Consider the following 57,671-nt stretch of genomic DNA (forward strand, 5'->3'; position numbering starts at 1 on the left):
GATAAACGCGCGTTCATTCATGCAAGCGTTTAACAGTCGGCGTACACTCGCTCGAAGCCTATGCCACGGGAGCGTACGGGGCTGCACAGCCGCCCGTGGCCGATCACGGGATATCGGGGACTCAGGAGAACAATCAATGAGCTGGACACGGGAACAGAGAAACGTCACGATCGCCGCCTATCTGGGCTGGACACTCGACGCATTCGATTTCTTTCTAATGGTGTTCGTATTGAAAGATATCGCGGCGGAGTTCAATACAAAAATCCCCGAAGTCGCCTTCGGCATTATGTTGACCTTGATGATGCGTCCGCTCGGCGCGTTGATTTTCGGCTGGCTCGCCGACAAGTACGGCCGCCGTCCCACGCTGATGGTCAACATCGCGTGCTTCTCGCTACTGGAATTGCTCTCCGGCTTTTCACCGAATCTGGCCACCCTGCTCGTGCTGCGCGCGCTGTTCGGTATCGCGATGGGCGGCGAATGGGGCGTCGGTGGCGCATTGACCATGGAAACCGTGCCGCCGAAATCGCGCGGCATCGTCTCGGGTCTGCTGCAAGCCGGTTATCCGAGCGGTTATCTGCTCGCCTCGGTCGTGTTCGGCGTGTTCTATCAATACATCGGCTGGCGCGGCATGTTTTTCGTCGGCGTGCTGCCGGCGTTGCTCGTGCTGTACGTACGCGCGCATGTGCCGGAATCGCCCGCCTTCAAGACGCTCGAAAAGAAAGCGCGACCTGGTCTCGTCGCCACGCTCAGGCAGAACATCAAGTTGTCGCTGTACGCGATCGTTCTGATGACCGCGTTCAACTTCTTCTCGCACGGCTCGCAAGATCTGTATCCGACCTTCCTGCGCGTGCAGCATCAGTTCGACGCGCATACGGTCTCGTGGATCACGATCACGCTGAATGTCGGCGCGATTTGCGGCGGCCTGTTCTTCGGTTCGTTGTCCGAGAAGATCGGCCGCAAACGCGCGATCTTCATCGCCGCATTGATCGCGTTGCCGGTGCTGCCGCTGTGGGCATTCTCGAGCACGCCGGTGCTGCTCGCGCTCGGCGCCTTCCTGATGCAGATCTCGGTGCAGGGCGCATGGGGTGTGATTCCGGTACACCTGAACGAAATCTCGCCCGACGAAATTCGCGCGACGTTCCCCGGTCTCGTGTATCAACTCGGCAATCTGATCGCGTCGGTCAACGGCCCGTTGCAGGCGAGCGCTGCTGAAGCGCACGGCAACAACTACGCGCTCATCATGGCGGTCGTGATCGGCATCGTGGCGGTGGTGATCGCCGCGCTGATCCCGTTCAGCCGCGAGCGCCGCGGCATCGACATGACGCAGTCCGCCAAACAGGTGGCGGCACAGCTTTAAGCGTTCGAACTAAACAGCTATTTTGCCGGCGCGTTATCAGGCACAATAGCCTGCAAAGGCGGCTCGAACCGCCGCGACGCAAAGCACGCGTCAGCAAACAGAAGCAGGGCCAAACACAGGTAGCAAAGCAATACGAGGCCGTTCCGATTTTCATCGGAACGGCCTTTTTTATTTCCGCGCGGTTTGACGCACTGCGCGCAAGGAAAGCTCGACCTTCGTCAGGTCTTCTAGAGGAGTTAGTCGACACCGACCCCTTGCTCGCACGCATCATTCCTTCTTATCCTGAAAAAAACGGCTGTTTCAAATCGACATTTGAATCGCTTGTTTGCGGGCCGGATGCCCGGCAACTGGGAGACGCAACATGGCAGTTCGCACAACAGGCCGGCATGCCGGCGATACGAAGTCCCGCATCCTCGACGCCGCCGAAACGCTTTTTATCGAATGCGGCTACGAGGCCATGTCGCTGCGCCAGATCACTTCGCGCGCCGAAGTGAATCTCGCGGCAGTGAACTACCACTTCGGCAGCAAGGAGTCGCTGATCCACTCGATGCTGTCACGCCGTCTCGACCGTCTCAATCAGGAGCGGCTCAAGCTGCTCGACCGCTTCGACGCCATGCTCGGCGAGCGCCTGACCTGCGAGCATGTGCTCGGCGCGATGTTCATTCCGGCGCTGCGCCTGTCACGTGATCCGCGCGTGGGTGGCAAGGCGTTTCTGCGTTTGCTCGGCCGCGCTTATACCGACCCGTCGTCGTTCATTCGCGACTTTCTGAACGGGCATTACGCTTCCGTGGCGGTGCGCTTTTTCGATGCGTTCCAGCGCGCGCTGCCGCATCTGCCGCGCGAGGAACTCGGCTGGCGCCTTCACTTTGCGATCGGCGCGCTCTCGGGCGTGCTGGCCGGCACCGACACGGACAGTCTGCTTTCCGAGTTTTCGCAAGGCAAGTCGATGAACGATCTGCAGCTCATCGCACGTCTCGCCTCGCTGATGGTGGCCGCGCTCAAGGCACCGCTGCCCGACGGCTCGCAACTGGCCGTGTTCGCCGCGGTGCTGGGCGACGCGACTGAAGGCGGCTCGGAATGCGCGACTGGAGACGGCACGGAAAGCGCGGCGAGCGCGACGAGCGCCGCACGCGAGTCGGGCGAATCGGCGTCGGCGTCGCCCTTCCCGTCCGTATCGGAAGGCGAACGGCATGGCGGCACTATGGAAGCGGGCGCGTTTCAGCAGGCGCTTCACGGCACGGCATAGCGTTAAACCGTGGCGGACGGCACTGTCGTGAGCCGTCCGCCACGGAGTGCCCATGCAAGGCAATAATCGGATCGCCGCCGCACCATGCAAGCAACCCACGCAACGCTAAGCATGCCGCAGCATCGAAAGAGTCCTCGACCGGCAATCCCTACAGAGCCGGTCAGCATCAGAGAAGCAACACGTTCCCGATACACACTCAGCAGGAAGGCGACCGGACATCATGAACGCTGCATACCTGAGCAACGACCTGACCAGCAACCTGAGCGGGACGTCTAAGTCCCGCACCTAAGCGTCGCCGCGCTGTCGAACTACAAACGCGACACGCCAACGAAGCAGGCTCGACAGGAAAGCGAAACGCAGGCAACACCCGGACGCGCGACAAAGCATCCCGCTCGCCGGAAACAAAATCATTAGAACGCGCACCATCCGCGCCCCGTGGATGCGTTCGCACGCACCATCGAAACAGGAGGAAACGTCATGCCGTGGTTCATCCTAGTGCTCGTCATCGCCGCTTTCGCGCTCGTCTACGTTCAGGCACGCGCCGTCTGGTGGCTTGCCTTCATGATCGTCTGGGTCGCGGCCGCGCATGTGAGCGGCGCGGCGGGACCGCTGGCCACGACGCTGCTCGCCATCGTATTCGTCCTGCCTGCTCTCGTACTCGCGCTCAAGCCGCTGCGCCGCGCGTGGCTCGCGAAACCGGTGCTCGACATCTTCCGCAAGATCCTGCCGGAGATGTCGCCGACCGAGCGTGATGCGATCGAAGCCGGCACGGTCTGGTGGGACGCCGAACTGTTCTCGGGACGCCCGCACTGGGACAAGCTGCTCGGCTACGGTCCCGCCACGCTGACAGCGGAGGAGCAGTCGTTCCTCGACGTCGAATGCGAGCAGCTGTGCGATCTCGCGAACGACTGGGAAACCACCATGGTCTGGCAGGATCTGTCGCCGACCACCTGGCAGTTCATCAAGGAGCGCGGCTTTCTCGGCATGATCATTCCGAAGCAGTACGGCGGCAAGCAGTTCTCCGCCTACGCGCATTCGCAGGTCATCATGAAGCTCGCCACGCGCTGCTCGGCCGCCGCCGTTTCGGTGATGGTGCCGAACTCGCTCGGCCCGGCCGAGTTGCTGATGCACTACGGCACCGACGAGCAGAAAAACCACTATTTGCCACGCCTCGCACGCGGCGAGGAAATCCCCTGCTTCGCGTTGACGAGCCCTTACGCGGGGTCCGACGCGGCGGCGATTCCGGACGTCGGCATCGTGTGCAAGGGCACATTCGAAGGTCGCGAGACGCTCGGTTTTCGCGTGACGTGGGACAAGCGCTACATCACGCTCGGTCCGATCGCCACCGTGCTCGGCCTCGCGTTTCGCGCGCTCGATCCCGACCATCTGCTCGGCACGGACAACGAACCCGGCATCACCTGCGCGCTGATTCCGACCGACCATCCGGGCGTGAACATCGGCCGCCGTCACTGGCCGCTCAACGCCGTGTTCCAGAACGGCCCGAACTCGGGCAAGGACGTCTTCATTCCGCTCGACTGGGTGATCGGCGGGCGCGCCCAGGTCGGCAACGGCTGGCGCATGCTGATGGAATGTCTGGCCGCGGGCCGGGCGATTTCGCTGCCGTCTTCGAATGTGGGGATGGCGAAAATCGCCGTGCGCGGCACCGGCGCTTACGCCGCGGTTCGCCGCCAGTTCCGCACCGCCGTCGGCAAGTTCGAGGGCGTGCAGGAAGCGCTCGGCCGCATGGGCGGCAACCTGTACGTGATGGACGCCGCGCGCCGCCTGTCGGCGCATGCGGTGGATCTCGGCGAAAAGCCCTCGGTGATTTCGGCGATCGCCAAATATCACATCACCGAGCGCGCCCGCATGGTCATCAACGACGGCATGGATATCGCCGCCGGCAAGGGCATCTGCATGGGGCCGTCGAACTTTCTCGCGCGCGCCTATCAGCAGGTGCCGATTGCGATCACCGTGGAAGGCGCGAACATTCTCACGCGCTGCCTCATCATCTTCGGCCAGGGCGCGATCCGCTGCCATCCGTATGTTCTGAAGGAAATGGCCGCCACGCGCGAAACGGATCGCGCCCGCGCGCTGCGCGATTTCGACGCGGCGTTCTTCGGCCACGTCAGCTTCACGCTGTCCAACGTGGTGCGCAGTTTCGTGTACGGCGTGACGGGTGGCGCGTTCATCGTCAAACCGCGCACGGCGTATGCACCGCTGCATGCTTACTATCGTGCGGCCACGCGCCTGTCCACCGCGTTCGCGCTGCTCGCCGATGTCTCGATGTTCGTGCTCGGCGGCGACCTGAAACGCCGTGAGCGCATCTCCGCGCGTCTGGGCGACGTGCTGTCGCAGCTCTATCTGATCTCGGCCACGCTCAAGCGTTTCGAAGACGAAGGCCGTCAGGAAGAAGACCTGCCGCTGGTTCGCTGGGGCGTGGAGGATTCGCTGTACAAGGCGCAACATGCGCTCGACGGCGTGCTCGCCAACTATCCGAACCGTCTCGCCGCCGGCCTCGTGCGCGTGCTCGCGTTCCCGTTCGGGTTGCCCCACCGCGAACCGTCCGACCGCCTCGGCAGCGAAATCGCGGAACTCATGCAGACACCTGGCGCCGCGCGCAACCGTCTGGTGTCCGATTCGTACGTGCCGCATCCGGATGTCGACGCGCTCGGTTACGGCGAGCTGGTGTTCGAGCTGAACCCGCGCTTCACGCAGATCGACCAGAAGCTGCGTGAAGCGGTCAAGCAAGGCCTGCTCGAACCAATGCCGCAGAGCCTGCCGCAACTGGCCGCATGGAACGAAGCGGCACAGAGAAAAGGCCTGCTCGACGCCGACGAGCGCCGCGTGCTGGACGATTACGCGCGTTATGGCGCGCAAGTCGTGAAGGTGGACGACTTCCCCGCCGACTTCGACATGCTCGCCAACCTGCAAAAGCGCAAGGAGACCCTGGAAAAGGCGCTGGAGCTCGCGGCCTGAGCCCTGCGCCGGCCTGAAAAAAACATCCGGGCAAGGCGCGCCGCGTGCGCCGAACTCGGTGCACACTGACACACGTTCGACGCCCCCGATTCCCCAAAGACGAACCCCTTTGAGGCGGGCGGCTTCCTTCGAGGCGTGGCCAGCGGAGCAACCAATAATATGAACGACTCTTATCTGAACTTCGTCAATTCGCCGTTCGGCGCGCGTCTTGCGCGCTCGCTCGGCCTGCCCAAGCCCGAGGTGCTGCGCCGCTTTCGCGCCGACCAGCCCGAGTTCGGCGGTCTGGTGGCGATCGGTGCGGGCCGTGAACCGCAGTTGCTCGACGCGCTCGCAAATCTCGTGGCCAGCATCGGCGTGACGAGCGTCGCGCATGAGAGCGCCGGGCTATGGGTGCCGCTCGCCAATCGCCACGGTCTCATGACGGGCCGTTTCGAACCTGCCGACTCTGCATCGCAAGGCAAGCTCGCGGCCCTGCTGTTCGACGCGAGCGGAATCGAAGACAGCACTCAGCTCGAACCGCTGCAGGGCTTCTTTCACGACACGCTGCGCTCGCTCGGCAAGTGCGGGCGCATCATCGTGCTGGGACGGCCGCCGGAAAGCTGTGCGACGCCACGTCAGTGGACCGCGCAGCGCGCGCTCGAAGGCCTCACGCGTTCGCTCGGCAAGGAAGCCCGGCGTGGCATCACCGCCAATCTCGTCTATGTGGAGCAAGGCGCCGAGAACGGCGCGGAAGCGACGTTGCGATTCTTTCTGTCACCACGTTCGGCTTATGTGTCGGGTCAGGTCGTACGCATCGCCGCTGCCGGCGCGGGCCATGAGGCCATGCCGGCGTTCGACTGGCAGCAGCCGCTCGCGGGCCGGCGCGCGATCGTGACGGGCGCCGCGCGCGGCATCGGCGCCTCGATTGCGAGCGTGCTGGCGGCCGAAGGCGCGCACGTGATCGGCATCGACATTCCTTCAGCGCGCGAGGCGCTCGACGCGACCATGCGTCAGCTGAACGGCACCGCGCTCGCGTTCGACATCGCCGCCCCCGAAGCGCCCGCGCAAATCGCCGCCGCGCTCGACGAACAGGGCGTGGATATCGTCGTGCACAACGCCGGCATCACGAAGGACAAAACCATCGCGAAGATGACCGACGCCGCGTGGCAAAGCGTGATCGACATCAACCTGTCCGCGCAGGAGCGGATCGACGACGCCCTGCTCGCCGCCGGCATTCTGCGCGACGGCGGCCGGATCATCGGCGTGTCGTCGATCAGCGGCATTGCCGGCAATCTCGGCCAGACCAATTACGCCACCTCGAAGGCCGGCGTGATCGGCCGGGTGCAGAGCATGGCGCCGTCGCTGCGCGCGCGTGGCATCACGATCAATGCGGTGGCGCCCGGCTTCATCGAGACGCAGATGACCGCGAAGATTCCGCTGACCATCCGCGAAGCCGGTCGTCGCATGAATTCGATGAGCCAGGGCGGCCAGCCGGTCGACGTCGCGCAGACCATCGCCTGGCTCGCGCATCCGGGATCGGTCGGCGTGAGCGGCCAGGTCGTGCGCGTGTGCGGTCAAAGCCTGATTGGAGCGTGATCATGAGCGAGCCGGGGCACCCGTTCGGCGGCGGTCATGCCTCGAACACGGCGCGGCCGAAGACCGTCGTGATCGAGACCTTGCCGGCGCCCGCGAAGCTCTACGCGCGCGCGTTGTCCGGCGTCGTCAAACGCGGGCGCGAGACGCATCTGCCGCCGCTGCGCCTCGTGCGCCCCGCCGTCCCACTCGAACCGGGCCCGATCTGGCGCTATGCGCGCGTGTGCGGCTTCATCCCCGAGCACGGCGTGCCGCTCACGTATCCGCACCTGCTCGCTTTTCCCCTGCATCTGCTGATGCTGACCGACCCGGCGTTTCCGTGGCCGGCGCTCGGACTCGTGCATCTGGCCAACCACGTGCGCCTGCGCCGGCCGCTCGCCTACAAGGACATGCTGCGCGTCGAGGTGGAATTCGGCGCGCTGCTGCGCCACGACAAAGGCCAGGCGTTCGTGCTGCATACCCGCATGTACCGGCGCGGCGAAGCCGTGTGGGACGGCGACAGCGTTTATCTGAAGCGCGGCGTGCCGGCGAGCGGCAGTGCGCTCGATCCGCTCGAACTCGGCCCCGAACCGCTGCAACGCATCGCGCGCTGGCAACTCGCATCGCAACTGGGCCGCGACTACGCCGGCGTATCGGGCGACTACAACCCGATCCATCTGACCGCTTTGTCGGCGAAGGCGTTCGGTTTTCCGCGCGCCATCGCGCATGGCATGTGGACGCTGGCGCGCGCCGCCTCCGCGCTGCAACCGCCCAAGCCGCTCGCGGAAGCCACGCTCAGCGCCGAATTCAAACTGCCGATGCTGCTGCCAGGCGAAGCGTCGCTGTGGAGCGCGTCGCCTTCGCTGATCGAACGCGACATCGAAGTGCGCGACATCGGCGGGCAAAAGCCGCATTTGCGCGGCCGCATGCAGTGGAGACTGCAATGAGGTGCGCGCGGCGTGCATCGAGTCATGGAATCAGGACCGGCTGAAATCGTTGTTCTATCAGGACGGTCAGCACGATCACCACGATCAGGACCGCCGCAATCGATCATCGCAGCAGTCGCACCATTCGCCCATTCAATAACCAGGGAACGACCCGAAGGAGCCGAGCATGTCCAACCCGCAGCCAGCCGTACGCCGCGTCGCCATTGTCGGGGGCAACCGCATTCCGTTCGCCCGCTCGAACACCGCCTACGCGACCGCGTCGAATCAGGACATGCTGACCTTCACGCTGCAAGGCCTGATCGACCGCTACAACCTGCACGGCGAACGGCTAGGCGAAGTCGCGGCGGGCGCCGTCATCAAGCATTCGCGCGACTTCAATTTGACGCGCGAATCCGTGCTGTCCACCACGCTCGCCAGGGAAACGCCCGCCTACGACGTGCAGCAGGCCTGCGGCACCGGACTCGAAGCCGCGATTCTCGTCGCCAACAAGATCGCGTTGGGACAGATCGAGGTGGGCATTGCGGGCGGCGTCGATACGACTTCCGACGCGCCGATCGGCGTCAACGAGCGGATGCGCAAAATTCTGCTTGAGGCGAATCGCGGCAAAAGCGCCGGGCAACGCGTCGGCGCGCTGACCAAGCTGCGGCCCGGCATGTTTTTCAAGCCGCTTCTGCCGCGCAACGGCGAGCCGCGCACGGGCCTCTCGATGGGCGAGCATTGCGAGCTGATGGCCAAGCGCTGGAATATTTCGCGCGAGGCGCAGGACGTGCTCGCCTACGACAGCCACCGCAAGCTCAACCAGGCGTACGCACGCGGCTTCGTCAACGACCTGATGACGCCGTACCGGGGACTCGCGCGCGACAACAATCTGCGCGCCGACCTCACGCTCGAAAAACTCGCGAGCCTGAAGCCCGTGTTCGACCGCGACGCCGGCACGCTCACCGCCGGCAATTCGACGCCGCTCACCGACGGCGCCTCCGCCGTGCTGCTCGCGAGCGAGGACTGGGCAGCGCAGCACGGATTGCCGGTGCTCGCGTATCTGAGCTGGTCCGAGACCGCGGCCGTCGACTTCTTCGACAAGAAAGAAGGCCTGCTGATGGCGCCCGCGTACGCCGTGCCGCGCATGCTCGCGCGCGCCGGACTGAGCTTGCAGGACTTCGATCTGTACGAAATCCACGAAGCGTTTGCCGCACAGGTGTTGTGTACGCTCACGGCGTGGCAGGATGACGAGTATTGCCGCACGCAACTCGGTTTGCCAGGCGCGCTCGGGGCAATCGACCGGGCAAAATTGAATGTGAACGGCAGCTCGCTGGCAACGGGTCATCCGTTTGCCGCGACAGGTGGCCGCATTGTTGCCGGCCTCGCGAAAATGCTCGCGCAACTCGACAAACCGGCCGGCACCGCGCGCGGTTTGATTTCGATCTGCGCGGCGGGCGGCCAGGGTGTGGTGGCGATTCTGGAGCGGTGAACGGTCGTAGGATCAGCATACAAATAGATGAAGCCTTAGCTTCAGCGATTATTCCGCATCAAGCTTTGCATGGGAGGAGACGATCATGACGCAGCCCACTCACACCCCTTTCCCGCTCGCCACGGATTCCGCGGCGCCGAGCGCGGCAACCCACGCGCCCAACACCGACGGCATCTGGTACGCGTCCTATCCGGCGGACGTGCCGCACGACATCGACGTCAACCAGTACGAATCCGTCGTGCAGTTCTTCGACGAATGCATTGCGCAGTTCCGCGAGCGCGTGGCGTATGTGAGCGTGGGCGCGAACCTGACCTACGGCGAACTCGGCCGCAAGGCCAGCGCGTTCGCCGCGTATCTGCAAAGCGTCGGCGTGAAACCTGGCGAACGCGTGGCGATCATGTTGCCGAACACGTTCCAGTACCCAGTGTCGCTGTTCGGCGTGCTGAAAGCCGGCGGCGTGGTGGTGAACGTGAATCCGCTCTATACGGTGCGCGAACTCGCGCACCAGTTGAAAGACAGCGGCGCGCAAACCATCATCGTGTTCGAGAACTTCGCGAAGACGGTCGAAGACGCGCTGCCCGGCACCAAAGTGCAGAACGTCATCGTGACGGGTCTCGGCGATCTGCTCGCCGACGGCCTGAATCTGAAGGGACGCCTGCTCAACTTCATGCTCCGGCACGTGAAGAAGATGGTGCCCGCGTACAACCTGCCGAAGGCCGTGCCGCTCCTCGAGGCGCTGTCGATCGGCTACTCGCGGCCGCTGACACCCGTGCACCCCACGCACGCGGACATCGCGTTCCTGCAGTACACGGGGGGCACGACCGGCGTCGCCAAGGGCGCGATGCTCACGCACAAGAACATCATCGCCAATCTGCTGCAGGCGAAAGCGTGGTCCGAGGGTCAACTGACCGGCGACATCGAAACCGTGCTCACGCCGCTGCCGCTCTACCACATCTATTCATTGACCGTGAACGCGCTGATCTTCATGGGGCTGGGCGGGCGCAACATTCTGATCGCCAATCCGCGCGACATGAAACGCGTGATGATGATCATCCGTCACGAGAAATTCACCGGTATGACGGCCGTGAATACGCTCTACAACGCCTTCCTCGAAAACGAGGAGTTCTGCAAGCGCGACTTCTCAAATCTGAAGCTCGCCATGGCGGGCGGCATGGCCACGCAGAAATCGGTGGCCGAGCGCTTCAAGGCGGTGACCGGCAAGCCGATCATCGAGGGATATGGGTTGACCGAATGCTCGCCGATCGTGTCGATGAATCCCGTCGATCTGAACAACATGCGTGACTTCGAGGGCTCGATCGGTTTGCCCGCGCCGTCCACCCACGTGCGTTTCAGGAAAGACGACGGCAGTTGGGCGAACATCGGCGAGGCGGGCGAATTGTGCGTGAAGGGGCCGCAGGTGATGAAAGGCTACTGGAACCGCCCGGACGAAACCGCCAAGGTGATCGACGACGACGGCTGGCTCGCCACGGGCGACATCGGCGTGATGGATTCGCGCGGCTATATCCGCCTGATCGACCGGAAGAAGGACATGATCCTGGTGTCGGGCTTCAACGTCTATCCGAACGAAATCGAAGACGTGATCGCCGCGCATCCGGACGTGCGGGAAGTGGCGGCCATCGGCGTGCCCGACGCCGCACAGGGCGAACGGGTGAAGGTGTTCATCGTCAAGCGCAATGCTTCGCTGACGGCCGAACAGGTGATTGCCCACTGCCGCAAGAACCTGACAGGCTATAAGGTGCCGAAGCTCGTCGAGTTCCGCGACGAGCTGCCGCAAACCAACGTGGGCAAAATTCTGCGCCGCGCGCTGCGCGACGAGGAACTCGCGAAGCAAAAGCCTGCCTGACTGGGATTGCGCCTCGCGTCACCTTACGGAGAGATTCATGAAGCACCGCACGTTCGCACGCTCTTGCCGCACGTCGGCCTTCATGCCTCTCCCCCGTGTTTCGACGCAGGCCGCCGGTATACGGGCGTCGCTCCATGCGCCGTTGCAAAGCGCGCCGTCGCGCAGACTGCTGCTCGCGGCGCTCGTGGCGAGCGCGGTCGCGCTGGCCTCGCCTCACGCATTCGCGCAAAACGACGATACACCGCCCGCGCTCGATACCGTCAGCACCCTCAAGGCGCCGGCCACGCCGTCCTCGCAGGTCGGCAAGCTCACGCTGGATCAGCAGGTCAAATGGCTGCGTGCCGCACAGCAAAGCGGCGCCATGGAAAAGCTCGACGACGCGCAACTGGTCGCGCTATTCCAGTCGCTCGATCCGCTCGCGTTGCCGCGTTATATCAAGGAAGGGCCGAACGGTTATCCGTCGTACGAGTTCACCATGTTGCGTTCGGAACGCATTCACGGCCAATGGCCCGATAAGCCCGATCACATGCTGGTGCGCCTCGCGCGCGACCCGCTGCGAATCTACGCGAAGTGGCTGCCTGATGGCGCGCACGCGGGCCAGGAAGTCATCTACGACGAGTCCAGGCGGACCGACGAGATGTACGGACACCTGGGCGGCATCCTGAACGTGATGCCGTTGTGGACCTCGCTGCACGGCGCCCTCGCCCGCGCGCAGTCGAACCATGACGTGCGCGATCTCGGTACCGAATACATTGCGAATCAGTACCTCGCCGAGGGCAAGAAATACGCCGAGGCCGGCTTGCCGCGCTCGACCACGATAAACGTGAAAACCATCGACGGCGTGCGCGTGGTGGCCTTCACCTTCGAGACGCCGAACGGCCAGCCGCAGTTCTACGCGAAAAAAGAGACGCTCGGCCTCGATCTGCGGCACCCGTATTTCCGCTCCGTCGAGTCTTACGACAACAACGGCAATATCTTCGAGCGGATCGTGTTCGAAACCATCACGCCGAAAACCTTCGACGATTCGACGTTCGATCCGAAGAACAAGGCGTACAGGTTCTAGCGCGGCGCAAACGCGAAGGCGACATGGACCGGTTGCGCGTGGGCGCCCGTCCCGTGCTCGTCACTCCGTTCGACCCGGTGTCCCGCACGGGTCGCGAATTCGCTAAGGACGAAGAAATCCGAGGCGCGCGTGAGGCCGATCAGCCTCGCCGCCGATCGCGCGGACGTCGCGCCGAGCAGCGGTGCGAGGGTCGTGTACCAGAGCACGCCAATATCGTCGCCGGTTTCGAAAATCGGCCACTGCCTGTGCGCGGCATATTCGGCGAGCGCGACGCCGTGCGCGAGCGTCGAATCGACCACCGCCACCATGTTGCTACGCGCCGCGCCATGCGCGAGCCACGGCCACGCGCTGCCCGCCACGCTCGGCAGGCAGGCGCCGGTCATCATGAAAGTGCGCCTATGCATGGTTCGCTTCGCTCCTGTCGTCATATCGGGTGACACGCGCCCTCAGGTATAGCCTCGCCGGTCGCGCCACGCAGCCGGCCAGATGCCCTGCTTGCCCGGCGCGAGAATGCCGTTCGGGTCGAGCGCGTCCTTGATCGTTTCCGAGAGGCGCAGCAAGGCGCCGTCGTTGAAACTGTATTGGGCGGCGGCAAAATCCATATACGCGAGATGCGCGCGATATTCGCCGTAGCCGGCCGCGCGCGCGTCGCTCATCAGCGAACGCAGCAATGCGCCGGCCTGCTCGACCTGGTTCGCGTCGTCGCGGTCGAAAATCGCGGCGAAGATGTGATGCAAATGGCGCGCGCCCGCCGTAAAACCGCCGTAGTAATCAAAGCCGTACTCCGCGGCGCGCGTTTTGACCATCGTGTATTGACGCAACGCGTCGCGCCCGGTCGCCGGGCACACCGGCGCGAAGTCGACATGCGCGCCCGCGCCGCCGCGCCAGTCGAGCATGCGAAACGCGCTCATCGCGGGAATGCCGGCGAGATTGCGGTCGCCGCCCGCCGTGGGCTGCGCATCGCCCGCATAACGCGTGGCGGAGAACCGTGCCTGCGGCACACGGGCAAACGCGCGCTGCACGATTGCATAACGCGCGTCGATCAATTCAGGCGTACCGTATAGCGCGAAATGCAGATTCCAGCGGCCCACGTTCAGCTTGTCGAGCATGGCGGTCACCGCGCGCTCGGGCATCGCGCCCGGCCCGTCATACCACTGCGCGCGTGCCGACAAACCGGCCGCGCGGCGCAGGCCGCCTTCGATCACCGCATGATTGCGGATCGTTTCATCGAGCCGCAGCGGACGCAAAGTCTCCACGATCGCTTCGAGGTCCGCTTCATGGCGAAACTGGATTTCGCCCAGCAGATACGCGGGCGGCGCGGGCATCAGCCAGACGCCCAGCTTGGTGACGATGCCGTAGTTCGACTGCATGAACATCGCGTCGAACGAGGGGCCGTAGCCCGGTTGATACAACTGCCACGCGGTGCCGATTTCGATCCCGCCCATTCCCGTGCGCAACACGTCGCCATTGGCCAGCACCACTTCCATGCCGCATTGCGACGCCGCATGGTCGCCGTAATCCGTATACCCGAAGCCGCGCTCGAGCGTATTGCCGACCACACTGCCCCAACCGGCCGCGGGCGGATCGACCCACAGCTTGTAGCCTTTCTCGCGTAAATACGCGTACAGATCGAAATAACTCACGCCCGGCTCGACCAGCGCGTATCCCATCGTCTCGTTCACTTCGATGATGCGGTTCATCCGGTGCAGATCGAGCACCACCGAACCGGCGAGTCGCGGCGCCGCTCCGCCATAGGCGAAGTTGCGCCCGGTCGAGACGGTCCACAGCGGAATGCGAAATTGATTGGCAATCCGCAATATCGCGCGAATCTCGTCGACGGAGCCAGGCAAGAGCGCGGCACTGGCCGAAAACGCCTCACGCTCGCCAGGCGCGAACGGATCGAGATATGCGGCGAGCCCGTCCGCCGAGGTGAACACCTGCGGCTCGCCGACAATCGAGCGCCAGGCGGCGAGCGCGCGATCGAACTGCGCGGCGGATACCTTCGGCGGCAAGCTGCGAATCAAAGCATCTCCTTGGTCGCCGCGCGCGCGAGCGGCAGCGGGTTAGCGGCGCATTCCACCGCCGCCATGCGACATGCCACCCCACGAGCGGGTGGGCGGCGCACCGCGCCAACCGCCATGGCCACCCACGCCATACGGTCCGCGCACGCCGTGCATGTAGCGCACATGATCCATGTGATGAAAATGATGAAAGCGGTCGACGAACACGAACGACACGCCGACACCGAACACGACCGGTGGCCCCCAGTACCATGGATCGTAGTAGTAGACCGGCCCATCCGCCAAGGCCTGCGCAGCGGCATCGTCTTCGACGATCTGCCACGTGCCATCCGCTTGCAGGCACGCGCGGCCGGTGATCTGCTGCATGACGCCGTCGATTTCCGCCTGCCCCACCACGAAACGGCACGTCGACGTATCGGCTGAAACCGGATCCGCTTGCGCCTCGACGGGTGCCGCGCATGCGGCGCAAAAACACAGGCAGGCTGCGGCGCTAAACAGCCGGCTGCCGAAAAGATGAAATGTGAACATGATTTTGCTGCCTCGACGCACCGGCGTTGCGACCCGCAAAAAACGTGTCGGCGCCGTGAAGACACCGTCGGTTTGCCTTGCTCGAAACCGTGCCGCGCATGCGCACACGAGGACGACACGATCCAGCACCGAGTAAACGAAACGCCGCGCAACGCTATTCCGCTTGCGCCGCTGCAACGCCGGCGGTTTCGGTTACCGCGTATTGCAGCGCCGCGCGACGGCGTTTCGCGTCTGCGAACACCGCTACTGCCAAGACTCCGGTTTGCCGCCGAGCGCGCTGCACACGTCGATGGCGATGGTGCGCAGTTTGCCTTCTGCGATCGGCCCGGAGAGCGCATAGCCCATGCCGTCGTTGATCCAGTAGAAGGTGCGCCGGTTGCCTTCGCGCAACAGCCGGAACGCGGTTTCGTCGCGCGAAGTGCCAGTGACGTAAAGCGTGAGCCGCGCGCCGCTGCCGTTCTCGTACATGAATTGCGCGGCCGGTCCCGCTTCGCCGGGCAACAGCCGCCCGCCCACCAGCGAATAGCCATACTCCTGCAACGACGGCACCGAGAGCGGCCGGTTCAGCCGCTTGGAGAGCCAGTTGATCAGATGCTCTTCTTCGCTGGCCGCGACCTCCACCGGGTGACGACGCTCCGGCGTGTACACCGCATAAGCGATGTCCGCACGCTGGGCGAAGCTCGGCGGCTGGCCGCCCAAACCGCCCCACGCACCACCCGTCAGACGCGGCGCGAGCGGACCCAGAGCCAGCGCGAGCCCGGCGCCTGCCGCCAGCCAGCAGGCCGCGACGCCCACTCGCTGCCACCATGGCGTGTTCCGGCGCAACACGATGAAGGCCGGTTCGTCGGCGGCATCGTCCGCGCGGCGTTGATTGCGCTCATCACGCTCGCTGCGCGGCGGCGCGCCGCACAAAGCCCGCAACGCGGATTTCTGCGCGCGCCAGGCGGCCACGCGCGCGGCGGCCTGCGGATGCTGGTGCAGTTGCGCCTCGATCGCGGCGCGCTCCGTGCCCGGCAATTCATCGTCGACAAACGCCGACAGCGCTCGCAGGTCGAGCCCTTCGGGCAAGCTGGAATCGTAGTCGTCGTTATTCATCACGGGTTTCTCACTACTTTCAACGGCGGAGATTTACGCGCCGGGCCTTGAGCCGGCCCCTCCGTCAGCAACGCGCGCATATGTTCGCGCGCGCGCGACAGCCGCGACATGACCGTGCCGATCGGCACGCCGAGTGCGCGCGACGCTTCCTGATAAGACAGATCCTCCACGCAGACCAGCAACAGCACTTCGCGCTGTTCGACCGGCAGACAATACAGCGCGCGCTGCAGATCGCGCAGCACGAGCCCGTCGACTTCACCCTGAGGCGCTTCGAGATTGCGCCACGGCGCGCTCTCTTCGTCGACGGCAATCTCGCGGCGGCCGCGCAACTGGTCGATGTAGAGATGCCGCAGGATCGTCAGCAGCCACGCGCGCAGATTGCTGTCCGGCCGGAAAGCCGCCCAGCGCGCGAGCGCGCGCTCCGCCGTATCCTGCACGAGGTCGTCGGCCCAGGCGCGGTCACCCGTCAGTGCGCGCGCGTAGCGGCGCAACTGCGGGAGCCACGAAATCACTTCAGTTTCGAAACTCACCCGGCGCGAGGCGTTCAGTAGCCGCCGCCGCTGCCCGTGCCGCCACTCGTGCCGGAGGCGCTGCTATCGGTCGCGGACGTGCACGCGCTCGTCGCGAGCGTGCCGCCCGCGAGCGCCAGCAGTACGAAAACGGCGGAGAGAATGCGGGATAGTTTCATGGTGAGTCTCCTCGTGGGCGCCCGGACGCCTGCGCGAACCGTGCAACCGATCGGCCGCGCGCACGATGCAGCGCCGCCATGCCTGATATAACGCCGGCAGCCGGTGGTTTATTCCGCTGAAGGCGCCGCCCTGCGCTATCTTTTTCCGCCATCCGCGCCGCGAAGGCCTGCGGGTGGCGGAAGAATGCGGCATTCGTCCGCAGATTCGTAACTCAACGTTACAGTCAATAGTTATCAGATGCTTATGTGTCCACAAGCCGTTATAGTGGACGCAGTTCGCCCGCCGACGCGTTCCGCCCCCACACAGGGTAGAATCGCGGCGAACAACCGTCTTTCTAACCTGAATTGTCCATGGCTTCCGCAGAATCGCATCCGCAAAACGACTTCATGAACGCCGCGCGCAAAGAACGAAAGCGCGTTGAGATCTACCTTGTCAATGGCATCCGCCTGACCGGGTGCATCGAGTCGTTCGATCAGTATCTGGTGATGCTGCGCACGCCTGTCGGCCTGCAAGGCATCTACAAGCGCGCGATCTCGACGATCCAGCTCGACACCGGCACGCGTCCGGCTCCGCGCGCGGGGCGTCCGTCGCACGGCGAACACACCACGCGCGGTCCGCACGGTTCGCGTGAACCGCGCGATCATCGTGAGCCGCGCGAACCGCGTGAACCGCGCGAGTCGTATGGCGCGCCGTCTTCGGACCGGCCTGCGTCAGATCGTAGCAGCAGCACGTCGGACGGCCCCGTGGTCGTGACGCGCCGCCGTCGTTTGTTCGGCACGGGCGGCGACGGTGGTAATCATGGCGGCGGCCACCATGGTGGCGGCAGTCACGGTGGCAACGGCGGTGGTAATGGTGGTAACGGTGGTAATGGCGGCACCGAGTAAGTTGCCGCAACAGCGCTCGGCTACTCCGTTGAATGGCCGAGCCGCTGCAAGATCTTTTCCAGGCGCATCACCTGCAGTTCCGTCAGTTCGAATCCACATTTGACCGCCAGCACACGGCGGCGCCAATAGCAGGCGTCCAGCATGCGCTGCGCCGGTTGCCTCGTTGCCCAATCCAGATGTTCCAGTTCTGCTTCCACGACGTGTGACGCGTTGAGGCGCTGTGCGCACGCAGTTTTTTTCCGGTTCATGGTTCTCGCTGCCTAGTTGTTCACGGGTTCCTGGTTGCGCTCCTCCCGAGCTCGACACTGCCGGTTCGCGACATGCGTTGCGGTCTTCCGGCCAACACGATCGGCGATTGATTTTGTTTTTCCCGCGCCGCTTTGCGTCGACACACGGAAAACGAGCTGATGCGCATTGGTTTTAAGTTTTTATTGACGACGCCGCTTCGCCTCCCCGCTCGTTCGCCTCGCGCTTTTGAAGCAGACGCTCACGGCGCGAAGTCCTAAGCCATTCGGCCGATATTCGCCGGCGCCCGCTTTGCGCTATGCTGGATTGCCGACTCTCTTCTCACGGAGCACGTCATGACCAGCAAGAAGCAACACGAAACTCACAAAGCCGAAACGAAAACGCCCGCCGAATCCGCTGAGTCCGCGGACAACAGGCTCGATGAGGCACTCGAGGAAAGTTTTCCCGCCAGCGATCCGATCGCCGTGGACACGGGAGACCCGCATCACGTGGAGGACAAAGAGGCGTCTCCGGAGGGAAAGAAGCGGCGCTAGAAATTGCCGCACTGATGTATCACGTGGGCACAGCGAGATGATGTCGTGGACGTTGGGCTCGCCTGCGCAGATGCAATGCGTCAAGCGCGGACCCTTGAGCGCGCGCACGTCAGATGAGGTATCGCAGAGGTCGCATGCCGAGGGTGGCATGCGCTGCTTGCGCAGCAAGCACAGCGGGCAGGTGTCGGGCGGCATCTCCAATCCCGCGCCGCCCTGCCCAGCCGACAGTCCTCAGAGCATCGCCGTCAGTGTGAGGGCAAACCGCTTTCCAACTGGCGTTGCAGTTCGCGCACCTGACGCTGCGCGGCACGCAACTGATCTTGCGCGGAAGCTTTCTGCTGAGCGAGCGCCGTGGCTTCGGCGCGCGTTTGCTGCTGCTGGCTCGCCACAATGGTCTGCTGCTGACGCGCAACATCCAGGTCCGCCTGCAGGCGGTTCGCACGGTCCTGCGACAGCGCGATCATCCGCTCCGTGAACGCCTTCTGCGCCTCGAGTTGCGTGCGGCGAATCTCGACGTCCGACAGTTGCACCGTCTGACGCACGAAATCCTTGTAGATCATGTCGGCACGCGCCGCGTCCTGCGTCTTGATGACCCGCCAGAAGTTTTTCTGCTGGAACAGCGCCACGTAGTACGTCATTTCCTTGCCGTAAAACAGCAAGCTCGCGCCGTAACTACCGTTATAGGTGGTGCGCAATTCGCTCAGATCCGAGCCGTGGATCATTTGCTGCAATTCCGCCACGTTGCCCGCTGCGGATTGCTTCGCTTCGTCGGGCGTGAGCGCGGAAGTCTGGGCCTGTCCCGCCTGTGAAGTTGCCGGCAACGCCGCCATCGTGCCTGGCTGGGAAACAACGCCGCTCACGGCGCCAGCACTCGCGCTGCTGTCCGGCAGAGCCTGCGCATTGACACCCCGCGCTGCCCCCATCGCGATGACTGCGGCGAAGGCAATCTGTCGTAGTTTCGACTTTCGGTCCATGTAATTCCTGCTTGAACAGTTTTTGTTTTAGTACAACCGTCTCATTATTACTCACTTTCGCGTGTTTCGGGCTCTTCGTCAAAAATTTGGTACTTGCGCATCTTCTCCCACAGCACCTTGCGGCTGATGCCGAGATAGAGCGCCGTATCCTGGCGACGCCAACCGTTTGCGTCGAGCGCGGCCAGCACGCGGTTACGCTCGGCCATGTCCCATTTGCTGCGGTCCACCAGCACCTCGGCGACGCTCTCCGCCGGCACCGGCTGGCTGGTGCGCGCCAGCGCGAGAAGGCGTTGCAGGCGCGCCGCATCCCACGCGCCGATCTGGCGCACGGTTACGCCAATGCGCTCGGCCAGGTTGCGCAGCTCGCGCACATTGCCAGGGAAATAGGTATCGGCCACGGCATCGGCGAGCCAGTACGGCAGGTCGGGCAAAGCAGCCAGACGCTCGGCGCCGACGATCTGCGCGATGAACGCCTTGAAGATCGCAATCTTGTCGACGGCGCCCCGCTCTTCGAGTGACGGGATCTTCAGCTCGATCACGGCGAGGCGGTAGTACAGGTCGGCGCGAAACGTGCCGTCCTTCACCAGTTGCGGCAGCAATTTGTTGGTCGCCGCCACCAGCCGGAAGTCGAGCTTCACCGGCGTCGCCGAACCGATACGCGTAACCGCGCTGTCTTCGAGCACGCGCAGCAGCTTGACCTGCTGATAGAGCGGCAGATCGCCGATTTCGTCGAGGAACAGCGTGCCGCCGTCGGCCTGCTCGAAATAGCCTTTATGCGCGACCACCGCGCCCGTGAACGAGCCTTTGGAGTGCCCGAAGAACAGCGACTCGAACAGCCCGTCGGGAATCGCGCCGCAGTTCACCGCGACGAACGGGCCTTGCCCGTAGCGGCTATGTTTCTCGTGCAGCAGTTGCGCGATGCGCTCCTTGCCGACGCCGGTTTCGCCGTGCACCAGCACGCTCGTGTCGCAGTCGGCGAAGGTATCGACTTCGTGCAGCAGCGCCTGCATGCACTCCGAGTTCGCGATCATCGCGTCGGACTCGTGCGTCTTCGCGCTATGCGCGCGCATTTGCAGCACGAGCTTCATGACCATGCCGCGCAATTCGGCGCAGGTGAAGTCGAGCGGCAGGATATGCGAGTACTCGGACGGATAGGTGGCCGGATCGTGTTCGCGCGGCGCGGCGCCGACCCACACGACGGGGATGCCGTGCGCCGCCTGCCAGTCGCGCAGGATCAACGCGCCGCTGTCGATCACCGAGACGCTGATGATCGCGAGCGACGGCCGCAGCGCGGTCCGTTCGGGCGAGATCGCGATATCGTCCGCACGGATCACTTCGACATCGAAGCTCGCCATGCAGCGCGCGACCCGGTCGACGATGTCGGCCTTGCCCTCCCAGACGTAGATATCGAGTTCCTCGATTTTGGTGGTGGTTCTCATCTTGGATAGGCTAGTTGACCAGTTGCGCGACGCCGCACGTCAGCGACATGTTGTGGACCGTGGCCGTGCCGACCTGAACGCCCAACAGGGAAAGTGTCGGGACGAGGACTGCGTCGAGCAGGTTGAAAACGGGTTGGAGCGCCGTCGACAATACGGGCGCGAGGGCCGCGAGCAAGGGCTTGGTGACCGTTGTCAGATCAAGCCCCGCAGCGGTCACTTGCAGCAGGTTAGGCAACGCCTTGAGTAGCTGCGCGGTTAGCGTCGACGCGTCGCTTCCGACGGCATTGGAATTGACGGTGATCGACGAGTCGAAACTGCCGGATGAACCGTTGAAGGTAACGGGCTGCGGCGAGGGCGGCGCCAATGGCAATTGGCCGGTCCCACCAAGCGCGATCTGCGTGAGGTCGAACGTGCCGGTCAGAATGGTCCACACCGTAACGTCAGCGATGTTGATCAAGCCGCCGCAAGCCGCATTTGCCCCGAGACAGACCGTAGCAATACTCGGAGCGACCTGAATCGTGGCCTTGGTCGCCGCCTTGGTCGATTCGCAGCCGACCGAACTGAGTAAGGCAGTGCCCTTCGCACTCGTCAACGAAAGCATGATCGGGGTATTGAGGGCGGCGATGCTGATCGAGCCGATGCCGAGATTCAGGCTGATCGGCGTGAACATCACCGGCAACAGATTCACACTCGCGTTGATCACCGCCGTGCGCGCTTGAGTCCGGTAGGTCCCGTCGGCCGACGTGCCGCCCTCGCCCACGGCCAGCACGGGCGGATTGATGATCTGCAGCGAAATGCCGGCCACGCCCGCCAGCCCAGCCGCCACATTGATCACCGGCGCGTTGCCCTGGCTGCCGTCCGGGCTGCGCTGCGCGATCTGCGCGGCGACCAGTAAAGCATCGAACGCGTTGATCGTCGCACTCGCCGCGGCATTCGGATTAGCAAGGCCGAGCGCGAGCAGTCCGGGGGCCGATTTGCCGCCGTCGCCGATCGCAATGTTCTGCCCGCCGGGAATGGCCACGGCCACCTTCTGCAGAATCGCTGCGTTGATGGTGTCGCCGCCCGCCTGCAGCGCGTTGACCATCGCGACCATCAGTTGCTGAAAACTCACCGTGGTGCCGAGCAGTCCCTTCATCGTCGCGGCACCCAGCGCCACCTTCAGATCGTCCAGCTTGACGTGCGCCGTCGCGAGACTCTGCGTATCGCCCACGCTCAGCGACACGCTGGTTTTCAGCAGACCGCCGAGGATCGCGTTCAACAGCGCCGACTGTTGCGTATTGATCGTCGCGATGCCGGTGCCGAGCGAGAACGCGTCGATGTTGGAGGCGAACGCGGTAGCCGTCGCCGAGACGTTACGGTTCGGTCCGACGAAGAAGTACGGTACGCGTTGAGTCGTCGTCACCTGCACCGCATTGAGCGGGTTGCCGCTGGTGCCGAAGTACGTGCTCGAACTCGTGTCCCAGCGGCCGCATGTGGTGCTGATGGTCGTGGTGCTGCCGGTCGTGAAACCGTTGGCGCTCGCATTCTGCTGCGCGGCGGTGGTAGCCGTCGCGCAACCGCCCGAGGAGGCGATCATCTGAACCGCCGCCATCGCGGCCAGATCGGCCGTGCGCTGCAATTGCCTGCGCGCGAAATACACGTTGCCGACATCGATCGCGCCGAGCGCCGCGATCGCGAGGCTCAGCCAGATCGCCGCGACCACCGCGACCGCGCCGTGCTGACCGCGCGCGAGCGCGCGCCGCGCGCGCAGCGGACGTGCGTTGCGCGCGGCGAGGCGCATGGCGAAAGGCAATTTGCGCATGTCAGTTCGAGCCACCGCTACTTCCGCCGATGCCGCTGTTCACGCCCATCGCGCCGCTGCCCCCGCTGCCGCTATTCAATGCGGAGCCGTACAGATCGGGAATCTTGCTCTTGAACGATTCCATATACCGACGGTAGGCCAGCCCGGCTTCGGCGCCGAGCATTGGCAGCGCCGGCGCAGCCTGCGTATTGCTGCTCTGCAGGTCGAGCCAGGCACGGGCCGCGTGACCCACTTCACTGGCCTGCACCACCGGTTGCACAGCCTGAACCGGCTGTTCCGTTTCGCTCGTCTGCGCGCTCGCGGGAGCGGCCGCGCCCAGCAGCACACCGGCCATTGCGGCCATCGCGGCCATCGCCAGCCACCGGCTCGGCATCGACGCCCGCCAACCCCGCTTCGTCATTCTGTTTCTCATTGTTGCTCCATGATTGCCTGATGCCTCAGCACAAAGTCGCCACGCGCCCGCTCATTGCGAGAAACGCTGCAACAGGCGCGGCGCGGGCTCGATCCCCTGCGCGCTCGCGACCGTGCGCGTGCCCGTACTCCCCGCGCCCACCTGCGGTTGCGCCGGCACGCCGCGTTGCGCGCGCCCTGCCGCAGCCACTTTCGCCGCGTCGCTGCGAATCGCGGCTCGCACGTCCGGCGCGAGTTGCTGCTGATTCATCACGGCCAGCGCCTGCGCCTGGTCGCCATTGGCGAGCAGATAGAGCGCCACGTTGCTGACGATCTTCGGATTGGTCGGGTCCAGTTCGGCTGCCTTCATGAGCGGCACGCGCGCACCGTCCACATCGCCGTCGCGCAAACGCGCATAGCCGAGGTCGGACAGGGTCGCCGCATCGGTCGGCGCAAGCTGGACCGCCTGCTCAAATTCCTGCGCGGCGCGCGTGAAGTCGCCGGCCGCGCCGGCGATCAGACCGAGGCCGCGATAGCCACGCGTGGCGAGCGGCGTCTTCAGCAGCTGTCCGTAGACGGCCGCGGCGGCGGCAGGCTGATCGGTCATACGCAGCGCGTCGGCGCGCAGCAGAATCGAGTCGGGGCTCGCGCCGTACTGCTTGTCGTACGCATCGATATGCGCGAGCGAAGCGAAGTACAGTCCCTGAGATTGCATCCGGTCGATCAAGCCGAGGTACATGCCGGGCGTGTCCGGCGCGGGATCCTTATTGGCCTGCTGGGCCAGCACGGCGCGCTCGGCCTGCGGTCCGACGCCGTAACCCGCAAGGTCTTTGGACGCACACGCGCCGAGCAGCGACAGCGCGGCCAGCGTCGCGGCGCAACGGGCGCCCGGTTTGACGGAATCGAACGGGAGACTGTAAGTCATGGCAAATCCTCAGTGCTTCGCTGCGCCCAGCGAATGCTGGACAGCCAGCACGCCGGGTCCGGCCGTGACGATCATCAACGCGGGCAACAGCGTCACGATCATCACGCCTGTCATCTTCACGGCGAGCCGGCCGATACGTTCGCGCAGCATCGCGCGGCGCGTCTCCCGCAGGCGGTCGCCGAACTGCTTGAGCGGTTCCTGCACGGCGCCGCCGTGCCGGTCGACCTGCACCAGCAAGCGCATCACCGCGCGCAGATCTTCGTTGTCGTAACTCGTCGCGAGCCGGTTCAGCGACTGCTCGCGCGTGCGTCCCGCGGCGAACTGACGTTGCGCGATCTCCAGCTCGCCGGCGAGCACCGGCAACATGCCGCGAAAATCGTTGACCACCACTTGCAGGCTCTGATCGAGCGACAAGCCCACGCCTTGCAGGAGACGCAGCAGATCGACCAGCAACGGCAACTCGTCGACCACAGCGTTGCGGCGCTTGCTGGCACGCCGCCGCAACACGACCTTCGGCAACATGAAGCCCGCCATCGCGGCGATGATCACCAGCGCCACATAGCGCGGCCCCTCCAGCTGACCGCGCGCCAGCATGGCGACCAGCACGGGCAGCACCAGCGCACCGACCAGCCGCGCCACCAGAAAGAGGCCACGCGTGCGCGTATCCACGAAACCGCATTGTTCGAGCAGCCGGCGATCTTCTTCCGCGACGACCTGGCGGCCGAACGGCGTGTCGAGCCAGCGAATCCCGGCATGCGCAAAGCGCTCGAGCAGGCCTTTGAGACCCGTGGGTCGCGCGCTGCGCGCTGCCGCCTTCGCGCCACCCTGTGCGCCTTCTCCATTGCGTGCCGCCGCGGCGGCGAGCAGCGCGCGCTCGTCGAGCGCGTGGCGCAGGGTGCGTTCGCTGCGCCGCGCCGCCGCCACGCGCGCCAGCACGAGGCCTGCGATCAGCAGCAAGCCGAGCGCCGCCAGAGCGAGCGCGAGTGCGACGAGTTGTTGAGTCTGCATCGTCAATTCCTCAGGTTCGCGAGGCGATACAGCAGATAGGCACCGCCCAGCTGCAATGCAAACGCCAGATAGACCAGTTGCCGGCCGGTCGGGTCGAACCACATCGAGGCGAAATACTTAGGATTGGAGAGGATGAGGAAACCGCCGATCCCGACCGGCAGCATGGCCAGCACCCACGAAGAAAGCCGCGTTTCCGCCGACATCGCGACCAGTTCGCGCTCGGCGTGTTCGAGGTCGCGCATGAACGAGGCCATCCGTTCGAGCATGACGTCGGCGCGTCCGCCGTATTTGACCGACAGACGCAGCACGGCGCCGACCAGTTCGAGTTCGCGCACGCCATAGATCAGCGCGACCTGGGAGAGCGCGCGATCGATCTCCACGCCGGTGCGCAGCATTCGCGACACGTAGTCGAGGCATTCGCGCAGCGGCGCCTCGGTGGTTTGCATCGCGGCCTGGAAGGCCGCGGGCACGCTGTTGCCGAGCGTGATCAGACGCACGATGCCGTCGAGAAACAGCGGCAACTGCCGCACGATCTGCTGACGGCGTTTGTTCACGCGCAGCGTCAACAGAAAATAGAAGAACATCACGCAGGCGATCAACGCGGCGCCGGCCGCGAGCACGCCGCCTGCCAGCGCGGCCCAGCCGCACAGCAGCAACACCACGGTGCCCGCGAGCGCGGCCGGCGCTTTTGCATTGGCAATGCCCGCACGCGCCATCGCGTGCCGCACCATGAAACGCACGCGCGCCTGCAGATAACGCCAATACTCGACCCAGCCTGCGTCGGCAGACGGCGCCTGCGGGGCGATCACGGCCTGCGTCGCGACGGCGCGCGCGGGGCCGCCGCGCGCACCGCTTGCCGGGCCGCTGCCCATCCCACCCGCAGCGACGCCGGCCGCCATGGGGGACGCGCCAAACGAACCCCCATTAGGCGAAGCCATGCGGCTGTCGATATAGCGTTGCGCGCTCACCTGGCCTTTGCGTTGCGCGCCGCGCTGCCAGAGCAGCAATGCGAGCGCCGCGCAGAGCAGCGCAAGCGCCGCGAAGACCAGCACCGCGCTAGACATTGAAGCCTCCGCCAAACCCGCCACCACCACCGCCGAAGCCGCCACCGCCAAATCCGCCGCCGCCCGATCCGCCGAAGCCCGCGTTGCCGAACGCATTGTTTGCCTCGCCGCCGCCCAGCGCCTGGCGGAAACGCGCCAGCTTCGGCGAATGCGGATGAATGCCGAGCGAGACCCAGTTGTCGAGCTCGTCGCCTTCGGCGGTCAGGATCGGCTCGTAGCGATACAGCTCCTGCGTGGCGATGATGTTGTCGGACAGCCCCGTCACTTCCGTGATCGACAGGATCCGACGGCGGCCGTTGGAGAGCCGGCCGATCTGCACGATGAAGTCGATCGCATTGGCGATCTGGCGGCGCAGGCTCGACTCGGTGCCCTGAAAGCCCGCGAAACCCGCCAGCATTTCGAGCCGGTACAGACATTCGCGCGGCGAGCTCGCGTGCACGGTGCCCATCGAGCCGTCGTGGCCGGTGTTCATCGCCTGCAGCATTTCGAGCACCTCGCCGCCGCGCACTTCGCCGACGATGATGCGGTCCGGCCGCATCCGCAAGGTATTGCGCAGCAGGTCGCGAATCGTCACGACGCCCGCGCCGTCGAAGCCGCCCGGCCGGCTTTCCAGCCGCACCACGTGCGGATGGTTCAGCGACAGTTCGGCAGTGTCCTCGATGGTCACGACCCGTTCCGGTTCGGGAATATGAAACGCCAGCGCATTGAGCAGCGACGTCTTGCCCGAGCTCGTGCCGCCCGACACCAGCACGTTGCAGCGCGCCGCCACCGCGGCTTCGAGCAACGCGCCGATCTCCGGACTGTAGGTGCCGTTGCCGAGCAGATCGTCGGGCCGCATTGGATCTTTGCGGAATTTGCGGATCGAGACGATCGGCCCGTCGATCGAGAGCGGCTCGATCACCACGTTCACACGGCCGCCGTTCGGCAGACGCGCATCGACCATCGGATTCGATTCGTCCAGACGTCGGCCGATCGGCGCGAGAATGCGCCGCACGATCCGCAGCAGATGCGCGTTGTCGGCAAAGCGCACCTGAATGCGCGTCAGAATGCCGTGGCGCGACACGTACACGTCGTTGTAGCCGTTGATCAGAATGTCTTCAACGGCCGGATCGGCGAGCAGATCCTCGATCGGACCGAAGCCCGCGAGTTCCTTGGTCAGCGCTTCCGCGATCAGGCGCACTTCGCTCTCGTTGATCGGTATGCGGCGCAGCCTGACGAAGCTGTCCATCTCCAGATCGACGAACTGATTGATCGCGTTACGCGACCAGCGGCCGAACTCGGAGCCGAGTTCCTCAATACGCGTGAGCAGATGTTCGTGCGCCGCGTTCTTGATATCCTGGAACTGCTGGCTATGCGCGAACGAAGGCGCGTCGTCGGCAAATTCGATTTCTTTTGCCATCGTCTATGACCGCTTGTGAGTGGTTGGAATGAGGCGCTTGAGCGCGCCGAGAGCCGATTTGCCGCGTGCCTGCGAAGCGGTGCGCTCGGCGCCGCCGAGCCGCTCGATCAACGGTTCGAGCGCGCGCACATACGGATCGCGCGCGGCGACATCGACCAGCAGATGCCCCTGATTGACCGCCTGCCCAAGCGCGATACGCCGCTCCGGCAAGGTGGCGAGCAATGGAATGTCCAGACGTTGCGCGATCTGCGCGGCGGCGAGACCGAGATCGGCGTCGAACTTGTTGACGATCAGCTGCACGTTCGAGGTATCCACGCCCTCTTCACGCAACGCGTCGAGCACGCCGACTGCCGATACGATCGAGGCCACGCCCTGATCGCACAGCAGCCAGGTTTCATCGGCGGCCTGCACGACATGGGCGATGAACTCGCCATTGGTGAAGCCGCCGAGATCGACGATCTGCTGGTCGAAGAACGCCCGCAGGCGGCTCAGCAAACCGATCGACGACGAGTACGAGACCTCGCGCATGTCCGCCAGATTCGGCGGCAGCGTGGTGAGCGCGAGGCCGCTCGCGTGGTGCGACAGCGCGGTATGCACGAAGGTCTGATCGAAGCGGCGCAGGTTGCGCACGGCTTCGACGAAATTGAATTCACTGCGCGTATTCAGGAGCAGCGACGCGTCCGCGGCCGGCAGGCCGAGATCGAGCAACGCCGCTTGCCGGCCCTGCGCGACATCGCGCCGTTGCAGCATCACCGAGAGATTCGCGGCCAGCGTGCTCACGCCCATGCCGACGCGCGCGCCCAGCAGCGCGGTGACATGGCCATGGCGGCTAACCGGCTCGACAAGGTTGTCGAGCACCTGGCGCGTGATTCGCAGAGCGTCTTCGCGGGGCGCCGTCAGATCGATGAAATCGCGCACGCCGGCACGCAACGCGGCCAGCGCGCTTTCAGGTTCCGCGAGCGAGCCCAGCGCGACGATCTGCATGCTGGGATAAGCGGCGCGCACCGCGCTCGCGGCAGCGCTCGCCGCCGCGGCGCGGCCGCAGGAAAAATCGACGAACACCAGCGACGGATTCAGCGTCGCGATGCGCTGTGTCAGCATCGACGGATCGAGCGTGGCCGCTTCGACCACACCGGCGCCCACCAGCGTATCGGCGAGCCAATGCACGTGTTCGTCGGTTAGTGACGCGAACACGAAATAGTCGGTGACCGCCCGTTCAGTCAATGAATGCGTTCTCGCGTTCATGTTGGACTTCCTTATGCGGCATAGGCGACAAAGCCCCCGCGTCGTACTGCTTGCCGGCGGGCCCACGCGGTTCGCGCGCACGCCGGCTCACCCCTGTATTCATCCGGCGCACTGCAAGAGCGCCTGCCGGCTTCACTTCGAAAATCCCGGCGACGAATCGCGCGCCGCCACGCCGCCGATCAGCGAGCGCCACACCGGCCCACTGCGCTGCTCGGACTGCTCGCCCGGCGTCGACGGCAAGGTCGCGCCCTTGGCGAGCGGCGAGACCAGATGCGGCGTCACGATGATCACCAGCTCTTTCTCGTTCTGCTGGTAGTTCAGCTGTTTGAAGAACGTCCCGATCACGGGAAGGTCGCCGAGCAACGGCACTTTCGAGACATTCGACGCCGTCTCGCGGTCGATCAACCCGCCGATCACGAAGCTCTCGCCATCGCCGAGTTCGACGGTGGTGTCCGCTCTCCGCGTGATGAACGCGGGCACCGACACGCCGCTGATCGTCACCGCGTTGGCGAAGTCCAGCTGGCTCGCCTCCGGCGCCACTTTCAGGGCGATGCGTTGCGGGCTCAGGACGGTCGGCGTGAGCGTGAGTCCAATGCCGTACGGCTTGAATTCGATCGAAGTCGTACCGAGCGCCTGCGGCACCGGAATCGGCACCTCGCCACCGGCGAGGAAACTCGCGCTCTGGCCGGACAACGCGACCAGGGTCGGCTCGGCGAGCACCCGCGCAAGGTTGTTGCTCTCGAGCAGACTCAGGTTCGCGAACAGCCCGTGCGTGGCGGAGTTGAAAATCAGGTTGAATGCCGACGAGATCGGCGTCACGCCGGTCAGACTCGGCGCCTGGCCCGCCGTCGCCGACACCGAAGTCAAAGCCGACGGCGCGAACGAACCAAATGTGAAGCCGTTGTTCTGCTTGAAGAAGTTGAAGCCCACTTCCTTCAACACCGAACGGCTGAACTCGACCACCCGCACGTCCACCTGGACGACTGCGCGGCTCGCCACCCTGGACGTGTCGAATACCGAACCGTCCTTGCCGAGCGAGCCCTCGGCCGCGACCACGGCGCGCTGGTGAGCCTCCATCGTCGCGGACGTGCCGGACACCACGGCCGTGCCGCCGAGCACTTTCACAGCCGGCGTGTCGGGTCCCAGCAACGACGCGGCGGCCGGTGTGGTCACGTCGACCGTGTATTGCAGCGGCGCTTCGCGCTCGCGCGCCCACAACATCAGGTTGGTCGTCCCCGCGGCCTTGCCGACCAGCAGCACGCCGCCGCGCTTGTCGCCCTTGATGATCAGCACGTCGGCCACCGACGGGTCGCCAATCGCGACACGTTGCAGCGTGTGGCCGACGGCGATTTGCTGCTGCGCGCCGACCGTCAGCGCAATGGTCTGCCCAGGCGCGGCGGTCGCTGGCTGGGCCGATTGACCCGCTTGTGCCGCTTGTGCCGCTTGCCCGCGCTGCACCGGCCCTGCTGCATCGGTCGCCGCCGATACGGCCAGCAAGACCACCCCCAGCCACGCCGTCTTGCGGAAAACAAAAATCCGTTCTGTCATGTAGTTATGGACGCGACCGGCCGCCCGCTCCCTGAAACTGCTTTACCAGGCGACCGTCTCGGCGCGCCCACCCCGTATCACTTCGATACCGCTCTTTGTACTGTTGGTATTGCCGGCCACGCGCGTCGGCGGCACGCGCGGAAGCGGCGGCAGCCGCGTGGCGGCGCCGGCGCTGCCAGCGTTCACGCTGCCCGACAAGGTGTCGAGCGCCACGCCGGCTGCGGCGCGGGTCGAATCCTGAAGCGGCGCGCCAGTGCCCGCCTGGGCCGCGGTCTTCAGCACGCCCGGATAAGCCGGTAAAACGCTTTGATCGACTACTTCGGCATCCTTCGGATTACGCAACGCGAAGATCAGACGGCCGGCGCTCTCGGCGAGCGTCAGACGATCGACATCGGCGACCGGCACGGCGAGCACCGCCGTGCGAACCATGCCGTTCGGATCGCCCGCGCTGTCGCCGCTCGCGGTGGCGTTGCCGAACGCCAGCACGCGCACTTTCGACATCAGCAGACGCGCCTGGGTCCGGTCGATTTCGCCGCCGTTCCCCATGCTGCCGCCGTCGCGCTTGAGCGTAAAAAATACGTCGACGAAATTGCCCGGCCGCAGACGGTTGCCGACCGCGTTGCCTTCGTCCACCCTTACGGCGCGCGCGCGCTCGCCCGGTTCGACGCGCTCCGCGAGTCCCGACGACAACTGGCTTTCCAGCACCGGCGAGTCCGCGCCAATCTCCGCGTTCGGCACGCGCCCGGTCAGTTGCGCCGGCTCCGTGAAGGCGCCGTTCGGATTGATCGGCAGCGATTGCACGCGCAGATCGTCGGAGGTAATGGCTTTGCCCGCCGTCAGCGTGCGGGTCGCCACCACCACCGGAAAACTCGCATGCGTGGCGGGCGTGACGGCCACGGGCGCCGGGCGGCGCGACAGTGTCCACGCGAACATCCCGAGCACGAGCGCCACCACGATCAATACACCGGCAAAAATTCTGGTCAGATTCGGCATGACGATTGGCTGCTTCGGTTAAACAATGCGGTGCCGTGCGCGCGTGCAATCACGCATTCACGGACGACGAGGCATGGAGCCGGCGCGCGCGTCACTGGATATTCTCCGGATTGAGTTGTACGGTGGCGCTGCTCGTCAGCGACTTCGGCACCACAATTCCCAGCAGCGGCAGGATCGGCACGATCGGATTCGCCTGATAGTTATAAGTGAGCAGCACGTTCACGCATTGCATGGCGCCGCCCGGCCCGCACGTCGCGGAAGACGGCGTGCATTGCATGGCCTGCACCAGTTTCGAGGCCACCAGCTTGGCCGCCGCGCAGGCCGCATTGCCGCGGTTGGTCAACGCGGTTTGCAGCGACGTGTTGCTCTGCCAGTTCAAGGCCGCGCGCGCGCCCTCTTCCGCGGCCAACGTCAGATTCTGCTGGGCCACGAGGATCAGGCTGAACGTGATGATCGCGTACAGGATCGCGAAGAAGAGCGGGAACACCAGGGCGAATTCAATCGCCGTGGCACCGCGCTGCGCCCGCGCTACGCGCTGATGGATTCGTTGGTGTTGCAAACATGCGCGCTGCATCGTGGCGGGCTTCATCGCAGTCCTCCGGCCATGCCATGCAGCACGAGCCAGCCGCTCGCGGCCACGGTGAGACACGCGGCGTACGGCGTGGATGCTTTACCGGCAAGTTCGAAGGTCGCGCCGGATCGACGGACAAGACTCATGAGCCGCGTGCGCGTCTTGATCAGCAGCCAGAGCGCATGCACGCCGGCTGCAAGACTCGCGGCCATCCACAGACCGGGCAACGCCTGCATACCGCACCACGCACCCAGCACGGCGAAGATCTTGACGTCGGCGGCGCCCATGACACCGAGCGCAAAAAACGGCAGCAACGCAGCGAGACCAATCAGTGCCCCCATACCCGCGTGAGCAGGGGAAATCCCGAAAGGCCCGCATTGAAATAGCGCGCAGCCGAATGCCGCGGCTAAACCCGCCACGACAATCGAATTGGATATACGCCGCCAGCGGCAATCGCTAATTGCGACTGCCGCGGCCCAGGCGATAAATAACATAATGCCAACGAAAACATTCATTTCGCGCTCGACAGGCAAAGCTACGCCCTGCGAATTGCAATGCAATTCGCATTAATCATTCAGCGATGCGTAATACGTCAGCGAAACGAGCGGCTGCCGGAACGACGACCGCTACGCCCAACCGCTTCGCACGACGCTTACGGTTTGCCCTTGATGATCATTACGTCGTGGTAATCAGGCTGGCGACTTTCGTCATCACAGCCGAGATATTCGAGCCGACACTCCCCACCGCCCCAGCGATGACGAGCACGACAAGCCCCGCGATCAGGCCATATTCAATGGCGGTCACGCCTTTGTTGTCGTTCAGAAAACGTTGTGTGAATTTTTTCATGTGAACCCTCGGACTTCATTTATTTCATTCGTGTACGTGCTGCATCGGTCGGTGGAGTACCCGAGTGCGCGAACCGTTGGTCTCTCATTCCCGGTTCTCTTGTTGCACCGCAGTAGCTTCACTTTGCAGCCGCCGTCAGTAAAACGGATGCTTATGAGCTGTCTGTTCGATAACCCACCTCCCTCGTCAATCTCCGATGCTTTCGGGTTTTATAGCCGAACAATGATATTTAAGCAATTGTTCGCTGCCCCGATGCTCGTCACGTGTGCGTTTTATCCGCTCGATCAGATTAACGGCAGTCCGTGCGTTGCAGCACATAGGTATAACCATGAGTTAGATTCGCTCCACTAATTATTTGTTTGAACAGAACGTTTCAAGCGCGCGGACCCGTTTCGCGCATCTGCGTTACGTCGTACAGCGTAACGGCGCGCGCGGCTCGTTACGTTACGCCGCCTGCGTAACCACCCCCGTGCATCGCATTTTGCGAGCCCATTCTGATTCAGCGCGCATTCCATCAACTTCTCGCGAAGCCTTATCGGATAAGGCGCGGCGCGACACCTCGAGAAAATCCTCCGCATTGCTCAAGCGAAATGGCACGGCTCGTGCAGAGATAGGCACGCAGCAACATCCAACAACACATGCGATTCGAGGGCGACATGAACATTCAAACGACCAACACGACGATACGGGCAACCCTGATTGCGGCCAGCGTAGCCGCGATGCTTTCTCTCGGTGCTTGCGGCGGCTCCGGCAGCCTGAGTTCCGGCACCGGCAGCAACGGTAGCGGCTCCGCGGGAGGCACACTGTCCACCTCGGGTGGCGGCAGTGGTTCGATGGGTTCGGGCGGCTCGGGCTCGGGCACCACCACCGGCAGCAACGGCTCGGGAACGTCGGGCACGGGAACAGGCAACGGAACCGGAACGGGAACGGGCACCACCGCGGTCGCCAACGCGCTCGGCACGGTCGCGGGCAATACGGGCGGCGTGGTCAGCGACGTCGGCTCGACGGTCGGCAGCATCGGCACCGTGATCGGCTCGCAGACCTTGCCCGGCGTCAGCTCGCAAACCACGCAGGCCGCCGGCGGCATCGTCCAGCAAGTCGGCGCGGCCGTGTCCACGCTCGGCGGCGGGGTGTCGCAAGGGCTCGGCCAACTCGGCACCGGCGGCAACGCGGTCGGCACGACGGTCTCGAGCCTGGGAGGGGTCGTGGGTCATGTCGGCGGCGCGGTGACGGATGCGGGCAACCTCGTGACGAGCCTCGGCAGCGGCCCGCTCGCTCCGCTGTCGGCGATCACCTCGCCGCTCGGCGGCGTCGTCAACACGCTCGGCGGCGCGGTAACCAATGGCGGCAGCACGCTCACCACCGCCCTCTCGACGGGCCCGGTCCAGCAAGTCACGCAAACCCTCAGCACCGCAATCACGCCGATTACGTCGATGGTCGCCGCGACCACGCAGACGGTCGGCAACACCACCGGCCTCGGTGCACCGCTGAACGGCCTGCTCTCGGCGGTCGGCGGCGGTCTCGGCAAAGCCGGCGCGCTGTTGACCGCGACCGGCGGCAACCCGGTCACGGCTGCACTCGGCCACACGGTGACCGACACCGGGACGACAGTCGCTTCGGTGGGCGGCCTGCTCACGGGTGGCAGCGGCGGCAATCCGCTCGCTCCGCTGACCAGCGCACTCGGCGGCCTGACCGGCGGCACCAGCAGCGGTCCGCTCGCTCCGCTGACCAGCGCGCTCGGCGGCCTGACTGGCGGCACCAGCAGCGGTCCGCTCGCTCCGGTGACCGGCGTGCTCAGCAGCGTGACCGGCGCAGTTGGCGGCGCAGCCAGCGGCGGCAGCCCGCTCGCACCCGTCACCGGCCTGCTTTCGAGCGTGACGAGCGGCCTCTCCGGCGCGGCAGGCGGCAGCAGCGGCCCGCTCGCTCCGGTCACCGGCTTGCTGACGAGCGTGACGGGCGCGCTTGGCAGCGTCACGACCACGGCGAGCGCCACGCCGACTACGACGACCACGGCCGCCTCCACCAGCTCGGGCGCCGGTCTGTCGCTGTCGACCAGCACGGGTAAAGGCACGACAGGCAATCCGCTCGCACCGGTGACCTCGCTCGTCGGCGGCCTGCTCGGCGGATTGGGCAAGAAGTAAACAGGACGTTCGGAAACAGCACAAAAACGTAGCGCGAGACCAAGCCGGAGCGCGGCCCGCCAGCCGTGCTCCGGCACTACCCGAAGCCGACTGAACTGGGCGCGCCGCTCAGAGACCCGTTGCACCGGCGCACTGGAACCAACGCACACGACATCCAGAAGACACGGAGGAGCACACATGTCCACTCAACGTTTTTTTTCTCTCCACGCGACGTGCGCGACTGTGTCGTCGTTGCGCACACCATTGATCGCCGTGGCCGTCGCCGGCCTGCTCGCGGCGTGTGGCGGCAGCACCGTCAGCGCGCCGCCGACCACCTCGAGCACCGGTAGCGGCAGCGGCTCCGGCTCGACCACCGGCGGCACCACCACCACCAAGACCGGCACCACCGGCCTCGCCACCGCGGCCGCACAGACCACCAACGACCTCGGCTCGACGATCGCCTCGCAGACCATTCCGGGCCTGAGCCCGCAGGTCACGCAAGGTCTCGGCAATGCCGTGTCGAGCACGAGCGGCACGCTGAACGCGCTCGCCAATGCCGTGAGCAGCGGCGTCGGCCAGACCGGCACCACGGCCAATCCGGTCGGCACCACGGTTGCCGGACTCGGCTCCGTGGTCGGGTCGACGAGCGGCGTCGTGCAAGGATTGAGCACGGCGGTCGGCGGTCTCGGCAGCGGCAATCTCGCGCCGCTGTCGCCGCTCACGACACCGTTGGCCAGCACCCTCTCCACCGCCGCGGGCGCACTAAACGCCGGAGGCGCGACACTCGGCAATTCGCTCGGCTCGGTGCCCGTGCAGCAGATCACGCAACCGATCAGCACCGCCATCACGCCGATCGTGACAACGGCCGGCCTCGTCACGCAAACGGTCGGCACGCAGACCGGCCTCGGCGCACCGCTCGGCGGCGTGCTCGCGCAAGTGGGCGGCGCGTTGAGCTCCGCCGGCTCGCAAGTAGGCGGCGCCACGAAGAACCCGCTCGGCGCCGATCTCGGCACGGTGGTCGGCTCGCTCGGCAACACCGTGACGAATGCTGGCGGCCTCGTCAATCCGAACGGCCCGAACGGCGCCATGCCGATTCCCGGACTGATTACGAGCCTCGTCGGCAGCACGAACGTCAACGTCGCCAATGGGCCGCCCGCCAGTAGCAATCCGTTCGGCCCGCTGCAAAGTTCGCTGGCGAGTCTCGGCCTTGGCAGCAATCCGGTCGGCTCGTTATCGACACTGCTCGGCGGCACCCCGCTCGCCGGCCTGACCTCGGCGCTAAGCGGCACGCCGCTGGGTTCGCTGACTTCCGGTCTGAATGGCACGCCGTTGAGTTCGCTGACTTCGGTGCTGGGCGGTTCGCCGTTGAGTTCGTTGACTTCGACGCTGGGCGGTTCGCCGTTGAGCTCGCTGACTTCGACGCTGGGCGGTTCGGGTAGCGCTTCGAATCCGTTGTCGACGCTGACCGGCGCGCTGTCCGGCGTAACGAGCGGCACTTCGGGTAGCGGCGCTCAGCCGCTCGCGCCGGTGACCGCACTGGTCGGCCAGTTGACCGGCACGCTCAGTTCGGCGGCAGGCTCGACGAGCGGCTCGGGCACCGCGACGGGCGGCTTGACGACCCTGCTCGGCGGCTTGCTGCCGGCAACCCATAAATAGTAAGCCTAACTGTCTTGCGGCTATCGCACGCATCATCTATCCGCTGAGACTTGCTCGAAGCAAGCTCATCGGATGGAACCTGAAGCCGTGAATAGCCAATGCGCATAAACAGTCAGATTCATCACGTGCTCCGGTTTTTTTCGGCGAAGGCTCAAGCCCCCCGGAGCATGTGACGTAATACATGCAAGCATGGCAGCACGCATCGAGCCACATATAAGCGTTCGCAACCCGCCCGGCCAGGCAACGCGAGCGCGACACAAGAACGGCACACGAGGAAGATCCGATGAAACTCGGGTATGGCAGCACATGGACCGTCGTAGTCGCCGCGATTGCGGCGAGCACCCTACAGATGCAGGCACACGCGCAGTCCCGCGCGGGCAGCACGGCAGTTGGCGGCAATCCCCTGGATTCGCTGCCGCAGATCAAGGCACCCGACAAAGGGCCCAACGTGACCGTGCAAGTCGCACCGCAAGCCCCCCAACTCGAAGAATTGCTCGCCCGCCACATCACGCCCTCGCGCATTCAGGTCGAGGGCGTGAAGTCCATTCCATTCGACGACGTCGCACAACGCTTCACGCCGCTTGTCGGTAAAGACACGACAATCGGCGATCTGATCCAGGTCGCCAACGGCGTCACGAAGCTCTATCAGGATCGCGGCTTCGCGCTCTCGTTCGCGTTTGTTCCGGCGCAGACATTCGAAGGCGGCGTGGTGCGCGTGACGGTGGTGGAAGGCTACGTGTCCGCGGTCAAGGTAACGGGCAAGGCGGGCGCCGTGGAAGACAAGATCCGCGCGATCGCCGACCACATCACCGCCGACCGCCCGTTGCGGCGCGCCACCTTCGAGCGTTATGTCAACGTGCTGGGCCTGCTGCCGGGCGTGAAGGTCGCGGCCAACGTGCCGCCACCGCAGAACACCGACGGCGCCACCACGCTCGAACTGAACGTGGAGCGCAAGCCGTTCGACGTCAGCACCGGGATCGACTTCAATCACCCCGGCGTACAAGGATTGTTGACCGCCACCGAAAACGGATTGACCTCGTTCGGCGAACAGTTGAGCGTGTCGGCCTTGCTGCCGAAGGGGCGTGACAACGTCACCTATCTCGCCACGCACGGCGCGGTGCCGATCGGCAGCAATGGCCTGCTCGCGAAGATCGACGCCTCGCACTATCGCGGCAACCCGACCGACAACCCGGGACTGCCCTCTTCGATCGAACGCACGGTCATCAACGACAAGGTGGGCGGCTCGCTGGCCTATCCGATCCTCTTGAGCAACACGCAGAGCGTGATCGGCACGGCGTCGGTCTACGCGTCGCACGACGAGGATCGCTACAACAACCACGACACGGGTGCGCAGATCGGCTTCCGCTCGCAAATACGCGTCATGCAGTTGCAGGCCGACTACACCGGCGTGCAGACCGGCCAGGTACGCCGTGCGAGTGTCAACGTGGCCAAGGCGTTCGACATTCTGGGCGCGTCGAAATCCGGCGACTCGAATGTGCCGGGCTCGCCCGTCACCAATCCGGCGTCGATCAACTTCGTGCGAACCGGCGCCAGCTTTTCGCAAACCAACGAGTGGCCGTTGAAGATCGGCACCGCGGTCTCGCTGACCGGCCAATACAGCGGCGTGTCGCTGCCTACCTCGGAACAGATCTCGTTCGGTGCGCAGCGGTTTGCGCAAGGCTATCAGCCGGGCGAAGCATCGGGCGATTCAGGCTGGGGCGCGATGTTCGAAGTCAATCGCGCTTTCACGCCGGGCTTCACGTATCTACGCACGCTCACACCCTACGTCTCGTTCGACATGGCGCGCGTCTATCTGCATGCGGGTACGCCCTCACCTTCGAAGCTTTCATCGATCGCCTTCGGCTTCCGGATCTCGGACGCGAAGTACTACAGCCTGGATCTGTCGGTGGCCAAAGCGATTGGCGATGCACCGGTGGAAAGCGCGTCACGCAGTCCGCGCATCAACGCGACGTTCTCCTACCAGCTGAACTGATTCGCCAAAGTGCCGCGTCCTGATTAGAGGGTCCACTATCAAACGGCGCGCGCACTTTCACGTATTCTGCGCTGACGATGTCGCGACCGGTGGCCCACGAGCTGCAATCCCAAGTAGCGCACCCAGCCGGACGATGCAGAACCTGAGAGGCCATGCAGACATCAGCAGGCATCACGGCGGCAAAGTACGAAGGCCGCCCGAGATGCCAATAACGCCGCGCGACCATGATCGCGCCGTCTTTAATCAAGGAGGAAGACAATGACGCAATTCACCCACCGTGCTCGCGCAATCGCGCTTCGCTCAGTCAAACATGCCGCGCTCGCCGGCGTCCTGCTCGCCAGCGCCGTGACGGCCATGGCGCAAGCCGACAGCCCGGTCGGCACGTGGCAAACCATCGACGATCATACCGGCCAGCCGAAAGCGCTCGTGCAGATCGCGCAGGACCGCAGCGGTTCGCTCAATGGCAAGGTGATCAAAGGACTCGGCGCGAACGACCAGCCGGACCGCCGCTGCACGGCATGCACCGACGCGCGCAAGGATCAGCTGATTCTCGGCATGACGATCATTAGCGACATGAAGAAGGACGGCGACGCCTGGGACCACGGGCAGATCCTCGACCCGGAAAACGGCAAGCTCTACAAGTGCAAGATGCACCTGGAAGACGGTGGAAACAAACTGGTCGTGCGCGGCTATATCGGCGTTTCGTTGCTGGGCCGTTCGCAGACGTGGGTACGTCAACAATGATGCGCGCGTAGTTCAGATGTAACGCGGCGAGTTCGGCGCGAGGCGCGCACCTATGCGCCGAAGCACCTGGCAGAGCCCGGGCCACACCGCGAGAGAAATAAAGGGGACTTGAGCGCGGAAGAACCCGAGAGAGACTCACAAGAAACGGCCGACGATCATCATCGTTCGGCCGTTTTCTTTTGTTTGGAGTCGCCCGTTCGAATCCGTCATGCAGCGTGTTTGAAGGGCGAATTGAACACGAACGGCGAGGACGGCAGCGGCTGCGGCGATGCCGGGCTGAACACCGCAGGCGAGACGACCGCCGCTTTTTGTGTTTCGGCACTCTTCTGCTCCGCACTCACGTGCGAGCGCATCCGACCTTCCATGAGCGCGCACAACTCGACGCTCGCCGCGCCGAACAGTTGTTCCATCACCCGTTTGAGTACGCCGGATTCATACCACGCCTTGAAGCGGCGATGGCAGGTTTGATACGACGGGTATCGACGCGGCATGGCGGACCAGGTGGCGCCGCTGTACATGACCCACAGCACGCCGTTCAGTACAGAGCGCGTATTGGCGAGCGGCCGGCCACGCAGTTCCGAGCGCGGACGCAGTTCCGGCAGAAGAGGTGCGATACGTTGCCATTCTTCGTCGTTGATATCACGGTAGGGATTCATGGTTTCTCCTTTGTCAGAACCTCGACAAAAGATAGCCAGTCGCCCGCGGCCGGAGAATAAGACCAATCCGAATCTTGAAAATACGCCGGGTGCAGTTGCCCCGTTCGCCAATGCCGTGCGATCTATCGCGAAAGCACCGCCGGCGGTACCACGCGGTGTGTCAGGTCAGCGACGTATCGACGATCCGCCGTGGCGCGTCGAGATACTCTTTCGACTGCATTTCGACGATACGTGAGACCGTTCGGGTGAACTCGTTCGCCATCGGACCGTCCACATACAGTTGCTCGGGCGGCACGGCGGCGGACATCAACAGTTTCACTTTGTGGTCGTAAAACACGTCGATCAACCAGGTGAAACGGCGCGCTTCCGAAGCCATGCGCGCCGACATCTGCGGCACGCCCGAGAGCACCACGGCGTGAAAGCGGCTTGCCAGTTCCAGATAGTCGTTCTGCGAGCGCGGACCGCCGCACAACGTGGCGAAGTCGAACCACACGACGCCGTCGGCGCGGCGCAGCGCCTTCAGCTCGCGTTTTTCGATATGCAGGATCGGGCTCTCGTCGGGAACGGCGGCAAGGCGACCGAATGCGTCGCGCAACGCCTTGTCGGCGGCGGCGCCAAGCGGCGAGTGATACACCTCCACCTGAGCCAGGGTTCTCTGCCGGTAGTCGATGCCCGCATCGACGTTGATCACGTCGAGCTTTGCCTTGATGAGTTCGATCGCCGGCAACATCCGGTCGCGATGCAGTCCGTCCGGATACAGCGTGTCCGGATCGTAGTTGGAGGTCATCACGAACTGCACGCCGTTTTCGAACAGCTTGTCGAGCAGGCGGTACAGGATCATCGCGTCGGCGATATCCGACACGTGGAATTCGTCGAAACAGATCAACCGGTAGCGCTTCGCGATCCGGCGCGCGAGTTCGTCGAGCGGATCGGCCTGACCTTTCAGATCTTCTAGTTCCCGGTGCACTTCGCGCATGAACTCGTGGAAATGCAGACGTGTTTTGCGATGCAACGGCACGATCATGTAGAAGCTGTCCATCAGGAAGCTCTTGCCGCGCCCTACACCGCCCCACATATACACGCCGCGTGGCAGATCCGGGTGGATGATCAGTTTCTTGAACGCGTTCGAGCGGCGCGACTTGTATTCGGTCCACTCTTCATAGCACCGCTGCAGACGGTCGACCGCCGCGCGTTGCGCCGGGTCCGATTGGTAACCCCGCGTCTGCAGTTCTTTTTCGTAGTATTCGGTGACGTTCATCGTGTTGCCGTTGCTGCAAATAGAAAGGCGGGAGGGAATGAACCCGCCCGCCTTCGTGGTAATGCCGGAGTACTGTCAGTCAGGCGTGCGCGTGATTACATGTTCAGCGCGCGCTTGTCGACGGCCAGTGCCGCCTCGCGCATGACTTCCGACAGCGACGGGTGCGGATGGCAAATGCGGCCGATGTCTTCCGACGCCGCCTTGAATTCCATCGCCACCACGGCTTCCGCGATCAGGTCCGATGCGTTGGCCGAGATGATGTGCACGCCGAGCAGTTCGTCGGTCTTCGCGTCGGCGATCATCTTGACGAAACCATCCGCCTTGTTGATGCCCAGTGCGCGACCGTTCGCCATGAACGGGAACTGACCCGTCTTGATCTCGCGGCCTTCGGCCTTCAACTGCTGCTCCGTCTTGCCGACCCATGCGATTTCCGGTTCGGTGTAGATCACCCACGGAATGCAGTTGTAGTCGATATGCGGCTTCTGACCGTCGATGATTTCGGCAACCAGCACGCCTTCGTCTTCGGCCTTGTGCGCGAGCATCGGGCCACGCACCACGTCGCCGATCGCGTACACATTCGGCACCGCCGTTGCGCAGTGGTCGTCGACGTCGATGAAACCGCGCTCGTTGGCCTTCAGGCCGATCGCTTCGAGACCGAGGTTGTCGGTGTTCGGCACGCGGCCGATCGACACGATCAGGCGGTCGGCTTCCAGCGTCTGCGCGTTGCCGTCCTTGTCCGTGTACGCGATCGTCACGCCGTTGTCGGTCGTCTTCACTTCGCCGACCTTCACGCCGACGTGGATGTCCAGACCCTGCTTCTTGAACTGCTTGGCCGCTTCTTTAGCCAGCGCCTGATCAGCCGCCCCGAGGAATTCCGGCAGCGCTTCGAGCACGGTCACTTCCGCACCCAGACGACGCCACACCGAACCCAGTTCCAGACCGATCACGCCTGCGCCGATCACGGCCAGTTTCTTCGGAGCCGTGTCGAAGCTCAGCGCGCCTTCGTTATCGGCGACGATCTTGTTGTCGACCGGAATGTTCGGCAGATGGCGCGCCTTCGAACCCGTGGCGATGATCACGTTCTTTGCCGTGACCACTTCGGTTTCGCCTTCGCCGCTCACTTCGATCTGCACGCCGGCGTCCGTCTTGCCGGTGAACTTGCCGTGACCCTTGAGCCACGTGATCTTGTTCTTGCGGAACAGGAATTCGATGCCCTTCGTCATCTTTTCGACGATGCCTTCCTTGCGGGCCAGCATCTTCGAGATATCGACCTTCACGTTTTCCACGGAGATGCCGTGGTCGGCGAGGTGATGCGACGCGTTTTCAAACTCTTCCGACGACGCGAGCAGCGCCTTCGACGGAATGCAACCCACGTTCAGACACGTGCCGCCGAGCTTCAGCGCGCCGGCCGGGTTCTTCCATTTTTCGATACATGCGACGGTCTTGCCGAGCTGCGCTGCGCGAATAGCGGCGATATAACCGCCAGGGCCTGCGCCGATCACGACGACGTCAAATTCTTTGGACATGACAATCCTTTTGAGGGCGGAACGGCGCGCGGCCACGCTTCGTGGCGCGCGGCGTTCCTGTACTGCGGAATGCGAAAGACGTGTTGCTTGCCTGATGCTTATATGGTGCCGGCTCGCCCTACGACAAGCCGGCACCGGCCGGGCCGGTGATTACAGGTCCAGCAGCAGGCGAGCCGGATCTTCCAGCGCATCCTTCATGGCAACCAGCGACAGCACCGCTTCGCGACCGTCGATGATCCGGTGGTCGTACGACAGCGCCAGGTAGTTCATCGGGCGGATCACGATCTGGCCGTTTTCGACCACAGCGCGTTCCTTCGTGGCGTGCACGCCCAGAATCGCGGATTGCGGCGGGTTGATGATCGGGGTCGACAGCATCGAACCGAACACACCACCGTTCGAGATCGAGAACGTGCCGCCGGTCATTTCTTCGATCGACAGCTTGCCGTCTTTCGCCTTCTGGCCGAATTCGGCGATCTTCTTCTCGATGTCGGCGAGGCTCAGCTGATCCGCATTGCGCAGGATCGGCACCACCAGACCGCGCGGCGAACCGACCGCGATACCGATGTCGAAGTAGCCGTGATAGACGATGTCGTTACCGTCGATCGACGCGTTCACCAGCGGGAACTTCTTCAGCGCGTGAACCGCCGCCTTCACGAAGAACGACATGAAGCCGAGCTTCACGCCATGTTCCTTCTCGAACTTGTCTTTGTACTTGTTGCGCAGGTCCATCACCGGCGCCATGTTCACTTCGTTGAACGTGGTCAGGATGGCGTTGGTTTGCTGCGACTCGAGCAGACGCTCGGCGATACGAGCGCGCAGACGCGACATCGGCACGCGTTGTTCCGGGCGGTCCTTCAGCCATTGGTCAGCCGAAGCCGGCGCCTTGACGTCCGGCAGCGACGGCTTCGCAGCCTTCGGTGCTGCGGCCGGAGCCGGTGCGGGTGCGGCCGTGGCAGCAGGAGCGCCCGCAGTCAGCACGTCACCCTTGGTGATGCGGCCGTCGCGGCCCGTGCCGGCGACGTCGCCCGCGCCCAGGCCCTTCTCGGCCATCAGCTTGCCGGCAGCCGGCGAAGCAGCGGTGTTGGCACCCGTTGCGGATGCGGCTTGAGCCGCCGGAGCCGGTGCAGCGGCGGGTGCCGGTGCGGCTTGCGGAGCGGGCTTCACTTCGGCTTCGACAGCAGCGGCGCCTGCCGTGCCTTCGGTGTCGATCTTGGCGATCACCTGATCAGCGACGACGGTATCGCCGTCGTTCGCGATGACTTGCGCGAGCACGCCGGCCGAGGGTGCCGGCACTTCGAGCACGACTTTGTCGGTCTCGATTTCGATGAGAATTTCGTCTTGAGCAACAGCCTCGCCGGGCTTCTTCTTCCACTGCAGCATCGTGGCTTCCGAAACCGACTCGGAGAGCTGGGGAACCTTGACTTCAACAATAGCCATTATGAATATCCTGAATACGTATCGGGTGACGGCGCGCGATCCATGGATCCGCCGACCGCCTGCGAACCTTGACTGCCGCGCTGATCATTCAGATGCGGCACGGGAAAGCGCCCTGCGCTTTCCCGGTTCGGCTCTTGTGATTATTTAGCGATCGACGCGCTCTTGAGGCGGCCGAAAGCGCCTTCGACCAGCGCCTTCTGCTGCTCGTAGTGCTTCGCGTAGTAGCCGACTGCCGGCGAGGCCGAAGCCGGACGTCCGCTGTATGCCAGCTTCTGCCCTTCCTTCATGCCGTCCTTCAGGTGGTGCTCGATGTAGAACCACGGGCCTTGATTCTGCGGCTCGTCCTGCACCCAGACCACTTCGGTCGCGTTGTCGTACTTCTTCATTTCCGCTTCGAACTGCTTGTGCGCGAACGGATAGAGCTGTTCGATACGGATGATCGCGACGTCGTTCGACTTCGATTCACGGCGATGCGCCAGCAGGTCGTAGTACACGCGGCCCGAGCACACGACCACGCGCTTGACCTTCTTCGCGTCGATCGCTTCGTCGATTTCGCCGAGGATCGGCTGGAACGCGCCCTTCGCCAGTTCGGACAGATCCGACACGGCTTCCTTGTGACGCAGCAGCGACTTCGGCGTGGCGACGATCAGCGGCTTGCGGAACAGGCGGATCATCTGACGGCGCAACAGGTGGAAAATCTGCGCCGGCGTGGTCGGTTGAACGACCTGCATGTTGTGGTCTGCGCACAATTGCAGGAAACGCTCGATACGTGCCGACGAGTGCTCCGGACCCTGACCTTCGTAGCCATGCGGCAGCAGCATGGTGAGACCCGAAACGCGGCCCCACTTCACTTCGCCCGACGAGATGAACTGGTCGATCACGACTTGCGCGCCGTTCACGAAGTCGCCGAACTGCGCTTCCCACGCGACGAACGTATTCGGTTCAGCGGTCGAGTAACCGTATTCGAAGCCCAGCACCGCTTCTTCCGACAGCACCGAGTCGATCACCGTGAACTTCGCCTGACCTTCGGCGATGTTCTGCAGCGGCACGTACGTGCCGTCGTTCCAGCGTTCGCGGTTCTGATCGTGCAGCACCGCGTGGCGGTGCGTGAACGTGCCGCGGCCCGAGTCCTGACCGGTCAGGCGAACCGCGTAGCCCGAAGCGACCAGCGACGCGAATGCCAGGTGTTCGCCCATGCCCCAGTCGAGCTTCGCTTCGCCACGGCCCATCGCGCGACGGTCGTTAATGACGCGCTCGACCAGCGGGTGAACCTTGAAGTTTTCCGGAATCGTGGTGATGCGCTCAGCAAGGCGCTTCAGTTCCGCGAGCGGCACTGCGGTATCCGCGGCGTCGGTCCACTTGCGGTTCAGGAACGGCACCCAGTCCACCGCGTACTTGCTCTTGTAGTTCGAGAGCACCGGGTCGACCGTGTGATGGCCTTCGTCCATGGCCTTGCGGTAGGCCTTGACGTATTCGTCCGCGTCGGCAGCCGTGATCACGCCTTGCTGCACCAGCTTTTCAGCGTACAGCGCGCGCGTGCCCGGGTGCTTGGCGATCGTCTTGTACATCAGCGGCTGCGTGACAGCCGGCGTGTCCTGCTCGTTGTGACCCAGCTTGCGGAAGCAGACGATGTCGACGACGACGTCCTTGTGGAACTGCATGCGGAAGTCGATAGCCAGCTGCGTAGCCAGCACCACTGCTTCAGGATCGTCACCGTTCACGTGCAGCACCGGCGCTTCGATCATCTTGACCACGTCCGAGCAGTACAACGTGGAGCGCGAGTCGCGCGGGTCCGACGTCGTGAAGCCGATCTGGTTGTTGATGACGATGTGCAGCGTGCCGTGCGTGCCGTAACCACGCGTTTGCGCGAGGTTCAGCGTTTCCATCACGACGCCCTGGCCGGCGAAAGCCGCGTCGCCGTGGATCTGCACCGGCAGCACTTGCAGGCCGCTGTCGTCGCCGCGACGGTCCATACGGGCCTTGGCCGAACCTTCGACCACCGGGTTGACGATTTCGAGGTGCGACGGGTTGAACGCGAGCGACAGGTGGACCGGGCCGCCTTCGGTCGAGACGTCCGACGAGAAACCCTTGTGGTACTTCACGTCGCCGGCCGGCAGGTCGTCGTGGTGCTTGCCTTCGAATTCGGCGAACAGATCCGCCGGCATCTTGCCGAGCGTATTGACCAGCACGTTCAGACGGCCACGGTGAGCCATGCCGATGACGATTTCCTGAACGCCGTTGGCGCCGCCGTGACGCACGACTTCGTCCATCGACGCGATGAAGCTTTCGCCGCCTTCGAGCGAGAAGCGTTTCTGGCCGACGTACTTGGTGTGCAGGAAGCGCTCGAGGCCTTCAGCGGCCGTCAGGCGATTCAGGATGTGCTTTTTCTTTTCGTTCGAGAAGCTCGGCGTGGAACGGATCGATTCCAGCTTCTCTTTCCACCAGCGCTTCTGCTCCGGATCGCTGATGTACATGTACTCGGCGCCGATCGTGCCGCAGTACGTGTCGCGCAGTGCCTTGACGATCTCACGCAGCGAAGCACGCTCGAATCCGAAATACAGATTCGTGGCGCTGAACTCCTGGTCCATGTCGGCTTCGGTGAAGTCGTAGAACGCGGGTTCGAGTTCGGGGATGGCGGGACGTTCGCGGCGCTTCAGGGGATCGAGATTGGCCCATTGCGAGCCGAGGAAGCGATATGCGCCGATGAGGGACTGCACATAGACTTGCTTTCGCGCGGTGGCGAGGTCTTCGCCGCCGGTTGCGGTGCGCGGGATGAAGGCGTTGGCCTTGGCGCGTTGCGCAAACGATTCGACGATCGGGCCATGGGCCACGTCGTTGGCATTGCTGCCATCCGATGCAGGGACGTTCTGCAACGCGTCGAAATAGCTGCGCCAGTTCTCGGGCACTGACGCCGGATTATCGAGATACGCTTCGTACATTTCTTCTACGTACGGAGCATTGCCGCCGAACAGATAAGAGTTCGACTGGAATTGCTTCATCATTTTTACGCTCACCTTTCTTCGAGCTTCTCGAGAAATAGCGGGTTACAGAACCTTCCGCGACACGGCCTGACCGTTTAGCGGATTGCGCGAATCAAGTCTTGCTTGGAAGGACCTAAAACTTTGCACCCGGGGAGCATATCACAGAACGGATAGTGCAGATAGCAGACGGACCGGCCCCAGAGCCCGTCCGGACGGCGTTTGCGCGTCGTTTCGAAAATCCGCAAGAGTGCATGGCGCCATGCGCAACGATCGCCCTCAATAGGAGGCGCCCGCATGCATAGACACGAAGAGAGAAATCATGTTGTGGGGGCGCACCGCTGTTCGCCGTGGTGCGTCAACAAGACGAGGCCGCGGACACCGGCACCTTCTGGCCACCTCGGATGTAGTGGCTGCTCAATACCCTGCCCGGTGACGTTTTCCACAGACTGCATGCACGCAATACGGTTCCGGCATTGAAAGGCCGACGAGAGGATCGCGGCTTATCAAAGGAAGCGATGCGTATCGGTATGCCGTTACTTTCATGGTGTTTTTACGATTTTCCAAAGGAATGACCTAATGGGACTCACTGTCCAGAGCATGAGCGCAGTTATGCAGAAACAGGTTTCCGACAGCACGTCTTTCGCACCGAAAACGCCGGCACAGACACCAGCGGTGTTCCCGGGCCAGATTTTGCCCGGGGACAGGCGCACACCGCGACATGAGCGCTCCGTCGATCCGACACCGGGCGCGATCGGCAACGGACCGACCGACCCTGCGAAACAAGGGCCGGGCGCCGATCAGACACTGGATCGGGAAAAACGCGGCCAGGTGCTGGGCGCCTGCAGCGGGTCCCACTTCCGGGAATGCAGAGGCGGAGAGGAGCTTCTCCACGATGCAACATCGCACGAAAGATTCGATCAGGCCTACCACGCCAGGACGAGAAACGGCCCCGATGGGAAGGGCAGTTGCCAAGGCGTTGTTTTCGAAGCCATGCGCCGCGTTGATCGCGCGACCGATGGCGCCTCCGCCCCCGACACCTTGCCGGCCGCTATCCGCAATATGAACAGGGATATGGACACCCTGTCAGCGTCAAACGACGGGGGCATTTATGACCGTATCGACGGTTTCCAGAGAGGGTCCAGGCTCCCGCCACTCGCTAACTATCGCCAGTCGTCGAGCACTAATTTCAACCCCGACGGCAGGACTGATCGCTCGACCCGCATCGACGGATTGATCCATTCCTTCGATGGCAACACCATGCCTGAAGGCGGCCTCGCATACGTACGTTTAGGCATCCGGCACGCTGACTCGATGGCATCGGAGCCATACGGACACGCGTTAGCCATACAGCATCTTCCGGGCGGGAGCCAGTACACACTTTTCGATCCGAACAACGGCGCCTTCACGTATAGCAACCTTGCGGATATGCAAAACTCTTTGAGCAATTACCTAGGTACAGCATTCTCAGAGGATGGATACGTGGTCGCCCCGGATAGCGTTAATTTCTATACACCGCCCACAGCACGTGATTGGGGCTCAGCAGCGCCGATCACCACAGTTGCCCCACCCGGCGTCGTTCTGCCCGAGACCAATGAATTGCTGCAACACTTTGGACTCCACCACACCCAACTCTAAACCTCAACTCACACAAAGCACGAATCACGGCCGACAAATGTAACCTGTCCCGGCCGCCGCCCAAATGAAAGAAGCCGTTCCGGACAAGTCCGGAACGGCTTCTTTTTATCCACGCGGCGCCGAGGTCAGTAACAGCAGCACCTCAAGCGCACGTGCCATTCACTCAGTCCACCGCGCCCTTACGGCTCGCGCTGCGGCGCTCGTGTTCCTTCAGATAACGCTTGCGCAGACGGATGGATTGCGGCGTGACTTCGACCAGTTCGTCGTCGTCGATGAATTCGACCGCGTATTCCAGCGACATCTGGATCGGCGGCACGAGGCGCACCGCTTCGTCCGTACCCGACGAACGCACGTTGGTCAGCTGCTTGCCCTTGATCGGGTTCACGACCAGGTCGTTGTCACGGCTGTGAATGCCGATGATCATGCCTTCGTACAGCGGCTCGCCCGGCGACACGAACATACGGCCGCGATCCTGCAGCTTCCACAAGGCGTACGCGACTGCCGCGCCGTCGTCCTGCGAGATCAGCACGCCGTTGCGACGCTCGCCGACCGCGCCTTCGCGCACCGGCTGATACGAGTCGAACGTGTGGCTCATCAGGCCCGTGCCGCGCGTGAGCGTGAGGAATTCCGACTGGAAGCCGATCAGGCCGCGCGCCGAAATACGGTATTCGAGACGCGTACGGCCACGGCCGTCCGACGCCATGTCGAGCATTTCGCCCTTACGGCGGCCCAACTCTTCCATCACGCCGCCCTGGTGGCCGTCTTCCATGTCGACCGTCAGGTTTTCGTACGGCTCGTGCTTCACGCCGTCGACTTCCGTCATCACCACGCGCGGACGCGACACGGCCAGCTCGTAGCCTTCGCGACGCATGTTTTCCACCAGAATGGTCAGGTGCAGCTCACCGCGGCCCGCCACTTCGAACGTGGTTTCGTCGCCGGTTTCCTTCACGCGCAGCGCGACGTTGTGGTTCAGCTCCTTCATCAGGCGGTCACGGATCTGACGGCTCGTGACGAACTTGCCTTCGCGGCCGGCCAGCGGCGACGAATTGACGAGGAAGTTCATGGTCAGCGTCGGTTCGTCGACGGTGATCATGGGCAGCGCTTCCGGTTGTTCCGGTGCGCAGATGGTCACGCCAATGCCGATTTCTTCGATACCGTTGATCAGCACGATGTCGCCGGCTTCAGCCGAGTCGACCTGCACGCGCTCCAGACCCTTGAACGACAGCACCTGGTTGATCTTGCGGTTCAGGATCGCGCCGTCGGGACCCGAACGGACGGCGACCGCCATGCCGGGCTTGATGCGGCCACGCGTGATACGGCCGACGCCGATACGGCCGACATACGACGAATAGTCCAGCGACGTGATCTGCAGTTGCAGCGGCGCCTCCGGATCGGCCGGACGGACCGGCACGTGTTGCAGCACAGCCTCGAACAGCGGGCGCATATCGCCTTCGCGCACGTCCGGGGTCAAGCCTGCGTAGCCGTTCAGACCCGATGCGTAGACGATCGGGAAGTCGAGTTGTTCGTCGGTTGCGCCGAGCTTGTCGAACAGGTCGAACGTCTGGTTGATCACCCAGTCGATCCGCGCGCCCGGCCGGTCCACCTTGTTGATCACGACGATCGGCTTCAGGCCGAGCGCCAGCGCCTTCTTGGTCACGAAGCGCGTTTGCGGCATCGGACCTTCAACGGCGTCGACCAGCAGCAGCACGGAGTCGACCATCGACAGCACGCGCTCCACTTCACCGCCGAAGTCCGCGTGGCCCGGGGTGTCGACGATGTTGATGTGCGTGCCTTCGTACTCGACCGCGCAGTTCTTGGAAAGAATCGTGATGCCACGTTCTTTTTCGATGTCGTTCGAGTCCATCACCCGCTCAGCGATCTGCTGGTTGTCACGGAACGTGGCGGTTTGACGGAGGAGCTGGTCGACGAGCGTGGTCTTGCCGTGGTCGACGTGGGCAATGATGGCGATGTTGCGTAGGGCGCGAGTCATAGGAACCTGGAGACAGTTGAGTGCGCCAGCAGAGCAGCATTGTGTACGAAGCCAACAAAGCCCAAAGCGCACTTTTGGGAACCCAACATTATAGCACGCGCAAATGAAGCTTTCTGGTATTCCCTGATAAGCCCGCCGTCTTCCTCGTAGCGGCGCGCCGGAAATAAAGTGTAAGGGGCGGCAAAACCCTACGCAAAATCGCGCGGACCTTGTCTTGAGATGGAATAGACCTTTGCCTAAGCTGTAATAACACTTGCCGCGTCAACCAACCGCCCACTATAATCCTGCCTAGTCAACCATTGCATTCGCACGAGAATCATGACCGAGCCGTCTTCCACACCCACGCCGGACGTCATCAGTGAGTACCAGTTAGGCGAAAGCGTCGGCTACCTGATCTCGCGAGTGAAATCGACCATGTCGAACCTGGTCAATCAGCGCAGCATGGCCGAGTTGGGCATCACCAGCCAGCAAGGCAGCATCCTGTTCATGGTGGCGAGCGGCAAGTGCCTGCTGGCGGCCGAACTGGCGCGTGAATATGGCATCGACGCAAGCGCCATCACGCGTCTGATCGACCGGCTGGAAAAGCGCGGCCTGCTCACACGGGTGCGCAGCAACGAAGACCGCCGGGTCGTGCGCCTCGCGCTGACGCCGGAAGGTCTCGCGATCGCCGCCAGAATGCCGGCTATTTTCACCGGCGTGATGGACAACCTGCTCGGCGGCTTCACCCCGGAAGAAGTAGGTTTTCTGAAGAGCATGCTGCGCCGCGTGCTCCTCAATTCCGGCGACCAAACGGGACTAACCCGTGATGCAGCAAGCAATTTTGACAGTAAATCGTAAGAAATTGCTTGCAGCGTCCATCATTACAATTCACTCAAAGAGTCGAGCGATGAAATCCCTTTCCCTGTCCGCGCCCGCGCTTTCGAGCCGGGCCGCTGTCGCCGCCGCGGTGACGGTGCTCGCCCTCACAGGGTGCGCGAACTACATCGGCATGAAAAGCGACAAGCAGATGTCGTCGCCGGCCCAGTACGAGTCCGCGCAGAGCCTGCCCGCTCAGAGCGGCCAGTGGCCGTCGCTCGATTGGGCCAACCAGTTCGGCGACCCGCAACTGCCCAAGCTGATCGCGGAAGCGCTGGAAGGCAGCCCGTCGATCGCGCAAGCCCAGGCGCGGCTCGCCAAAGCCTCGTCCTATATCGAGAGTTCGCGCGCGGCCCTTTATCCGAAGGCCAACGCCAGCTACTCGTGGACCCGCGAGCTCTTCTCCGAAAACGCGCTCTACCCGCCTCCGTACGGCGGCACCTGGTATAGCGAGAACAATGTGCTCGCGAGCGCGTCGTGGGATCTGGACCTGTGGGGTAAGAATCGCCAGCGTCTCGGCCAGGCCGTGTCGCAGGAAAAGGCCGCTGAGGCCGACATGCAGCAGGCGCGCGTCACGCTCGCGGCGTCGGTGGCCAGCACGTACAACCAGCTCGCGCAGCTGTACGCGTTGCGCGACATCGCCGCGCGCGAAATCGCCAACCGCCAGGATATCGGCCGCATCACCAACGGCCGCGTGGCCGCCGGCCTCGACACCAATGTCGAGCGGCAAACCGCGAACGGCAACATCGCGACCACCCAGGCCAATTTGACCGACCTCGACGGCCAGATCACGGTCGTGCGCTACCAGTTGGGCGCGCTGCTCGGCAAGGGTCCGGATCGCGGCCTGCAGATCGCCGAACCCACGCTGACCAAGGGCGACGTCGTGGCGCTGCCGAACAATCTGCCCGCCGACCTCGTGGCGCGCCGCGCGGATATCGTCGCCGCCCGCTGGCAGGTCGAAGCCGCGATGCACGACGTGAAGGAAGCCAAGGCCGAATTCTTCCCGGACGTGAACCTCGCGGCCGGCTTCGGTTTCGACGCGTTCGGCTGGGGCCGCTTCCTCAAGGCCGGCAGCCGCCAGATGCAATTCGGCCCGGCGATTCATCTGCCGATCTTCGACGCCGGCGCGCTGCGCTCGCAACTGAAAGGCCGTTATGCCGACTTCGACCTCGATGTGGCGAACTACAACCAGACGCTGATCAACGCGCTCTCGGATGTCGCGACGCAAGTGTCGTCGATCAAGTCGATCGACCAGCAGCAAGGCGACGCACAGCGCGCGCTCGACGCATCGACCAAGGCATATCAGCTGGCGGTGATCCGCTACAAGGCCGGCTTGTCACCGCAGTTGCAGGTGCTGACCGCCGACCAGAACCGCCTCGCCGCTGAGCAGACGGTCACCAGCCTGAAGATGCGCCGCCGCGACATGCAGATCAGCCTCATCAAGGCGCTCGGCGGCGGTTTCGACGCGACGCAAACCGGCCTCGTGGTGCCGACCGATGCCCCGGCATCGGCCACCGCCGCGACCGCAGCGGCAAATTGAGCGCGCGAACCACGGCCAGAACGAACACTCGCACGAACATCCGAATAAACGACGACGCTTGAGAGAACCCGGAGCACATCAATGAGCACCCCCCAGCAGCCCGCGGCTAACACCCAACCGGCACAATCGGCGAATAACGGCAAACGCAAGCGCATGATGACGCTGCTCGTCATCGTGATCCTGATCGCCGCGATCGCTTACGGCCTTTACTACTTCCTCGTCGCGCGTTTTCACGAAGACACCGACGACGCGTATGTGAATGGCAACGTCGTCCAGATCACGCCGCAAGTCACCGGCACGGTCGTCGCCGTGAACGCGGACGACACCCAGACGGTGAAGGCCGGCGACCCGCTCGTCGTGCTCGATCCGGCCGACGCCCGCGTCGCGCTGGAACAGGCCGAGGCCAATCTGGCGCAGACGGTGCGCCAGGTGCGCGGCCTGTTCGCCGACGACAATCAATATCAGGCGCAAGTCGCCGTGCGTCAGGCCGACCTGTCGCGCGCCCAGGACGACCTGAAGCGCCGTATGACGGTTGCGCAAACCGGCGCCGTGTCGCAGGAAGAAATCTCGCACGCCCGCGACGCCGTGAAGAGCGCGCAAGCCGCCGTCGACGCCGCCCAGCAGCAACTGGCGTCGAACCGCGCGCTGACCGCCAACACCACGATCGCGAATCACCCGAACGTGCAGGCCGCCGCCGCGAAGGTCCGCGACGCATACCTGAACAACGCGCGTAACAACCTGCCGGCGCCGGTCACGGGCTACGTGGCGAAACGCTCGGTGCAGGTCGGCCAGCGCGTCTCGCCGGGCACTCCGCTCATGGCGATCGTGCCGCTCGGCGGCGTGTGGGTCGACGCGAACTTCAAGGAAGTGCAGCTCAAGCACATGCGCATCGGCCAGCCGGTCGAACTGACGGCCGACGTGTACGGCTCGTCGGTGGTGTATCACGGCAAGGTGGTCGGCTTCTCGGCCGGCACGGGTTCGGCGTTCTCGCTGTTGCCCGCGCAGAACGCGACCGGCAACTGGATCAAGGTGGTGCAGCGTCTGCCGGTGCGGATCGCGCTCGATCCGAAGGAACTCGAACAGCACCCGCTGCGCATCGGCCTGTCGATGCAGGCTGACGTGAGCATCAAGGACGACAACGGCGGCCAGCTCGGTCAGGCGCCGAACACGGTCTATCAGACCAACGTGTTCGAAAAGTACGGTGACGAGGCCGACGCGGAAATCGCCCGCATCATTTCGGAAAACGCAGGCCCGAACGGCGGCTCGCAGAAGTCGGCCCAGGCCGGCAGCGCGAAGCCTGCCGCCGCGAAACTGATGTAAGCCGAGTGACGAATCAGACAAGGCTTCCTTAATGGCTCAGGCTCAGGCGCAAGTCCCTCACCCGCCGCTCGAGGGCGCGCAACTGGTGATCGGCACCATCGCGGTGTCGCTCGCCGTCTTCATGAACGTGCTCGACACGTCGATCGCGAACGTATCGATTCCGTCGATTTCCGGCGACCTCGGTGTGTCGTCCGACCAAGGCACGTGGGTCATCACCTCGTTCGCGGTCGCCAATGCGATCTCCGTGCCGCTCACCGGCTGGCTGACCGACCGCATCGGCCAGGTGCGCCTGTTCATGGCGTCGATCATCCTGTTCGTGATCTCGTCGTGGATGTGCGGCCTCGCGCCGACGCTGCCGTTCCTGCTCGCTTCGCGCGTGTTGCAAGGCGCGGTGGCCGGTCCCATGATCCCGCTGTCGCAAACGCTGCTGCTCGCGAGCTATCCACGCGCCAAGGCCCCCATGGCGCTATCCATGTGGGCCATGACCACGCTGATCGCGCCGGTGGCGGGCCCGATTCTCGGCGGCTGGATTTCGGACAACATCTCGTGGCCGTGGATTTTCTACGTCAACATTCCGGTCGGCGCGATTGCCGCCGTGGCGACGTGGATGATCTTCCGCAACCGCGATTCCGTCATCAGAAAAGCGCCGATCGACGGCGTCGGGCTCGGTCTGCTGATCGTCTGGGTCGGCTCGCTCCAGGTCATGCTCGACAAAGGCAAGGATCTCGACTGGTTTTCGTCGACCACCATCGTCGTACTGGCGCTGGTCGCAGTGATCGCGCTGGCGTTCTTCATCGTGTGGGAATTGACGGCCGAGCATCCGGTGGTCGACCTCTCGCTCTTCAGCCGTCGCAACTTCACGGGCGGCACGGTCGCCTTGTCGATCGGTTACGGGCTCTATTTCGGCAATCTCGTGCTGCTGCCGCTGTGGCTGCAAACCGATATCGGCTACACGGCGACCGAAGCCGGCCTCGTCATGGCGCCGGTCGGCCTGTTCGCCGTGCTGCTGTCGCCGATCACGGGCAAGGTGTTGCCGCGTACCGATCCGCGCTATATCGCGACCTTGTCGTTTCTCGTGTTCGCGCTGTGTTTCTGGATGCGTTCGCGCTATACCACCGGCGTCGATACGTACTCGCTGCTGGTGCCAACCTTGATTCAGGGGATCGGCATGGCCGGGTTCTTCATCCCGCTGGTGTCGATTACCTTGTCAGGGCTGCCGGGTAACCGGATTCCGGCGGCGTCGGGCTTGTCGAATTTCGTGCGGATCATGTGCGGCGGCATCGGCACGTCGATCTTCCAGACCGCGTGGGACCACCGCTCGATCATGCATCATGCGCAACTGGCCGAGCAGGCCAACGCGTACAACCCGGTGTTCGACCAGTCGATCCGGCAAATGGGCGCGGCGGGCTTCAGTCAACCGCAGGCTTATGGCCTGTTCAACTCGATGGCGACGCAGCAGGCCGCGCAACTGGGTGTGAACGATCTGTTCTTCGTGTCCGCTGGTATCTTCGTCGCGCTAATTGCGCTGATCTGGATCACGAGGCCTGAGCGCGCCGGTGGTGACGCGGGTGCGGCGGCCGCGGCGGCGCACTAAGTTTTCCGCGCCGGTTGCCTCGGCAAACGATATGAAAAAAGGCGGGACCGCTATCGAGCGGTCCCGCCTTTTTTTCTGCACCTTCGATCGGGTATGCGCATCACGCACGCTGCCCACCGTCCAGAAGGCTTTCAGCTCGCCGTAGTGACGACCAACCGTTCCGGCGCCAGCACGCCCTCGCCTTGCTTCGCGACACCCAGCAGACGCCCCTGCGCGGCATACACCCGAACGCGCGGCGCATTCAATGCTTCGCCTGTGATATCCAGTTCGGACAGTTTCAACCGCTGACCGTGCAGGAAGCGGCGCGTCGCGTCTTCGTTCAACTGGACGAGCGGGAAAGTGGACAGCAATGCGTCCACCGGTTGCAGCCACGCGTCGCGCTCGCCTTCCGTTGCATCGGACAATGCGTCGAGCGTCACCGAATTTTCAAGCGTCAGCGCGCCAACGCCCGTGCGTCGCAGCGCCACCAGATGCGCGCCGCAACCCAACGCTTCGCCGATATCCTCGGCCAGTGTGCGCACATAGGTGCCCTTGCTGCAGGTCACGCGAAACGTCACGTCCGGCAACGCGCAACTGAGCAAATCGAGCTTCAGGATCGTCACCTGGCGCCCTTCCCGCTCCACCGTCTGGCCGGCACGCGCATATTCGTACAGCGGCTTGCCGTCACGCTTGAGCGCCGAATACATTGGCGGAACCTGAGTGATTTCGCCGAGGAATGTGGGCAGAACCGCTTGAATCGCCGCCTCGTCGCAGGTCACTTCGCGCGTGTCGATGGCTTCGCCCTCGGCGTCGCCGGTGGTCGTGCGAATGCCGAGGCGCATGGTGGCCTCATACGTCTTGTCGGCTTCGAGCAGGTCTTGCGAAAACTTCGTGGCTTCGCCGAAACAAAGCGGCAGCAAGCCAGTCGCGAGCGGATCGAGCGTACCGGTGTGGCCCGCTTTTTTTGCCAGATAAAGACGTTTCGCGCGAATCAGCGCGTCGTTGCTCGACAGGCCGAGCGGCTTGTCGAGCAACAGGACGCCGTCGAGCGCGCGGCGCGGCACGCGGGGGCGTTGAGATGCGGTCATGTCGGAGGGACGAAATCTTCGATAAATACGGAAAACAGCGACGGAAAACAGCGCTGAGCGCAGAGCCACTCAGGCATCGCGGCGAGAGCCTCGGCTACAGCGCCCTCAGTCTTCTTTCGCGCGATTCGCGTTCGCCTCGTCGATCAGACGCGACATTTCGACGGCTCGCTCGATCGTCTTGTCGTAATGGAAATGCAGCGTCGGCACGGTGTGGATATGCAGGCGCTTGAACAGCTGATTGTGCAGATGCCCGGCCGCATGCGTGAGCGCTTCGAGCGTCTGTTGCGGATCGCCCGTGAGCGTCGTGAAGTAGACCTTGGCGTGCGCGTAGTCCGGCGTCAGCTCGACACTTTGAATCGTGACGATGCCGATGCGCGGATCCTTGACCTCGCGCAGCAGCTCGGACAAATCGCGCTGGATCTGATCGGCGATCTGCACGTTGCGATTGGGGGAAGAACGTTTTTTAGGCATGGTGTGATGTGATGTGATCCGCTTTAACGGATGCAAAAAATGGTTCGCGCTAGCGCGGTGCGGGCTTTTCTTCCGGGCGGCATTCAGGCGGCCGGGAGAACCGGAAGCTCGACAGCGGGCTGTTACGCGGCGACCGGCGTCAGAGCGCGAAAGAGCG

General features: G+C 64.0%; 47 protein-coding genes and 1 pseudogene. 19 read left to right on the forward strand and 29 right to left on the reverse strand.

Annotation, left to right across the window (positions count from 1 at the left end):
- Positions 1 to 136: 136 nt before the first annotated feature.
- The 8 genes from P0D70_RS21740 (at position 137) to P0D70_RS21775 (ending at position 12,472) form a co-directional block, all read left to right on the forward strand.
- Positions 137 to 1,357, forward strand: a complete 1,221-nt coding sequence (locus tag P0D70_RS21740; RefSeq protein WP_408185997.1) for an MFS transporter — start codon at positions 137 to 139, stop codon at positions 1,355 to 1,357.
- A 361-nt stretch (positions 1,358 to 1,718) separates the two neighbouring features.
- The gene (locus tag P0D70_RS21745; RefSeq protein ID WP_091794772.1) at positions 1,719 to 2,603 is read left to right on the forward strand and encodes a TetR/AcrR family transcriptional regulator; all 885 of its coding nucleotides are present in this window, start codon (positions 1,719 to 1,721) and stop codon (positions 2,601 to 2,603) included.
- A 477-nt stretch (positions 2,604 to 3,080) separates the two neighbouring features.
- A complete protein-coding gene (locus P0D70_RS21750) occupies positions 3,081 to 5,579 on the forward strand; it encodes an acyl-CoA dehydrogenase (protein ID WP_408185998.1) in 2,499 nt (832 codons plus the stop codon).
- 159 nt (positions 5,580 to 5,738) lie between these two features.
- On the forward strand, positions 5,739 to 7,154 hold the full coding sequence (locus P0D70_RS21755; RefSeq protein ID WP_408185999.1) for a 3-oxoacyl-ACP reductase: 1,416 nt from the start codon (positions 5,739 to 5,741) through the stop codon (positions 7,152 to 7,154).
- Positions 7,155 to 7,156: 2 nt separating this feature from the next.
- Positions 7,157 to 8,077: a MaoC family dehydratase gene (locus P0D70_RS21760; RefSeq protein ID WP_408186000.1), complete on the forward strand. Its 921-nt coding sequence runs from the start codon at positions 7,157 to 7,159 to the stop codon at positions 8,075 to 8,077.
- Positions 8,078 to 8,243: 166 nt separating this feature from the next.
- A complete protein-coding gene (locus tag P0D70_RS21765) occupies positions 8,244 to 9,545 on the forward strand; it encodes an acetyl-CoA C-acetyltransferase (RefSeq protein WP_408186001.1) in 1,302 nt (433 codons plus the stop codon).
- An 85-nt stretch (positions 9,546 to 9,630) separates the two neighbouring features.
- Positions 9,631 to 11,409: an AMP-binding protein gene (locus P0D70_RS21770; RefSeq protein ID WP_091794786.1), complete on the forward strand. Its 1,779-nt coding sequence runs from the start codon at positions 9,631 to 9,633 to the stop codon at positions 11,407 to 11,409.
- Between the two features lie 37 nt (positions 11,410 to 11,446).
- On the forward strand, positions 11,447 to 12,472 hold the full coding sequence (locus P0D70_RS21775) for a DUF1571 domain-containing protein (RefSeq protein WP_408186002.1): 1,026 nt from the start codon (positions 11,447 to 11,449) through the stop codon (positions 12,470 to 12,472).
- On the opposite strand, the gene P0D70_RS21780 is transcribed toward P0D70_RS21775, so the two are convergent.
- The 6 genes from P0D70_RS21780 to P0D70_RS21805 all read right to left on the reverse strand — a co-directional run bounded on the left by P0D70_RS21780 (position 12,469) and on the right by P0D70_RS21805 (position 16,804).
- The gene (locus tag P0D70_RS21780) at positions 12,469 to 12,876 is read right to left on the reverse strand and encodes a hypothetical protein (RefSeq protein WP_408186003.1); all 408 of its coding nucleotides are present in this window, start codon (positions 12,874 to 12,876) and stop codon (positions 12,469 to 12,471) included. The two genes, P0D70_RS21775 and P0D70_RS21780, sit on opposite strands and share 4 nt — an antisense overlap.
- A gap of 42 nt (positions 12,877 to 12,918) precedes the next feature.
- Positions 12,919 to 14,496, reverse strand: coding sequence for an FAD-binding oxidoreductase (locus P0D70_RS21785; protein ID WP_408186004.1), 1,578 nt, complete (start codon positions 14,494 to 14,496; stop codon positions 12,919 to 12,921).
- Positions 14,497 to 14,535: 39 nt separating this feature from the next.
- Positions 14,536 to 15,021: a hypothetical protein gene (locus tag P0D70_RS21790; protein ID WP_408186005.1), complete on the reverse strand. Its 486-nt coding sequence runs from the start codon at positions 15,019 to 15,021 to the stop codon at positions 14,536 to 14,538.
- Between the two features lie 243 nt (positions 15,022 to 15,264).
- A complete protein-coding gene (locus P0D70_RS21795) occupies positions 15,265 to 16,116 on the reverse strand; it encodes an anti-sigma factor (RefSeq protein WP_408186036.1) in 852 nt (283 codons plus the stop codon).
- The gene (locus P0D70_RS21800; RefSeq protein ID WP_408186006.1) at positions 16,116 to 16,646 is read right to left on the reverse strand and encodes a sigma-70 family RNA polymerase sigma factor; all 531 of its coding nucleotides are present in this window, start codon (positions 16,644 to 16,646) and stop codon (positions 16,116 to 16,118) included. Before P0D70_RS21800 ends, P0D70_RS21795 begins: the two co-directional genes overlap by 1 nt.
- Before the next feature lie 14 nt (positions 16,647 to 16,660).
- A complete protein-coding gene (locus tag P0D70_RS21805; protein ID WP_177204988.1) occupies positions 16,661 to 16,804 on the reverse strand; it encodes a hypothetical protein in 144 nt (47 codons plus the stop codon).
- 351 nt (positions 16,805 to 17,155) lie between these two features.
- On the opposite strand from P0D70_RS21805, the gene hfq reads away from it, so the two are divergent.
- On the forward strand, positions 17,156 to 17,689 hold the full coding sequence (gene hfq, locus P0D70_RS21810; RefSeq protein WP_408186007.1) for an RNA chaperone Hfq: 534 nt from the start codon (positions 17,156 to 17,158) through the stop codon (positions 17,687 to 17,689).
- Positions 17,690 to 17,709: 20 nt separating this feature from the next.
- Here hfq and P0D70_RS21815 read toward each other — a convergent pair whose 3' ends face one another.
- On the reverse strand, positions 17,710 to 17,937 hold the full coding sequence (locus P0D70_RS21815; protein ID WP_091800581.1) for a hypothetical protein: 228 nt from the start codon (positions 17,935 to 17,937) through the stop codon (positions 17,710 to 17,712).
- 333 nt (positions 17,938 to 18,270) lie between these two features.
- On the opposite strand from P0D70_RS21815, the gene P0D70_RS21820 reads away from it, so the two are divergent.
- Positions 18,271 to 18,468 carry a hypothetical protein gene (locus tag P0D70_RS21820; protein WP_091794806.1) on the forward strand — a complete coding sequence of 66 codons (198 nt, stop codon included), beginning with the start codon at positions 18,271 to 18,273 and terminating at the stop codon, positions 18,466 to 18,468.
- 245 nt (positions 18,469 to 18,713) lie between these two features.
- Here the strand turns inward: P0D70_RS21820 and P0D70_RS21825 are convergent, their stop codons facing one another.
- The 14 genes from P0D70_RS21825 to P0D70_RS21890 form a co-directional block, all read right to left on the reverse strand.
- Complete coding sequence (locus P0D70_RS21825) at positions 18,714 to 19,442, reverse strand: DUF2968 domain-containing protein (protein WP_408186008.1); 729 nt, start codon at positions 19,440 to 19,442, stop codon at positions 18,714 to 18,716.
- Between the two features lie 47 nt (positions 19,443 to 19,489).
- Positions 19,490 to 20,881: a sigma 54-interacting transcriptional regulator gene (locus P0D70_RS21830; RefSeq protein ID WP_091794812.1), complete on the reverse strand. Its 1,392-nt coding sequence runs from the start codon at positions 20,879 to 20,881 to the stop codon at positions 19,490 to 19,492.
- Between the two features lie 10 nt (positions 20,882 to 20,891).
- Positions 20,892 to 22,682, reverse strand: a complete 1,791-nt coding sequence (locus tag P0D70_RS21835; RefSeq protein ID WP_408186009.1) for a TadG family pilus assembly protein — start codon at positions 22,680 to 22,682, stop codon at positions 20,892 to 20,894.
- A 1-nt stretch (position 22,683) separates the two neighbouring features.
- Positions 22,684 to 23,094: a DUF3613 domain-containing protein gene (locus tag P0D70_RS21840; RefSeq protein ID WP_408186010.1), complete on the reverse strand. Its 411-nt coding sequence runs from the start codon at positions 23,092 to 23,094 to the stop codon at positions 22,684 to 22,686.
- Between the two features lie 51 nt (positions 23,095 to 23,145).
- Positions 23,146 to 23,997, reverse strand: a complete 852-nt coding sequence (locus tag P0D70_RS21845) for a tetratricopeptide repeat protein (protein WP_408186011.1) — start codon at positions 23,995 to 23,997, stop codon at positions 23,146 to 23,148.
- A gap of 9 nt (positions 23,998 to 24,006) precedes the next feature.
- Positions 24,007 to 25,005 (reverse strand): type II secretion system F family protein, encoded by a 999-nt coding sequence (locus tag P0D70_RS21850; RefSeq protein ID WP_408186012.1) that lies wholly within the window; start codon positions 25,003 to 25,005, stop codon positions 24,007 to 24,009.
- A 2-nt stretch (positions 25,006 to 25,007) separates the two neighbouring features.
- On the reverse strand, positions 25,008 to 26,069 hold the full coding sequence (locus P0D70_RS21855; protein ID WP_408186013.1) for a type II secretion system F family protein: 1,062 nt from the start codon (positions 26,067 to 26,069) through the stop codon (positions 25,008 to 25,010).
- Positions 26,062 to 27,468 carry a TadA family conjugal transfer-associated ATPase gene (locus P0D70_RS21860; RefSeq protein ID WP_408186014.1) on the reverse strand — a complete coding sequence of 469 codons (1,407 nt, stop codon included), beginning with the start codon at positions 27,466 to 27,468 and terminating at the stop codon, positions 26,062 to 26,064. Before P0D70_RS21860 ends, P0D70_RS21855 begins: the two co-directional genes overlap by 8 nt.
- Positions 27,469 to 27,471: 3 nt before the next feature.
- A complete protein-coding gene (locus P0D70_RS21865) occupies positions 27,472 to 28,713 on the reverse strand; it encodes a fimbrial protein (RefSeq protein ID WP_408186015.1) in 1,242 nt (413 codons plus the stop codon).
- 132 nt (positions 28,714 to 28,845) lie between these two features.
- Positions 28,846 to 30,261: a type II and III secretion system protein family protein gene (locus tag P0D70_RS21870; protein WP_408186016.1), complete on the reverse strand. Its 1,416-nt coding sequence runs from the start codon at positions 30,259 to 30,261 to the stop codon at positions 28,846 to 28,848.
- Positions 30,262 to 30,303: 42 nt separating this feature from the next.
- Positions 30,304 to 31,254 (reverse strand): Flp pilus assembly protein CpaB, encoded by a 951-nt coding sequence (gene cpaB / locus P0D70_RS21875; protein WP_408186017.1) that lies wholly within the window; start codon positions 31,252 to 31,254, stop codon positions 30,304 to 30,306.
- 91 nt (positions 31,255 to 31,345) lie between these two features.
- A complete protein-coding gene (locus P0D70_RS21880; protein ID WP_408186018.1) occupies positions 31,346 to 31,843 on the reverse strand; it encodes a TadE/TadG family type IV pilus assembly protein in 498 nt (165 codons plus the stop codon).
- The gene (locus tag P0D70_RS21885; protein ID WP_408186019.1) at positions 31,840 to 32,340 is read right to left on the reverse strand and encodes an A24 family peptidase; all 501 of its coding nucleotides are present in this window, start codon (positions 32,338 to 32,340) and stop codon (positions 31,840 to 31,842) included. The genes P0D70_RS21880 and P0D70_RS21885 overlap by 4 nt, the downstream gene beginning before the upstream one ends.
- A gap of 160 nt (positions 32,341 to 32,500) precedes the next feature.
- Positions 32,501 to 32,671, reverse strand: a complete 171-nt coding sequence (locus P0D70_RS21890; RefSeq protein ID WP_408186020.1) for a Flp family type IVb pilin — start codon at positions 32,669 to 32,671, stop codon at positions 32,501 to 32,503.
- Between the two features lie 656 nt (positions 32,672 to 33,327).
- On the opposite strand from P0D70_RS21890, the gene P0D70_RS21895 reads away from it, so the two are divergent.
- The 4 genes from P0D70_RS21895 to P0D70_RS21910 all read left to right on the forward strand — a co-directional run bounded on the left by P0D70_RS21895 (position 33,328) and on the right by P0D70_RS21910 (position 39,184).
- Positions 33,328 to 34,812 carry a collagen-like triple helix repeat-containing protein gene (locus tag P0D70_RS21895; RefSeq protein WP_408186021.1) on the forward strand — a complete coding sequence of 495 codons (1,485 nt, stop codon included), beginning with the start codon at positions 33,328 to 33,330 and terminating at the stop codon, positions 34,810 to 34,812.
- Positions 34,813 to 34,989: 177 nt separating this feature from the next.
- Positions 34,990 to 36,447 carry a collagen-like triple helix repeat-containing protein gene (locus tag P0D70_RS21900; RefSeq protein ID WP_408186022.1) on the forward strand — a complete coding sequence of 486 codons (1,458 nt, stop codon included), beginning with the start codon at positions 34,990 to 34,992 and terminating at the stop codon, positions 36,445 to 36,447.
- A 283-nt stretch (positions 36,448 to 36,730) separates the two neighbouring features.
- Positions 36,731 to 38,440, forward strand: coding sequence for a ShlB/FhaC/HecB family hemolysin secretion/activation protein (locus P0D70_RS21905; protein WP_408186023.1), 1,710 nt, complete (start codon positions 36,731 to 36,733; stop codon positions 38,438 to 38,440).
- Positions 38,441 to 38,698: 258 nt separating this feature from the next.
- Positions 38,699 to 39,184, forward strand: coding sequence for a DUF2147 domain-containing protein (locus P0D70_RS21910; protein ID WP_408186024.1), 486 nt, complete (start codon positions 38,699 to 38,701; stop codon positions 39,182 to 39,184).
- Positions 39,185 to 39,390: 206 nt separating this feature from the next.
- Here the strand turns inward: P0D70_RS21910 and P0D70_RS21915 are convergent, their stop codons facing one another.
- The 5 genes from P0D70_RS21915 to P0D70_RS21935 form a co-directional block, all read right to left on the reverse strand.
- Positions 39,391 to 39,840, reverse strand: a complete 450-nt coding sequence (locus P0D70_RS21915; RefSeq protein WP_091794861.1) for a transposase — start codon at positions 39,838 to 39,840, stop codon at positions 39,391 to 39,393.
- Between the two features lie 160 nt (positions 39,841 to 40,000).
- Positions 40,001 to 41,098: a cell division protein ZapE gene (gene zapE, locus P0D70_RS21920; protein WP_091794865.1), complete on the reverse strand. Its 1,098-nt coding sequence runs from the start codon at positions 41,096 to 41,098 to the stop codon at positions 40,001 to 40,003.
- A gap of 95 nt (positions 41,099 to 41,193) precedes the next feature.
- Positions 41,194 to 42,624: a dihydrolipoyl dehydrogenase gene (gene lpdA / locus P0D70_RS21925; RefSeq protein WP_408186025.1), complete on the reverse strand. Its 1,431-nt coding sequence runs from the start codon at positions 42,622 to 42,624 to the stop codon at positions 41,194 to 41,196.
- 150 nt (positions 42,625 to 42,774) lie between these two features.
- Positions 42,775 to 44,061, reverse strand: a complete 1,287-nt coding sequence (gene odhB, locus P0D70_RS21930; protein ID WP_408186026.1) for a 2-oxoglutarate dehydrogenase complex dihydrolipoyllysine-residue succinyltransferase — start codon at positions 44,059 to 44,061, stop codon at positions 42,775 to 42,777.
- 140 nt (positions 44,062 to 44,201) lie between these two features.
- Positions 44,202 to 47,063, reverse strand: a complete 2,862-nt coding sequence (locus P0D70_RS21935; protein ID WP_091794874.1) for a 2-oxoglutarate dehydrogenase E1 component — start codon at positions 47,061 to 47,063, stop codon at positions 44,202 to 44,204.
- Positions 47,064 to 47,618: 555 nt separating this feature from the next.
- Between P0D70_RS21935 and P0D70_RS21940 the strand changes: the two genes are divergently transcribed.
- Positions 47,619 to 48,677: a hypothetical protein gene (locus P0D70_RS21940; RefSeq protein ID WP_408186027.1), complete on the forward strand. Its 1,059-nt coding sequence runs from the start codon at positions 47,619 to 47,621 to the stop codon at positions 48,675 to 48,677.
- A gap of 163 nt (positions 48,678 to 48,840) precedes the next feature.
- On the opposite strand, the gene typA is transcribed toward P0D70_RS21940, so the two are convergent.
- Positions 48,841 to 50,667, reverse strand: coding sequence for a translational GTPase TypA (gene typA / locus P0D70_RS21945; RefSeq protein ID WP_091794884.1), 1,827 nt, complete (start codon positions 50,665 to 50,667; stop codon positions 48,841 to 48,843).
- 318 nt (positions 50,668 to 50,985) lie between these two features.
- Between typA and P0D70_RS21950 the strand changes: the two genes are divergently transcribed.
- The 4 genes and pseudogenes from P0D70_RS21950 to P0D70_RS21965 all read left to right on the forward strand — a co-directional run.
- The gene (locus tag P0D70_RS21950) at positions 50,986 to 51,504 is read left to right on the forward strand and encodes a MarR family winged helix-turn-helix transcriptional regulator (protein WP_091794887.1); all 519 of its coding nucleotides are present in this window, start codon (positions 50,986 to 50,988) and stop codon (positions 51,502 to 51,504) included.
- A gap of 49 nt (positions 51,505 to 51,553) precedes the next feature.
- Positions 51,554 to 53,062: an efflux transporter outer membrane subunit gene (locus tag P0D70_RS21955; RefSeq protein ID WP_091794891.1), complete on the forward strand. Its 1,509-nt coding sequence runs from the start codon at positions 51,554 to 51,556 to the stop codon at positions 53,060 to 53,062.
- 81 nt (positions 53,063 to 53,143) lie between these two features.
- Positions 53,144 to 54,382 (forward strand): EmrA/EmrK family multidrug efflux transporter periplasmic adaptor subunit, encoded by a 1,239-nt coding sequence (locus P0D70_RS21960; RefSeq protein ID WP_091794894.1) that lies wholly within the window; start codon positions 53,144 to 53,146, stop codon positions 54,380 to 54,382.
- Between the two features lies 1 nt (position 54,383).
- Positions 54,384 to 55,976, forward strand: a pseudogene (locus P0D70_RS21965) (DHA2 family efflux MFS transporter permease subunit); the annotation flags it as partial.
- 131 nt (positions 55,977 to 56,107) lie between these two features.
- On the opposite strand, the gene truB reads toward P0D70_RS21965, so the two are convergent.
- Together truB and rbfA are read right to left on the reverse strand one after the other, a co-directional pair.
- Positions 56,108 to 57,043 (reverse strand): tRNA pseudouridine(55) synthase TruB, encoded by a 936-nt coding sequence (gene truB / locus P0D70_RS21970; RefSeq protein WP_091794900.1) that lies wholly within the window; start codon positions 57,041 to 57,043, stop codon positions 56,108 to 56,110.
- Between the two features lie 105 nt (positions 57,044 to 57,148).
- Positions 57,149 to 57,514 (reverse strand): 30S ribosome-binding factor RbfA, encoded by a 366-nt coding sequence (gene rbfA / locus P0D70_RS21975; protein WP_042324072.1) that lies wholly within the window; start codon positions 57,512 to 57,514, stop codon positions 57,149 to 57,151.
- Positions 57,515 to 57,671: the final 157 nt, after the last annotated feature.

The organism is Paraburkholderia sp. RL17-381-BIF-C, from assembly GCF_046026435.1.
In the GTDB taxonomy this organism is placed as follows: Bacteria; Pseudomonadota; Gammaproteobacteria; order Burkholderiales; family Burkholderiaceae; genus Paraburkholderia.

Bases quoted from the DNA above. Each gene is read 5' to 3' on its own strand.
- P0D70_RS21740 (WP_408185997.1), top strand. From the start codon at position 137: ATGAGCTGGACACGGGAACAGAGAAACGTCACGATCGCCGCCTATCTG.
- P0D70_RS21745 (WP_091794772.1), top strand. From the start codon at position 1,719: ATGGCAGTTCGCACAACAGGCCGGCATGCCGGCGATACGAAGTCCCGC.
- P0D70_RS21750 (WP_408185998.1), top strand. From the start codon at position 3,081: ATGCCGTGGTTCATCCTAGTGCTCGTCATCGCCGCTTTCGCGCTCGTC.
- P0D70_RS21755 (WP_408185999.1), top strand. From the start codon at position 5,739: ATGAACGACTCTTATCTGAACTTCGTCAATTCGCCGTTCGGCGCGCGT.
- P0D70_RS21760 (WP_408186000.1), top strand. From the start codon at position 7,157: ATGAGCGAGCCGGGGCACCCGTTCGGCGGCGGTCATGCCTCGAACACG.
- P0D70_RS21765 (WP_408186001.1), top strand. From the start codon at position 8,244: ATGTCCAACCCGCAGCCAGCCGTACGCCGCGTCGCCATTGTCGGGGGC.
- P0D70_RS21770 (WP_091794786.1), top strand. From the start codon at position 9,631: ATGACGCAGCCCACTCACACCCCTTTCCCGCTCGCCACGGATTCCGCG.
- P0D70_RS21775 (WP_408186002.1), top strand. From the start codon at position 11,447: ATGAAGCACCGCACGTTCGCACGCTCTTGCCGCACGTCGGCCTTCATG.
- P0D70_RS21780 (WP_408186003.1), bottom strand. From the start codon at position 12,876: ATGCATAGGCGCACTTTCATGATGACCGGCGCCTGCCTGCCGAGCGTG.
- P0D70_RS21790 (WP_408186005.1), bottom strand. From the start codon at position 15,021: ATGTTCACATTTCATCTTTTCGGCAGCCGGCTGTTTAGCGCCGCAGCC.
- P0D70_RS21795 (WP_408186036.1), bottom strand. From the start codon at position 16,116: ATGAATAACGACGACTACGATTCCAGCTTGCCCGAAGGGCTCGACCTG.
- P0D70_RS21805 (WP_177204988.1), bottom strand. From the start codon at position 16,804: ATGAAACTATCCCGCATTCTCTCCGCCGTTTTCGTACTGCTGGCGCTC.
- hfq (WP_408186007.1), top strand. From the start codon at position 17,156: ATGGCTTCCGCAGAATCGCATCCGCAAAACGACTTCATGAACGCCGCG.
- P0D70_RS21815 (WP_091800581.1), bottom strand. From the start codon at position 17,937: ATGAACCGGAAAAAAACTGCGTGCGCACAGCGCCTCAACGCGTCACAC.
- P0D70_RS21820 (WP_091794806.1), top strand. From the start codon at position 18,271: ATGACCAGCAAGAAGCAACACGAAACTCACAAAGCCGAAACGAAAACG.
- P0D70_RS21825 (WP_408186008.1), bottom strand. From the start codon at position 19,442: ATGGACCGAAAGTCGAAACTACGACAGATTGCCTTCGCCGCAGTCATC.
- P0D70_RS21830 (WP_091794812.1), bottom strand. From the start codon at position 20,881: ATGAGAACCACCACCAAAATCGAGGAACTCGATATCTACGTCTGGGAG.
- P0D70_RS21835 (WP_408186009.1), bottom strand. From the start codon at position 22,682: ATGCGCAAATTGCCTTTCGCCATGCGCCTCGCCGCGCGCAACGCACGT.
- P0D70_RS21840 (WP_408186010.1), bottom strand. From the start codon at position 23,094: ATGAGAAACAGAATGACGAAGCGGGGTTGGCGGGCGTCGATGCCGAGC.
- P0D70_RS21845 (WP_408186011.1), bottom strand. From the start codon at position 23,997: ATGACTTACAGTCTCCCGTTCGATTCCGTCAAACCGGGCGCCCGTTGC.
- P0D70_RS21850 (WP_408186012.1), bottom strand. From the start codon at position 25,005: ATGCAGACTCAACAACTCGTCGCACTCGCGCTCGCTCTGGCGGCGCTC.
- P0D70_RS21855 (WP_408186013.1), bottom strand. From the start codon at position 26,069: ATGTCTAGCGCGGTGCTGGTCTTCGCGGCGCTTGCGCTGCTCTGCGCG.
- P0D70_RS21860 (WP_408186014.1), bottom strand. From the start codon at position 27,468: ATGGCAAAAGAAATCGAATTTGCCGACGACGCGCCTTCGTTCGCGCAT.
- P0D70_RS21865 (WP_408186015.1), bottom strand. From the start codon at position 28,713: ATGAACGCGAGAACGCATTCATTGACTGAACGGGCGGTCACCGACTAT.
- P0D70_RS21870 (WP_408186016.1), bottom strand. From the start codon at position 30,261: ATGACAGAACGGATTTTTGTTTTCCGCAAGACGGCGTGGCTGGGGGTG.
- cpaB (WP_408186017.1), bottom strand. From the start codon at position 31,254: ATGCCGAATCTGACCAGAATTTTTGCCGGTGTATTGATCGTGGTGGCG.
- P0D70_RS21880 (WP_408186018.1), bottom strand. From the start codon at position 31,843: ATGAAGCCCGCCACGATGCAGCGCGCATGTTTGCAACACCAACGAATC.
- P0D70_RS21885 (WP_408186019.1), bottom strand. From the start codon at position 32,340: ATGAATGTTTTCGTTGGCATTATGTTATTTATCGCCTGGGCCGCGGCA.
- P0D70_RS21890 (WP_408186020.1), bottom strand. From the start codon at position 32,671: ATGAAAAAATTCACACAACGTTTTCTGAACGACAACAAAGGCGTGACC.
- P0D70_RS21895 (WP_408186021.1), top strand. From the start codon at position 33,328: ATGAACATTCAAACGACCAACACGACGATACGGGCAACCCTGATTGCG.
- P0D70_RS21900 (WP_408186022.1), top strand. From the start codon at position 34,990: ATGTCCACTCAACGTTTTTTTTCTCTCCACGCGACGTGCGCGACTGTG.
- P0D70_RS21905 (WP_408186023.1), top strand. From the start codon at position 36,731: ATGAAACTCGGGTATGGCAGCACATGGACCGTCGTAGTCGCCGCGATT.
- P0D70_RS21910 (WP_408186024.1), top strand. From the start codon at position 38,699: ATGACGCAATTCACCCACCGTGCTCGCGCAATCGCGCTTCGCTCAGTC.
- P0D70_RS21915 (WP_091794861.1), bottom strand. From the start codon at position 39,840: ATGAATCCCTACCGTGATATCAACGACGAAGAATGGCAACGTATCGCA.
- zapE (WP_091794865.1), bottom strand. From the start codon at position 41,098: ATGAACGTCACCGAATACTACGAAAAAGAACTGCAGACGCGGGGTTAC.
- lpdA (WP_408186025.1), bottom strand. From the start codon at position 42,624: ATGTCCAAAGAATTTGACGTCGTCGTGATCGGCGCAGGCCCTGGCGGT.
- odhB (WP_408186026.1), bottom strand. From the start codon at position 44,061: ATGGCTATTGTTGAAGTCAAGGTTCCCCAGCTCTCCGAGTCGGTTTCG.
- P0D70_RS21935 (WP_091794874.1), bottom strand. From the start codon at position 47,063: ATGATGAAGCAATTCCAGTCGAACTCTTATCTGTTCGGCGGCAATGCT.
- P0D70_RS21940 (WP_408186027.1), top strand. From the start codon at position 47,619: ATGGGACTCACTGTCCAGAGCATGAGCGCAGTTATGCAGAAACAGGTT.
- typA (WP_091794884.1), bottom strand. From the start codon at position 50,667: ATGACTCGCGCCCTACGCAACATCGCCATCATTGCCCACGTCGACCAC.
- P0D70_RS21950 (WP_091794887.1), top strand. From the start codon at position 50,986: ATGACCGAGCCGTCTTCCACACCCACGCCGGACGTCATCAGTGAGTAC.
- P0D70_RS21955 (WP_091794891.1), top strand. From the start codon at position 51,554: ATGAAATCCCTTTCCCTGTCCGCGCCCGCGCTTTCGAGCCGGGCCGCT.
- P0D70_RS21960 (WP_091794894.1), top strand. From the start codon at position 53,144: ATGAGCACCCCCCAGCAGCCCGCGGCTAACACCCAACCGGCACAATCG.
- truB (WP_091794900.1), bottom strand. From the start codon at position 57,043: ATGACCGCATCTCAACGCCCCCGCGTGCCGCGCCGCGCGCTCGACGGC.
- rbfA (WP_042324072.1), bottom strand. From the start codon at position 57,514: ATGCCTAAAAAACGTTCTTCCCCCAATCGCAACGTGCAGATCGCCGAT.